A 43,601-nucleotide genomic window follows, 5' to 3' on the forward strand; every position below is an offset into this window, starting at 1 on the left:
CCCGCCTCGCCAACAAGTTGGCTCCTACCGACGCTATGTGAACTCCAGGGCTAGGCCCACGCCTCACCACAGGCTAGTCTTGCAGGTCATAAAGAGGATTTCTGATGAGCGAAGGCTTTTCCACGCGCACACCGCAACAGGCTCTGGCCGCCCTGCTCGACTTGCAGGCTCCCGAACGCCTGCTGTTGATCGGTGCCGAGGCGTTCCCGGCGTTACAGGCATTTCAGGAAGCCCATCCCGGCACTCGACTGGCCCACGCCAAACCTGGTGTGCTGCCGCAGGATCTGGCCGCGCAACGTTTTGACCTTGCCCTTGTGGTCGATTGCCTCGAACACATCACCAAGCGCGAAGGCCTGGAGCTGCTCGGCGGCATCCGTAACCTCAACGCCAGCCGTATCGCCGTACTGGCGGACCTGCAGGCGTGTGGCTGGAAAGACACAGACTTCTATTCACTGGCGCTGCAGGCCAGTGAGCGTTTCACCCGCGATGAGCAGGTGCTGACGCTGTACACCTACGATTTACGCGAATACAAACAAGTACCCGATTGGCTCAACGCACGGTTCTGGGCCAATCCGGAAAACTTTGGCAAATATTGGTGGTGAGCTATGAATAGCGCGATTTGCCCCTGCGGTAGCGGGGATCTGCTGGCAGCCTGTTGCGGACCGTTCCACGCGGGCCAACCTACGCCCTGCGCCGAAAAACTGATGCGTTCACGTTACAGCGCCTACGTGCTCGGCCTGATTGATTACCTGGTCGACACCACGCTGCCCGTGCAGAAGGCCGGACTGGACCGCGAGTCGATCAGTCAGTGGAGCCTGCAAAGCACTTGGCTGGGTCTGGAAGTGGAAAGCTCAGAAGTGTTCGGCGGTAAACCTGAACATGCTTTCGTCACGTTCACCGCCCGCTGGCATGACGGCAGCGGTGAGCACAGCCACCGGGAACGTTCTTCTTTTGTACAGAATCAGGGCCGCTGGTATTTCATCGATCCCAACGCAGGACTCAAAGCCGGACGTAACGATGCCTGCCCGTGTGGCAGTGAACAAAAGTATAAAAAGTGCTGCGCCAGCTACGTGAATTAAAAGACTGCACGCTTCAAACGAGCTTCAAGTGTGAAGTGTCTGGAACAGGACCGGCGTGTGTACTCGGCAACTGACCCAACACGCTGCCAGCCGGGGCCAGACTGAACTGCGATAAATCCACGGATGGCGCCAGAGGTGCAGGCTTTTGATCCTGCATATCGCTGCCCACCTCGCACACTTCAAGATCCGGTGCATCAACGGCAACAAAGGCCGCCATGTACACGTCCCGCGGAGTAACCTGAAGTCGGCCGGGCTGTGCAGAGGGCGTGGCGACGGCATCCGTCTCAGCCTTGATCGCCTGCATTTCCAGCACTTCGACCAGCGCCCCGGCGCGTTCCAGAGTGGAGCGATACTTTTCTGCGGCCTCACTGTCGAGATTGTTTTTCAGGACCAGTCGACGACCACTGAACAGCAGCTCCAGCCGTTGCGCGTCGCTCTGAAACAACTTGCCGAGGTTGGCCTGGACCTTGTCCAATTGGGCACCGGGGACCAATTGGCCACTGAATATAATTTCATACAGATTCATTGGTCATACTCTGGGTGCACGTGCGAGAAGTATGCCGCAGCTTTATCAAAAAGGAATGGGCAGTCGCTTTGTCAAACAATGGCTTCACATGGAGCATCCACATGTTTTCACAGGCGCATGTCATACGAGTCCTGGGCTTTGGCCTGTTGTTGTCGCTGCTGAACGGTTGCTCGTCCGTACGCGTCAGCGACTATCAGGAGCCTCAAGTGCACCTGCTCAAAGTGGACGTGGTAAGGGCCAGGCTATTGCAGCAGGACTTCAAGCTGCGCTTTCGCGTCGAAAACCCGAATGATCGCAGCCTGCTGGTGCGCAGCCTGCGCTACAAAATCATGCTTAACGACGTAGTGCTGGCTGAAGGCGAGTCCACCGACTGGTTCGTGGTCGATGGCCAGAGCAGCAGGAATTTCGTGGTGCCGATCCGGACCAATCTCTGGAAGGACTTGAAGCAGATCGCGAAAATGCTGAAAAAAACCGACCAGCCGATCCATTACCGGCTCGAAGGCAAACTCAAGACCGGCTTTTTGTTTCGGCATAACGTGCGTATTGGACGCAACGGCGAGATAATGCCCGGCAATTTTATTCCGGAGTGACCCGATGAACCAGCAAGCCCATGTGCATGGCCCCGATTGCAACCACGATCACGATGACCATGCCCATCACGACCACCAACATGGCCATGTCCATGGTCCGAACTGCGGCCATGCCCATCACGAGCCGGTGCGTAACGCCTTGAAGGACGTTGGCCGCAACGATCCTTGCCCATGCGGCAGCGACAAGAAATTCAAGAAGTGCCACGGCGCGTAAGCTGACGTGAAGCTCGAACGGCCTGCATTGCAGGCCGTTTTCATTTGTATGGCCGGGGGCGTGGGGGAGTAAAACAGGCAGTCCGTTCCATCCAACAGGAGTTTTTGATGATCGATCTGCATTACTGGACCACACCCAACGGCCACAAAGTGTCGATGTTTCTTGAGGAGGCCGGTCTGCCGTACAAGGTCTTCCCGGTCAATATCGGCCAGAACGATCAGTTCAAACCCGAATTCCTGAAAATCTCCCCGAATAACCGCATCCCGGCCATCGTCGATCACGCGCCTGCCGATGGCGGTGAACCGATCAGCCTGTTCGAGTCCGGTGCGATCCTGCTGTATCTGGCTGAAAAAACCGGCCAGTTCATCCCGAAAGACCTGCGAGGTCGGCAAGAAGCGCTGCAATGGCTGTTCTGGCAAATGGGCGGACTGGGGCCGATGGCGGGTCAGAATCATCATTTCAGGCGATCCGCCAAAGAAAAGATTCCTTACGCGATCAAGCGCTATGCTGATGAAACCGCGCGGTTGTATGGCGTGCTGGACAGGCGCCTTGCCGATCGCGAGTTCGTCGCAGGCAGTGAATATAGCATCGCCGACATGGCGATCTATCCGTGGATCGCACGGCATACCTGGCAAGAGCTGAACCTGAACGACTTCCCGCACCTCAAGCGCTGGTTCGATGCAGTCGGTGATCGGAAGGCAACCAGGCGGGCGTATGCGCTGGTTGATCAGGTGAATCCACCGCAGGCTAAGGCCTGAAGGCTCGCGAACAAGTTCGCTCCTACCGAACAGAGTCGTGTCACGCGGTCCAGGTAGGAGGCAACTTGTTGGCGAGACGGTCAACCTGACACTGCCTCGTCCCCCAAGACTCCACGTCCCGGTTGCTCCCACATTTGCCAATAGCCCCACGACCTTTGAAAAATCCTGAAATAAACTCGCTCTCCCCGCTTGCGTGGTGCCTGCGCGCTCTCTAACGTAGCGTCTTTTTATACGTTAAGCCCCCGCAGGAGTTTTGCCATGGCCTCACCAGCCCGTTCCAAAGTCGTAAACCGGTTCGGTGCTGCCGCCGCTACGGTGGGCTTGTTGAGTCTTGCTGGCTGCCAGTTGGGCGGCGGCGATAGCGACTCGTTGCCGCCAGCATCCGGCACTGTTGCGGTCAAAGGCCTGGCTCAGAACGTATCCCTGCGGCGCACCAACCTCGGCATGCCGCTGATTGAAAGCAGCACCTTTCACGACGCGCTGTTCACGCTTGGCTACGTGCACGCCAGCGACCGCATTACGCAAATGCTGAGCATGCGCCTGCTGGCTCAAGGTCGACTGTCGGAGATGGCCGGTCCAGGCGCACTGGATATCGACCGTCTGATGCGCGCAGCGAATCTGAAAAAGAGCGCCAGCGAGCTTTACAACGCCTCAACCCCGCGTCTGCAACGCTTCTTCGAAGTCTATGCCCGTGGCGTCAACGCTTACCTGTTCCGCTACCGCGACAATCTGCCTGCGGATCTGGCCAGCTCTGGCTATCGCCCGGATTACTGGAAGCCCGAGGACTCGGCGCTGATTTTCAGTCTGCTGAACTTCAGCCAGTCGGCAAACCTGCAGGAAGAACTGTCCTCACTGCTGCTGGCGCAGAAAGTCGGCACCGACAAGCTGGCCTGGCTGGTCCCGACGTATCCGGACGAAGAACTGCCGTTTTCCGAAGCCGACAAGCTCAAGGGCTTGAACCTTGGCGGGCAGGTTTCAGGCCTGGGCGATCTTAATAAAGTCGCCCAACAATTGACCGACCTGAACATGCTGGGCATCGCTGCCTCCAGTAACTGGGCTATCGCGCCGCAACGCAGCCGTACCGGCAAAAGCTTGCTGGCCAACGACGTGCAATTGCCTGCCGGATTGAATTCCGCGTGGAGCTTCGTACAAATCCGCGCACCGAAGTATCAGGCCGCTGGCGCCACGATCGCGGGTCTGCCGCTGATTCTGAGTGGTTTCAACGGCAAGCTGGGCTGGTCGATGGCGTCGGTGATGGGCGACAACCAGGACCTGTTTCTGGAAAAGCTGAAACGTGAGAACAATCGCCTGATGTACCTGGCGGATGGCAAGTGGCTGCCCGCAACAGCCCATGAAGAAACTTTCCTCATAAAAGGTGGCCGTCCGATTCGTGAAACCGTTTTTGCGACCCGTCACGGCGCGCTGCTCAATAGCAACCCGAGTGAAGGCCAGCTAAACAACGGGCTGGGTCTGGCGTTACAAACGCCGGACTTCAAAGACGACAAGAGTCTGGACGCCTTCTTCGATCTGTCCCGCGCACCGAATGTCGACAAGGCTTTCGATGCCAGCCGTGAAATCCGTGCCATCGCGCTGAACATGGTGTTTGCTGATGCGTCGAACGTCGCCTGGCAAGTCACCGGTCGCTATCCAAATCGCCGTGAAGGCCTGGGCTTGCTGCCTTCGCCGGGCTGGGAAAGCCGTTACGACTGGGATGGCTTCGCCGATTCGATGCTGCACCCTTACGATCAAAACCCGCAGCAAGGCTGGATCGCCACCGCCAACCAGCGCACCTTCCCGAAAGGTTACGGTATGCAGCTGTCCAACTCGTGGAAAGCCCCGGAGCGCGCCGAACGTATTGCGGAGCTGGCCAACAGTGGCAAGCAGGACACCCGCAGCGTCATTGCCATGCAATACGATCAGAGCACGACCTTCGCCGCCAAGCTGAGAAAGATGTTTGAAGCTCCCGGCATGGTCAAACCGCTGAAACAGGCCATAGACGCCTTGCCTGAAGCTGAGCGCAGCAAAGCGCGGGAAGCGTTTACACGGTTGATGGCATTCGACGGCAAACTCACTCCGACATCTGCTGATGCGGCGCTTTATGAGCTGTTCCTGCAGGAAAGCGCGAAGCAGACCTTCCTTGACGAGCTTGGCCCGGAAACCAGCCCGGCGTGGAAAGCACTGGTGCAGAACGCCAGCCTGTCGTACTCGGCACAAGCCGATCACTTGCTGGGACGCGAAGACAGCCCATATTGGGATGACGTGAAAACCCCGCAGAAAGAAGACAAACCCGCGATTCTGGCCCGCAGTCTGGCGGCAGCAATCACTGCCGGTGACAGTCTGATGGGCACTGATCGCAAAGCCTGGCAGTGGGGCAAGCTGCATCGCTCGACCCTGCAAAGCAGCGACTTCGCCGCCAACAGCTTTAACCGTGGCCCAAGTGCAACAGGGGGTGACCACAACACGCTGAACGTCGCGACGTATCCATGGGGTCAGAACTTCGACAGCCCGTTGGTACCCGCCATGCGCATGATCATCGACTTCGGCCAAAGCGAACCGATGCTGGGCCTGATCAACATCGGCCAGTCCGGCAACCCGGCCAGCCCGTATTACACCAACAGCATTGAACCTTGGCTGAAAGGCCAGTACCAGACGATCCCGCTGCAAACCCAGAATTACGAACGGGCTTATGGCAGCAAGCGGCTGACGCTGGTGCCTGGGAAATAATCGCTGGTTTCGCGCGCATATCCCTCGCGGCTGAAGCCGCTCCTACGGACACCACATAACCGTAGGACCGGCTTTAGCCGGGAGGGCTGTATTTCTGACGAAGCAGATGCAGCGTCTGTACCGGCACCCTCCCGGCTGAAGCCGGTCCTACGAACCTGTGTTAAAGCGTCGAACTTCCTCCCCTACCCCGCCCTCATAACTAACAAGCCCATCCAGTCGGTTATTCCATGGATCTTGTTATCGCGCGTCCCGAAGGTTTGTATTGCCCGCCCGGAGATTTCTACATCGACCCGTGGCGTCCAGTGGAGCGCTCGGTCATTACCCACGCCCACGGCGATCATGCGCGAACCGGCAATGAACACTATCTGGCCGCCGCGCCAGGCGAAGGCATTCTTCGTTCGCGGCTCGGGCAGGACATCAACCTGCAAACCCTGGCGTACGGTGAAACCCTGTTGCACCACGGCGTCAAACTGAGCCTGCATCCAGCCGGGCATGTGTTAGGTTCGGCGCAGGTCCGGCTGGAGTACAAAGGCGAAGTCTGGGTGGCGTCCGGAGATTACAAAGTCGAGCCGGATGGCACCTGCGAGCCGTTCGAGCCGGTGCGCTGCAATACCTTCATCACTGAATCGACGTTCGGCCTGCCGATTTATCGCTGGCAGCCGCAGTCGCAGATCTTCGCTGGTATTAACGACTGGTGGCGGGCCAATGCCGCAGTCGGCAAGGCCAGCGTGCTATTCGCCTACTCCTTCGGCAAGGCGCAACGCATCCTGCACGGTATCGACCCGGAGATCGGGCCGATTCTGGTTCATGGTGCGGTCGAGCCGTTGAACCGGGTTTATCGGGAAGCCGGGGTGCGAATTCCTGAAACCCAGTACGCCGGCGACTTCAAGAAAACCGATCCGGCCCTGCGTCAGGCGCTGATCCTCGCACCTCCCTCAGCAGGCGGCAGCACCTGGATGAAACGCTTTGGCGAATTCAGTGATGCCTTCGCCAGCGGTTGGATGATGTTGCGCGGCACACGCAGACGACGCGGCGTAGACCGAGGCTTTGTGCTGTCGGATCACGCCGATTGGCCGGGCCTGCTATGGGCAATCGAGCAGACGGGTGCCGAGCGAGTGATGGTGACCCACGGTTCAGTAGCAGTGCTGGTGCGTTACCTGCGCGAGTCCGGACTCGATGCCCAGGGCTTCGTCACCGAATATGGCGAAGAGGAAGACTCGACAACGGCGGAAACAAAACCGGAAGAGTCGAGCGAGGCCTCGGCATGAAAGCCTTCGCCGAGCTGTATTCCCGACTGGACGCCACCACCTCCAGCAACGCCAAGCTGGCCGCCATGCGTGACTATTTCGCGAAGGTGCCGCCGCAGGATGCGGCGTGGGCAGTGTATTTCCTCTCCGGCGGACGCCCACGCCAACTGGTGCCCACCAAACTGTTGCGCGAACAAGCCATGACCCTGGGCAAGCTGCCAGAATGGTTGTTCGAAGAAAGCTATCAGGCCGTCGGTGACCTGGCAGAAACTCTGGCGCTGCTATTACCAGAGGCCGAACACGACTCTGACGAAGGTCTGGCCGTCTGGATGGAAGACAAGCTGCTGCCTTTGCGGGGCTTGCCTCCAGAAGAACTGTCCGAGCGCCTGCCGACATTCTGGGGGCAGTTGGACCGGGTCAGCCTGATGGTCTGCATCAAGCTGATCACCGGCAGTTTTCGGGTCGGCGTCTCAAAATTACTGGTCACTCGCGCCCTCGCCGCCATGGCCGATATCGACAGCAAACGCGTGGCGCAACGCCTGGTGGGTTACACCGACTTGTCTCACCGGCCCAGCGCCGAAGGTTTCCTTAAACTGATCGCAGCCGAATCGGCTGACGAGCACGCCCAGCGTGGCGGTCAGCCTTATCCGTTTTTCCTCGCCCACGCCTTGCAGCAGCCGGTGGATCAGTTCGAGAGCCTGCTGGGGCCTGCGGAAAACTGGCAAGTGGAATGGAAGTGGGACGGTATTCGCGCACAACTGGTCAAGCGCGAAGGTCGCTTGTGGATCTGGTCTCGCGGTGAAGAACTGGTCACGGACCGCTTCCCTGAGCTGCACAGCCTGGTGCAAAGCTTGCCCGACGGGACGGTCATCGACGGCGAAATTGTCGTCTGGAAACCAGCAGAACAGGAAGTAACTGAGGGCGCGGAGTTTTCCCTCAGCGCTGAATCCCCGCCAGAGGCCACGCAGGCTCAACCATCAGTGCAGCCCTTCGCGCTCCTGCAGCAGCGTATCGGCCGTAAAACGCTGGGCAAGAAAATCCTCGAAGAAGTGCCCGTTGTAGTGCTCGCTTACGACCTGCTGGAATGGCAGGAGCATGATTGGCGCAGCCGCCCGCAACATGAGCGACGCAGCCAACTGGAAAAGGTCATTGAAACCTGCCAAAGCCCTGTGCTGCTCCCCTCCCCGGTGATCAATGGCAAAGACTGGCTGGACTTGAGTGTCCAGCGTGAAGCCTCTCGCAGCCTGGGCGTCGAAGGCATGATGCTCAAATCCCGGGACTCTCTGTATGGCGTCGGGCGCACCAAAGACATGGGCGTCTGGTGGAAATGGAAGGTTGATCCATTCAGCGTCGATGCGGTGCTGATCTACGCCCAGCGTGGCCATGGCAGGCGCGCCAGCCTGTACAGCGATTACACGTTCGCGGTGTGGGACGGCCCGCCCGGACAAAGCGAGCGCACCTTGGTGCCATTCGCCAAAGCCTATTCAGGCCTGACCGACGAGGAAATGCGCAAGGTCGACGCCATTGTGCGCAAGACCACCGTCGAGAAATTCGGCCCGGTCAGCAGTGTGACTCCAAGCCTGGTATTCGAACTGGGCTTCGAAGGGATTGCGCTGTCAAAACGCCACAAAAGCGGGATTGCGGTACGTTTTCCCCGTATGTTGCGCTGGCGGCAGGATAAATCAGTCGCCGAGGCCGATAGCTTGTCGACGTTGCAGGACTTGCTGGGGTAGGATGCCGCCCTTTTTTGGGTCGCGACACCGGTCACGCACCTTGTTGGAGCGTGGCTTGCCCGCGAATGCTTTACCGCGTGTACACACGTTCATGAGATGCATAGGTCTCTTCGCGGGCAAGCCTCGCTCCAACAGAGAAACGAGTAATTGCGTGAATAGTGGCATACCACTGGCAGTCAACATTGCGACAACTCCGTACATTTAAAACGCACGTTCGTATCTTTGGTTCGGAAATTGCTATCTTCTGTGGTCTGGCACCCGCCGGTAGCAAGCCTCGCGTGTTCCCAACGCTCAATTTGGTTTTAAGGACTGAACGATGAAAAAAGCATGGCTGACCCTTTCTGCATTGGCTGTTTGTCTCGCTGCAGGCAATGCAATGGCCAAGGAATACAAGGAACTGCGTTTTGGCGTTGATCCTTCTTATGCACCTTTCGAATCAAAAGCCGCTGACGGCAGCCTGGTAGGCTTCGACATCGACCTGGGCAACGCTATCTGCGAAGAGCTGAAAGTTAAATGCAAATGGGTTGAAAGCGATTTCGACGGCATGATTCCAGGCCTGAAAGCGCGTAAATTCGACGGCGTCATCTCGTCGATGACCGTTACCCCGGCGCGTGAGAAAGTCATCGACTTCTCCAACGAGCTGTTCTCCGGCCCGACGTCCCTGGTGTTCAAAAAAGGTGCAGCCCTGACGGCTGACCCGGCTAGCCTGAAAGGCAAAACCGTGGGCTACGAGCAAGGCACCATTCAGGAAGCCTATGCCAAAGCCGTGCTGGACAAGGCAGGCGTGAAAACCCAGGCCTATGCCAACCAGGATCAGGTTTACGCCGACCTGGTTTCCGGTCGTCTTGATGCGTCCATTCAGGACATGCTGCAAGCCGAACTGGGCTTCCTGAAGTCACCACAAGGTGCCGATTACGAAGTCAGCAAACCAATCGACAGCGAATTGCTGCCTTCCAAAACCGCGATCGGTATCGCGAAAGGTAACAAAGAGCTCAAGGCCCTGCTGGATAAAGGTATCAAAGCGTTACACGACGACGGCAAATATGCCGAGATCCAGAAGAAGCATTTCGGCGATCTGAATCTGTATAGCGGTAAATAACACCCCGACGCCCATGGATTTCGGCGATCATCCACCGCCGATTTCCATGGGCGTTTTGTTTTATTGACCGTTAAAGGCTTTACCCATGTTCGATACGCTGCTGCAAACCCTCGGACTCTCCACCTTCAGCCTCAAAGGCTTTGGCCCTCTGCTGCTTGAAGGGACGTGGATGACCGTTAAATTATCGCTGCTGTCGCTGTTCGTGAGCATTGTGCTCGGACTGATCGGCGCCAGTGCAAAACTGTCGAGCGCCGCCATCGTGCGGATGCCGGCGCAGCTCTACACCACGCTGATCCGTGGCGTTCCCGACCTGGTGTTGATGTTGCTGATCTTCTACAGCCTGCAAACTTGGCTGAGTCAGCTGACCGACGCAATGGAATGGGACTACATCGAAATTGATCCTTTCAGCGCAGGCGTGATCACCCTCGGTTTCATCTACGGTGCCTACTTCACCGAAACCTTCCGTGGTGCGATCCTTTCCGTGCCGCGTGGACAGGTCGAAGCCGCCACCGCTTACGGCCTCAGTCGCGCACAGCGGTTCCGCTATGTGGTATTCCCGCAGATGATGCGTTTTGCCCTGCCGGGTATCGGTAACAACTGGCAAGTGCTGCTCAAGGCCACTGCGCTGGTGTCGATCATCGGTCTGGCCGATCTGGTCAAGGCCGCACAGGACGCCGGCAAAAGCACCTACCAACTGTTTTATTTCCTGGTCCTCGCTGCATTGATTTACCTGCTGATCACCAGCGCTTCGAACTTTGCCCTGCGTTGGGCTGAACGGCGGTATTCCGCAGGCAGCCGGGAGGCTCAACGATGATCGAACTGCTTCAGGAATACTGGCGCCCCTTCCTTTATAGCGACGGCGTACACATCACCGGCCTCGCCATGACCATGTGGCTACTCAGCGCTTCGATCGCCATCGGCTTTCTGGTCTCGATCCCGCTGTCCATCGCTCGCGTGTCCAGCAATTGCTGGGTTCGTTGGCCGGTGCAGTTCTACACCTATCTGTTTCGCGGCACGCCCCTCTATATACAGCTGCTGATTTGCTACACCGGTATCTACAGCCTCGAAGCCGTACGCGCGCAGCCGATCCTCGACTCGTTCTTCCGCGATGCGATGAACTGCACGATCCTGGCGTTCGCCCTGAACACGTGCGCGTACACCACCGAGATTTTCGCCGGGGCGATCCGCAGCATGAACCACGGCGAAGTCGAAGCCGCCAAAGCCTACGGACTGACCGGCTGGAAGCTTTACGCTTACGTGATCATGCCGTCGGCCCTGCGTCGCTCGCTGCCCTTCTACAGCAACGAAGTGATCCTGATGCTGCATTCGACCACTGTGGCCTTCACCGCCACTGTGCCGGACATTCTCAAAGTCGCTCGAGACGCCAACTCGGCCACCTTCATGACGTTCCAGTCGTTCGGTATCGCCGCCATTATTTACCTGTGCGTCACGTTCATCCTGGTCGGCCTGTTCCGCCTTGCCGAACGCCGCTGGCTGGCCTTTCTCGGCCCGACTCACTAGGACCTGCCCATGCGTCATGAAACCCACGATCTGCTCGCGCCGGTGCCGGGCACTGCGCGGCAGATCCACAGTTTTCACTACGGTCCGCAAGACGGCGCCTGCAAGGTCTTTATCCAGGCCTCGCTGCATGCCGACGAGCTGCCGGGCATGCTGGTTGCCTGGTACCTGAAGCAGCGTCTGAGTGAGCTGGAAAATGCCGGTTTACTGCTGGGTGAAATCGTCGTCGTGCCAGTGGCCAATCCCATCGGCCTGGAACAGGTCCTGATGGACGTTCCATTGGGCCGTTATGAGCTGGAAAGCGGACAGAACTTCAACCGTTGGTTTGTCGACCTCGGCGCACAAGTGGGCGATGACGTTGAAACCCAGCTAAACGACGATCCGCAGCACAACATCCGGCTGATCCGCCGCAGCCTGAGCAAAGCGCTTGAAGCGCAGATCGCATCGACCCAGCTGCAATCGCAACGCCTGACCTTGCAACGTCTTGCCTGCGATGCCGACATGGTTCTGGACCTGCATTGCGACTTCGAATCCGTCGAGCACCTGTACACCACGCCTGAAGCCTGGCCACAGGTGGAAATGCTCTCGCGTTACCTCGGCGCTCAGGCCAGCCTGTTGGCCACTGACTCCGGTGGCCAGTCGTTCGATGAATGCTTCACGCTGGTCTGGTGGCAATTGCAACAGCGCTTTGGTGATCGCTTTGCGATTCCCATGGGCAGTTTCTCCGTAACTCTGGAGCTGCGCGGCCAGGGCGATGTGAATCACGCGCTGGCCAGCCGCGACTGTCAGGCATTGATCAATTATCTGATCCATTTCGGTGCCATTGGCGGCGAAGTGTCGACTGCTCCGGAATTACTGTATCCAGCCACGCCACTGGCGGCGGTGGAACCCGTCGCTACGCCGGTCGGCGGGCTACTGGTGTTTTGCGCCCAACCCGGCGAATACGTCGAGGCGGGCCAGTTGATCGCAGAAGTCATCGACCCGATCAGCGACGCCGTCATGCCGATCCACACGTTCAATTCCGGACTGCTCTATGCGCGCTCGTTACGCCGCATGGCCACCGCCGGCATGGTCATCGCTCACGTCGCAGGCACCGAAGCCTACCGTAGCGGCTACCTACTTTCTCCTTGAGGACTTGCTTGTCATGTACAAACTGACCATCGATGGCCTGCATAAAAGCTACGGCGATAACAAAGTACTCAAAGGTGTTTCGCTCAAAGCCAGCAGCGGCGATGTCATCTGCCTGATCGGCGCCAGTGGCTCCGGCAAAAGCACGTTCCTGCGCTGCATCAACTTCCTCGAACAGCCCAACGATGGCGCCATGAGCCTGGACGGCAAGCAAGTCCGCATGGTGAGCGACAGGGGCCACATGCGCGTCGCCGACCCGGACGAACTGCAAAGCATCCGCACCCGTCTGGCCATGGTGTTCCAGCATTTCAACCTGTGGGCGCACATGACCGTGCTGGAAAACATCACCATGGCACCGCGCCGGGTGCTGGGGGTTTCAAAAGAAGAAGCCGAAGCCCGCGCCCGCAAGTATCTCGACAAGGTTGGCCTGCCGGAACGTGTTGCCGATCAATACCCGGCGTTCCTTTCTGGCGGTCAGCAGCAGCGCGTAGCCATTGCCCGAGCGTTGGCGATGGAACCGGAAATCATGCTGTTTGACGAGCCTACTTCGGCGCTCGACCCGGAACTGGTCGGTGAAGTGCTCAAAGTGATTCAGGGCCTGGCTGAAGAAGGCCGGACCATGATCATGGTGACTCACGAAATGAGCTTCGCCCGCAAAGTCGCCAACCAGATCGTGTTCCTGCACCAGGGCCAGATCGAAGAGTCCGGGCACCCGGATGAAGTGCTGGGCAACCCTAAAAGCGAGCGGCTGCAGCAGTTTCTTAGTGGGAATTTGAAATAGCCTGTGACAGGTGATGACCTGTGGGCTGATGACGTGGGACCGGCTTCAGCCGGGAAGAGGCCGGGGCAGCCGCTGAATGTGTGGCGTCTGCCAGTCAGCCTTCCCGGCTAAAGCCGGTCCCACGTCAGCTTGCGGGCAGACATCGAATCTCCCGCAGGTCCGGCGTTGGTAAGACCTGCCTATCCAACAAAACTAATCCCCTCGCCCCGCTGTCTCTGAAATACCCCCTTTCAGAGCACACAGCGGCGCATGAGCAGACCTACCGATTTCGCTCAGCGATGGTTTTCGGAACGCAGCTGGAAACCTTTTCCTTTTCAGAAAGAGGTCTGGTTGGCCGTCAAGCAAGGACAATCCGGGCTGCTGCATGCCAGCACAGGTTCAGGTAAAACCTACGCGGTGTGGTTTGCTGCGCTGAACCGCTTCGCACAATCCGCCAAGCCATCTGCCGACACCAAACCCCGCAAGCGCAAACCGCCTGCAGCCCCGTTGAGCGTGTTGTGGATAACTCCCATGCGCGCACTGGCCGCCGACACGGCCAGGGCGCTTGAAGCTCCGTTGGCAGATCTGGACATCCCCTGGAGCGTCGGCCTGCGCACAGGCGATACCAGCAGCAGCGAACGCGCCCGACAAGGGCGGCGACTGCCCACTGCGCTGATCACCACGCCCGAAAGCCTGACCCTGCTGCAGACCCGTGCTGACGCTCAAAGCACGTTCTCGACCTTGAAAATGGTGGTCGTGGATGAATGGCACGAACTGATCGGCAACAAGCGCGGCGTTCAGTTGCAACTGGCACTGGCCCGCTTGCGCCTATGGAATCCGGGTCTGATCGTGTGGGGCGTTTCTGCGACGCTTGGCAATCAACAGCACGCTCAGGAAGTGCTGGTCGGTGAAGGCGGCGTCAGTGTTCAAGGCAAAATCACTAAAGAGCTGCGGGTGGATACCCTGTTGCCGCCGTCCATCGAGCGCTTTCCGTGGGCCGGGCATATGGGCCTGCGGATGCTGCCGCAAGTACTCGCAGAAGTGGACAGCAGCGCCAGTTGCCTGGTATTCACCAATACTCGTGCACAATCGGAAATCTGGTATCAGGCCCTGCTGGAAGCTCGTCCCGACTGGGCCGGACTGATTGCCCTGCACCACGGCTCACTGGCGCGGGAAGTGCGTGACTGGGTCGAGCGCGCCCTGAAGGATGGCCAGCTCAAAGCGGTGGTGTGTACGTCCAGTCTCGACCTGGGTGTGGACTTTCTGCCCGTCGAACGCGTGCTGCAAATCGGCTCACCCAAAGGCGTCGCACGTCTCATGCAACGCGCCGGGCGCTCAGGCCATGCGCCGGGCCGCCCGTCGCGGGTGACGCTGGTGCCAACGCATAGCCTGGAAATGGTTGAGGCCGCTGCGGCCCATGACGCGGTTGCGGCACGGATGATCGAGCCTCGAGAGTCGCCGCATAAACCTCTCGACGTACTGGTCCAGCATCTGGTCAGCATGGCGCTGGGCGGCGGCTTCGATCCTGAAACGCTGTTACACGAAGTCCGTACTGCCTGGGCTTATCGAGAACTGACCGATGACGAGTGGCAATGGGCATTGGCTTTCGTTCGTCATGGCGGCCATTCGTTGACCGCCTATCCGGACTACCGACGCGTAGAGCCTGACGAAAATGGCATCTGGCGGGTGCCGGACGCGCGCCTTGCCAGACGTCACCGCATGAGCATTGGCACCATCGTCAGCGACGCCAGCATCAACGTGAAGTACTGGAAAAAAGGTGGCGGCGGTGGCTCGCTGGGCAGCGTCGAAGAAGGGTTCATTGCGCGACTGAAACCCGGTGATGGCTTTCTCTTTAGTGGGCGGCTATTGGAGCTGGTACGCGTGGAAAACATGACCGCCTATGTGAAAAAGGCCACCAGCAAAAAAGCCGCTGTTCCTCGCTGGAATGGTGGGCGCATGCCGCTCTCCAGCGAACTGGCGGCTGCGGTGGTGACAAAGTTCGACGCAGCCGCTCACGGAGAATTCAACAGCCCGGAAATGCAGGCCGTCAAACCCTTGCTGGAAGTCCAGCGGCAGTGGTCCGCCCTGCCCCAGGAAAATACCCTGCTGGCAGAAATCATGAAATCCCGTGAGGGATGGCACCTGTTTCTCTACCCCTTTGCCGGTCGTCATGTGCATCTGGGGCTGGCGAGCCTGTTGGCCTGGCGACTGAGCCGCCATACACCGCTGACCTTCTCCATCGCTGTCAACGACTACGGCTTTGAGCTGCTCAGCGCCACCGAACTGGATTGGCAGGCACAACTGCACCCTGAGCTGTTCAGTGAAGAACACCTGATGAACGACATCATGGCCAGCCTCAACGCGGGCGAACTGGCCCTGCGACGCTTCAGGGAAATTGCCCGTATTGCCGGGTTGGTATTCTCCGGGTATCCGGGTGCGCCGAAGAGCAACCGGCAACTGCAGGCATCCAGTGGGTTGTTCTTTGAAGTTTTCAAACAATACGACGCTGGCAATCTGCTGCTGACCCAGGCTCAGGAAGAGGTTCTGCGTCAGGAGCTGGATGTCACGAGACTGGAGCACACCTTGCAACGCATCAACCAACGCACGCTGGACGTACATTTGATCAAACGCGCTACGCCTATGGCGTTTCCCCTGCTGGTGGAACGCATGCGAGAAAGCCTGAGTTCGGAAAAACTCGCCGACCGGATTGCCCGAATGGTGCGCGATCTGGAAAAAGCAGCAGGACCTGACGCCACATGAACCCTCACGTCCCTGTACAACTGGCAGGTGCGGAACTGTGGTTGCTGGCTGAAAAAGCGATTTACTATCCCGAATACAGAGCTCTGCTGATCGCCGATGTGCATTTTGGCAAAGCGGCTGCCTTTCGTGCGCTTGGACAACCGGTGCCACAAGGCACGACCCAGAACAATTTGCAGCGCCTTGATGATCTGCTGCAAAGCTATCCCTGTGATCGGCTGATCTTCCTCGGTGACTTCCTGCATGCGAGGCAATCACGCACCCCGTCAACGCTAGAGGCACTGAGCAATTGGCGATCACGACATCCGACGCTGGCAATCACGCTGATCCGCGGCAATCACGATAAACACGCGGGTGATCCGCCCTCGGATCTGATGATCGAGACCGTACCGGAGCCTCTACTGCTAGGGCCGTTCGCGCTGCAGCATGAGCCCCATCCGCACCCGACTCATCATGTGCTGGCCGGGCATGTTCATCCGGTTTATCACTTGCAGGGGCGTGGACGTCAGCGGTTGCGACTGGCTTGTTTCTATCTCAATGAGCGCACGAGTCTATTGCCCGCGTTCGGCGCATTCACCGGCGGGTACAAAGTAGAACGTGAGGAAGACAGCAGAATTTACGTGGTGGGGGATGGTGCGGTGTGGGCGACCGGCTGAAACGATTCATGCCTGCGCTTTCAACCCCAATAAGCGCCTGATCGAGCATGACCTGGACGTCATCAGCAGCACTGCTGGCCAATGCATGCGCCAGCAGTGACAAGAAAATTATTCAGGCAACCGGAGCCGGTGGTGGCTCGTCGGGAACGGTTGGGCTACCGGGTTCAATCGGATCGGGATTGTCTCCCGGCCCATCTGGCCCTGGTTGGCCTGGAATACCGCCGCCAACCATATTGAACTGCGGATAGGCGAGTAACGACAAGGCAAGCAGACCCACGTGATTCTCTCGCGGGTCAGCCCCCTGGGCGCTGGCATTCGATTGTCTCTTCATAAGGTACTCCTGAGCGTTATCCCCTACCCACGCAGTGTGAGGAGAAGCGATTCAGTCAATAGAGTGCCGAATTGAGGACTAATTCAATTTCGCCAGCGTTAACGGTAACAAATATCAGTTAAGCGCGAGGCAAGGTAACGCCGCGCTGCCCTTGATATTTGCCGCCACGGTCCTTGTAAGACACTTCACACTCTTCGTCGGACTCGAGGAAAAGCATTTGTGCCACGCCTTCGTTTGCGTAGATTTTCGCAGGCAGTGTGGTGGTGTTGGAGAACTCCAGCGTCACATGACCTTCCCATTCCGGCTCAAGCGGGGTCACGTTGACGATGATGCCGCAGCGTGCATAAGTGCTTTTACCCAGACAGATGGTCAGCACATTACGCGGGATGCGGAAGTATTCGACGGTGCGGGCCAGGGCGAACGAGTTCGGCGGGATGATGCAAACGTCGCTTTTCACGTCGACAAAGCTGCCTTCATCGAAGTTTTTCGGGTCAACGATTGCAGAATTGATGTTGGTAAAAATCTTGAATTCATCTGCACAGCGCACATCGTAGCCATAGCTGGAAACGCCATAAGAGATGAGACGACTGGCACCTTCGCCACGCATCTGGCGCTCGACGAAGGGCTCGATCATGCCCTGCTCCTGCGCCATGCGGCGAATCCACTTGTCCGATTTGATGCTCATGGCGATGTCCTGATAGCTGGGTGAAAAAACATGTCCGGCATCTTACCGGGCCACGGCGCCGTGTTCAAAGCCTGTAGCAGCGTGCCAGCCAATGCTTTTCCCCATGAATGGAAATAATCCTCAATTGACGGTTGGCATGCTCAAAAAAAAGCGTTAAGGTGGCGTCACTGTGTTGCTTGTGTCACTGAGAATCTCTACACGATGTTGAATTTCGATCCAACCATCTCCAAGAATTTTTCCTGCTCTTTGCACTCAGTCTCGGCCAGGGCACTTCCTGAGTCGCAGTTAACTTTGTCCAAGGAGATACACCATGTCTAATCGCCAAACTGGTACCGTTAAGTGGTTCAATGATGAAAAAGGCTTCGGCTTCATCACTCCACAATCCGGTGACGACCTGTTCGTACACTTCAAAGCTATCCAATCTGACGGCTTCAAAAGCCTGAAAGAAGGCCAACAGGTCTCTTTCATCGCTACCCGCGGTCAGAAAGGCATGCAAGCTGAAGAAGTTCAAGTTATCTAACTTGTACTTATTCGCTTAAAGAACCCCGCTTCGGCGGGGTTTTTTTATGCCCGTAGGAAATGCCTGCTGATTTCCGTAGGACCGGCTTTAGCCGGGAGGGCGCCAGTGCGGCCGATATAATTGCATTGCGTACCGGCTCCCTCCCGGCCAAAGCCGGGCCTACGGCATGATTAGAGCGCTACATGCTAATCGTCGCTGACAGAAATACTCGGCATCGCCGGGCTGGCCGCTTCCTGCAGCACAATCCGTGCACCTACATGTCGCGCCAGTTCCTGATAGACCATCGCGATCTGACTTTCCGGCTCAGCAATAACCGTCGGCTTACCACCATCGGCCTGCTCGCGGATCAGCATCGACAACGGCAATGAAGCCAGCAGCTCAACGTCATAATGCGAGGCCAGCTTCTCGCCACCGCCCTCACCGAACAAATGCTCAGCGTGACCGCAGTTCGAGCAGATGTGTACAGCCATATTTTCCACGACGCCAAGCACCGGAATATTGACCTTGCGGAACATCTCGACGCCTTTCTTCGCGTCCAGCAGTGCAAGATCCTGAGGCGTGGTGACGATCACAGCACCTGCGACCGGGACTTTCTGGGCCAGCGTCAGCTGTATATCACCCGTACCCGGCGGCATGTCGATGACCAGGTAATCCAGATCATTCCACGCCGTTTGCGTAATCAACTGCAGCAATGCACCGGAAACCATAGGACCGCGCCACACCATCGGCGTGTTGTCATCGGTCAGAAAGGCCATGGACATCACTTCAACACCGTGGGCCTCGATCGGCACGAACCATTTCTTATCCTTGATCTTAGGCCGCGTACCTTCTGCAATACCGAACATCACGCCCTGACTCGGACCATAGATATCAGCATCCAGAATGCCGACCCGCGCACCTTCGCGAGACAACGCCAACGCCAGATTCGCCGCCGTGGTGGATTTGCCAACGCCGCCTTTGCCGGACGCTACGGCGACAATGTTCTTCACATTGGCCAGACCCGGGATCTGCCCTTGCGCCTTGTGCGGCTCGATCACGCAGGTGATATCCACTTTGGCCGAGGTCACACCCTCCAGGCCTTCAATGGCAATTTGCAGCATCTGCGCCCAGCCACTTTTGAACAGACCGGCCGCGTAACCCAGTTCAAGCTGGACACTCACGCGCTCGCCGTGAACCTCAATGGCACGCACGCACCCGGCGGTGACGGGGTCCTGATTCAGATAAGGATCGGTATATTGGCGAAGAACGGCTTCCACCGCTGCGCGATTAACAGCGCTCATGGGCTACTCCCGAATAAAGACAGACTAAAACAGGCGGCTATCCTAACGCTTCTGCGTGCCACCGGCATGGTTTCGCTGGAATCATCATTCCCGTAGGAGCGCGCTTGCCCGCGATAGCGTCAGACCGGGCGGTAATATTTCGACTGAAATACCGCAATCGCGGGCAAGCGCGCTCCTACAGGCGATGCGCAAGGATTCAAAGCGCACATTCCTACAGTCAGCACAGGATGAAAAAAATCACTCAGACCTTTATAGTGGCCGACCTCCGTTTCACTTCAAGTAGCCGAGCCCCATGTCCGAGCCACGCAAGATCCTCGTTACCAGCGCCCTGCCCTATGCCAATGGTTCGATCCATCTTGGCCATATGCTTGAGTACATCCAGACCGATATGTGGGTGCGCTTCCAGAAGCACCGCGGCAACCAATGCATTTATGTCTGCGCGGACGACGCTCACGGCTCGGCAATCATGCTGCGCGCAGAAAAGGAAGGCATCACCCCGGAACAACTGATCGACAACGTCAAGGCGGAACACAGCGCCGACTTCAGTGATTTCCTGGTGGACTTCGACAATTTCCACTCGACGCACTCGGATGAAAACCGCGAGCTGTCGAGCATGATCTACACCCGCCTGCGCGATGCCGGGCATATCGCTACTCGCTCTATCACCCAGTATTTCGACCCAGAAAAGAAAATGTTCCTGGCCGACCGCTTCATCAAGGGCACGTGCCCGAAATGCGGCACTGAGGATCAGTACGGCGACAACTGCGAAAAGTGCGGTGCGACCTACGCCCCCACTGACCTGAAGGACCCGAAATCGGCGATTTCCGGCGCTACGCCTGTCTTGAAAGACTCGAAGCATTTCTTCTTCGACCTGCCAGCCTTTGACGCCATGCTCAAAAGCTGGACACGCAGCGGCACCCTGCAGGATGCCGTGGCAAACAAGATCGCCGAATGGCTGGATGCCGGCCTGCAGCAGTGGGATATCTCCCGCGACGCACCTTACTTCGGCTTCGAAATCCCTGATGAGCCGGGCAAATACTTCTACGTATGGCTGGACGCTCCTGTCGGTTACATGGCCAGCTTCAAGAACCTTTGCGCGCGCCGTCCGGATCTGGATTTCGATGCATTCTGGGCCAAGGATTCGACCACCGAGCTGTATCACTTCATCGGCAAGGACATCGTCAACTTCCACGCCCTGTTCTGGCCAGCAATGCTTGAAGGTGCTGGCCTGCGCAAGCCGACCGGTATCAACGTACACGGCTACCTGACCGTCAATGGCCAGAAAATGTCGAAATCGCGGGGCACGTTCATCAAGGCCCGCACCTATCTGGATCAGCTGTCGCCGGAGTACCTGCGTTATTACTACGCAGCCAAGCTGGGCAAAGGTGTGGACGACCTCGATCTGAACCTCGACGACTTCGTACAGAAGGTCAACTCGGACCTGATCGGCAAGGTCGTGAACATTGCCAGTCGTTGTGCCGGCTTCATTCACAAAGGCAATGCCGGTGTCATGGTGGCTGAAAATGCAGCCCCGGAATTGACCGACGCATTTCTGGCCGCAGCGCCTGGTATCGCGGAAGCCTATGAGGCACGCGACTTCGCCCGCGCGATGCGCGAAATCATGGGTCTGGCGGACCGGGCCAATGCCTGGATTGCCGACAAGGCTCCCTGGTCGCTGGCCAAGCAGGAAGGTAAACAGGATGAAGTGCAGGCGGTTTGCGCACTGGGCATCAACCTGTTCCGGCAATTGGTGATTTTTCTCAAGCCGGTATTGCCACTGTTGGCTGCCGACGCCGAGAAATTTCTCAACGTTGCGCCACTGACCTGGGATGATCACAAGACGCTGCTGAGCAATCATCAGCTCAACCCGTTCCAGGCCCTGATGAGCCGCATCGATCCAGCCAAGGTTGAAGCCATGACTGCCGCTTCGAAAGAAGACCTGACGGCCAGCGCAACCGATACCGGTGCAGCCCCCGAGGGTAACGGTGAGCTCGTCAAGGATCCGCTGTCTGCCGAGATCGATTTCGATACCTTTGCGGCAGTTGACCTGCGAGTCGCCCTGATCCTCAAGGCTGAGCATGTTGAAGGGGCAGACAAACTGCTACGCCTGACGCTGGATATCGGTGACGAGCAGCGCAACGTGTTCTCCGGCATCAAAAGCGCCTACCCGAACCCGACCGAGCTTGAGGGTCGTCTGACCATGATGATCGCCAACCTCAAGCCGCGGAAAATGCGCTTCGGCATCTCGGAAGGCATGGTGATGGCCGCAGGCCCGGGTGGTGAAGAAATTTACCTGCTTAGCCCTGATAGCGGTGCCAAACCCGGCCAGCGCATCAAGTAAGACATGAGCCTTACCCGATAACAGCCTTGTATGCTGTTATCGGGTTTGTGCTTTTTGCAGTAACCGAACGCTCGTCAGAGAGCGCTTTACCCACTTAACTTAATTGCTCACCGCCTGTTCGCCAATTCGGCAAAACCATGAATCTCATCCAAAGCATCGACGCCCTGCTGCCCCAGACCCAATGCGGAAAATGCGGACATCCCGGCTGCAAGCCTTACGCAGAAGGAATAGCCCAGGGCGAGGCGATCAACAAATGTCCGCCGGGTGGCGATGAGACCGTTGCGGCTCTGGCGCAGTTGCTCAGCGTTCCCGCCCTGCGCGTCGATCCGCAGCGGGGTTCGGCGCCAGCACAAGTCGCGTTTATCCGGGAAGCTGAATGCATTGGCTGCACCAAGTGCATTCAGGCCTGCCCGGTCGACGCTATCGTCGGTGCAGCAAAGTTCATGCACACCGTCATCGTCGACGAATGCACCGGTTGCGACCTGTGTGTCGCCCCCTGCCCGGTGGATTGCATTGACCTGCTGCCGCTGCCTTCTACCGTCATACCTATCGTCAGCGGGCACGCGACGACTGTGCCAGAGCAAGAGAATCGCAGCCACAAGCGAAACCTGGCACGACGTCGCTTCGAGTCCCGCAACGCGCGGTTGCGACGTGAAGAGGAGCGTCGGCACGCTGAGCGACTTGCGCGTACGCAAAGGGCAACAGCAGCGCCTGACGCCTCTCGCTTACCCGTGCATTCAGCAATGGAGCGCACAAACACGCAAAGCGTTGCCGTCGATGACGAAGCATTGAAAAAAGCCCGCATCAACGTGGCAATGAGCAGGGCTCAACTCAATAAATCCCTGAAGGCATTCGGTCACCCTCCCATCGCCGAGCAGGCAGCACGTCTGGTTCAACTGCAGCAGGAATACGAAACGGCCGAACAAGCGCTTAACAGCCTTCAATCCGCGCAGCCAGGCCCAATCGCGACTCCGATGCCGCGGATGGACAACAGCGGGGTCAAACGTGCAAAAATCCAACTGGCCATGGCCCGCGCCGCCTTGAAAAAAGCGCAAACGAGCGAGGCCTCTTCAGAGCAGATCGCGAGCCTGACGACTGAGCTTCAACATGCCGAACAGGCGCTTGAGACCGCAGAACAGAGTCTGTCGGCCAACCCGCAAGCTATCGCCCCCAAGGAAAATCTCGGTTCATGAATGCTGCAAAACGTCAGGAAATCTTTCGTCGCCTTCACGAAGACAACCCGGATCCAAAGACTGAACTGGCCTACACCACGCCATTTGAACTGCTCATCTCTGTGATCCTTTCAGCACAGGCAACGGATGTCAGCGTGAACAAGGCCACCGCACGGCTTTATCCTGTCGCCAACACCCCACAGGCGATCTATGACCTTGGCGTGGAAGGTTTGTCCGAATACATAAAAACCATCGGTCTTTACAACAGCAAGGCTAAAAACGTTATAGAAACGTGCCGAATGCTCATGGAGTTGCACGGTGGAGAAGTGCCACAGACACGCGAAGCACTTGAAGCCTTGCCCGGCGTCGGGCGCAAGACAGCCAATGTGGTGCTCAATACCGCATTTCGCCAAATTGCCATGGCGGTAGACACTCACATATTTCGTGTCAGCAATCGTACCGGCATCGCGCCAGGTAAAAACGTGGTTGAGGTAGAAAAGCAGTTGATGAAGTTTGTACCCAAAGATTATTTGCTGGATGCCCACCACTGGCTGATCCTGCTCGGCCGCTACGTTTGCCAGGCTCGAAAGCCACGCTGCGGCAGCTGCATGATCGAAGACCTGTGCGATTACAAGCACAAGACCTCGGACGATTGAGCGATAGGGCCTCGAACGACTGATCGATTGAAAAAATCTTTTTTACCCGCTCGCAGATACTCGCTATAAGGTGCGCCAACGACAGCCTAAGTCTGGAGTCACCTTATGAGCACCGACAAAGAGCAATTGGACGTAGACGACGATTTCATTGCGGTTGAATCAGATGATGCAGAACCTGCACCTGTTGAACCGGCCAAGACCAATCTCAGCAAACGGCGCACGATCGACAACATGCTTGAAGAAAGACGCCTGCAGAAGCAACTGGCTGATTACGACTACGATCTTTGATCGCTACGACCGCGTCACCCGCCATTCAAAGCCTCTCATGTGCGAGAGGCTTTAGAGCTCAGCGCCAAAAGCGGTGGCGCAATGTCATGATTCCCTCCCGACGAAAACCGCAAAACCCCCTCAGACCAGACCATTACGCTGAGCAAGCTCGATAAGATCGACCAGCGAATGAGCATTCAGCTTGAGCAGCAGCCGAGTCTTGTAGGTGCTGACTGTTTTATTGCTCAAAAACATTCCATCTGCAATTTCCTTATTGGTTTTGCCTCGAGCCAATTGCTGCAACACCATCATTTCCCGACCAGAAAGACGATCGACCATATCAGCTTCGCTGGCATTGCCCATGCTTGAGCGAACGGTATGCAGCGCCTGGTTAGGGAAATAACTGTAGCCCGACAATACGGCCTTGATCGCACTCAACAATTCGGTGAGGTCTTGCTGCTTGCACACATATCCAGCTGCCCCGGCCTGCATGCAGCGCATTGAGAAATGCCCAGGTGCCTGAGAAGTAAGGATCAGCACCTTGAACGGCAGCGTCATGGCAGACAGACGCGCAATGACTTCAAGGCCATCCAGCTTTGGAATGCCTATGTCGAGAATCACGATATCGGGCAAATGCTCACGAGCCAGTTGCAGGGCATCCACTCCATTATCCGTCTCCGCAATGACCTCATAGCCATGGCGCTCCATCAGCATACGAACAGCAAGGCGAATGACGGGATGATCGTCCACGATCAGCACTTTATTCATGGGCAGTCCAATTTTCGCTTTTCGAAGTTTCAGAGTCAGCACAATAGCTTAGTCGTTTAGTGCTTTGCATGGCGCCCCCCCCTTGGGACTGACAGCCAAAGACCATTCCCACAACCACAGCAGAAGTTTCCTACAAATATGAGTCTAAATGACGCTACATAAGAGGCCATCACAAGTCTGCCTGCGCTGAAAGAGAGAAATTAACTGCTTTGTACAAAATAGAGATAAAGGAGCGTGAATCAACTAATAGAATTATTATGTTCGGGTCAAGCATTTTTCAAATATCCCTTTGGACTAATAAACATGCGTTACACCGGTTTGGTCGATCCTGAAGCCATCGACAACTGTGACAAGTGGTCGAGCGCTCAGCCTAGATAGCTTCTAGCCATCGCCAGAAACGATGCTTTGATACTCCCTTCATACGTCCCCGAAATTTCCGGGCCTCACGAGCAAAAAATATACTGTTACATTGCTGATACACAGGCCCTGCGCGTCGGCGACGGCATCCAATATGTCAGAACACCGGCACATTAAGCGTCAAGGTTGTGCCAACAGAATATTTCAGGCGGCCCCCTCCGCGACGTTTAAAAAATACACACTTTGCGGCGTTCATTTTGTAAATATATATATTTTGCGAAAATTCCTACTTAGGTTTCGGAAACGACTGAACTCTCAAGAAAGCTTGACCGCCTTGCTCATTCAAATGTGCGGTATTCATGCATCGCACAACTCATAAAAGCAGATAACCTGAACTCAATGGAAAAATCTACAAATAGTGCATGACTTTTCTGACGGAGACTGGTTCAAGGCAGCCAACCGGCTGAAAGCTAATACTATATCCCCGCTCAAATCCATACACCCTTGCCCAAAGAGGAAATGTACTACAACACTAACAGACGCTGAAAATTGCCATGTAAGAAAAGTAATTGCGTCATAAATCAATCCATCTAGCTAAAGCTTTTTTACTTGCAAATTTTATTACCAGTCGTTACTTTTTCAAGAGCCCTTCCACTAATCACTCATAAAACATGCAGGACTACATGAAACCCACTTAACAAATGATGCCAATTTGACCATCCAGAAAGCGTAGCTTTATATGGACCCTCCCTCACTAAAGAGCCGAAGGGATTCGGGCAGCATGAACATGACCCATCCGGACTAGTCTTCGCTGACCGCGCCCTGATAAGGACCGACGATTCTTTTTGAATGGGCCCTGTGTAAAACCATGTTCAAAAAGGGATATATCATGAACAACAAAATCTCCAGTGCCTGCCCTCAAGATGCAGACTCTCTGGATCTTGCGGCAGCCGTTGAACACTTCGTGGCTCAGGGCGGCGTTATTGACATCGTCTCGCACACTGCACATCAGGCAGCCACATTGAACACCCCCAGTGCAAAGTCAGAGTCTGAAATTGCAGCATTTGAAAAGCCTGGAAAGTTGGAAACTCTGAAGGCGCTGGTGGCGAAAGGTGCCGGAATTAATGCACTGCAGTACTCGCTGAGGATGAACAGGAAAGATATCAAACAGATGGCCTCGGAACACGGTGTGAAAATCGCGTTCAGCCGCCCTGTCGGCGACACTGGCAAGGCCTACCGCTCTGAAATGTCAGACATTGATGACACTGTGGCCGGGCATGCAATGCATTATTCAAGCCTTGGATACTCCGCCCACGAGATTGCCAACATTCTGGGTTTGAGCGTTCGCCAAGTGTGGAACATAGGAAAAGCGTATCGGTTCGAATTCAAAATAAACGAAGGTGACCCCTCCCCCTGAAACAATCAGAAGAAGCAAACTAACCCCAACAGAAGATTAACGAACTTTCCAGCTGTACTGCACAGCTTCGAAAGTCCGCAAAATCTACCCTCTCACTCCATTAAAGGTCTTATTTGAGAAGAACACCATGAAACTACTACCGCGTCTTATCAACCCCATTAGCATCATTGCGATGTTTGCCGCCTTGTGCGAGGCATCAGCAACAACGGTACTCCCTCACCTTGACGACGAGAACCGTCAAATCTATATATGGTTTCTTATTGCGTTTCCCTCTGCGCTCGTCGTGTTATTTTTCCTGACGCTCAATTTCAACAGTCGGGTTCTTTACCCTCCTGTCGACCCCACAGAGAAATAGCCTGAATGTTATCAAGGCGTTAGGAACCTCATAATATGCCCGCACCTGCCCGGCCTTCCCGGTAAAGCCAGTAGTGGCCACAACGGTCCAGACAAACTTTTGCCGGTTTAACCATTCGGTCGATTATTGAATGCAGAACTTATGAGGGAATTGAATCAAAAAACTCATGACGCTTTTGAAACGTCACAACAAAACACTGGCGGATTCATCCGTGCGTGAAAGGCACCACCGCATTTATACGGCACCTGTGGCGGCCGGTAAGCCACCTGAACGGGCTGCAGGAGCGCTATGCAGGCAGCAAGTCTCAGTCTTATTTCAGATGCAGCACCCGAAAGGTGCTGCATCTTCATTTCAGAACGCGTGATTAAAACAGTTTACGGCCCTTGTTAGCAGCAATGCGCATGCGCAGCGCATTGAGCTTGATGAAGCCTGCTGCGTCTGCCTGGTTGTAAGCGCCGCCATCTTCCTCGAAGGTCGCGATGTTGGCATCAAACAGGGACTCGTCCGACTTGCGACCGGTAACGATCACGTTGCCTTTATACAGTTTGAGACGCACAACACCATTCACGTGAGCCTGGGAAGCGTCAATCATCTGCTGCAGCATCTGACGCTCAGGGCTCCACCAGTAACCGGTGTAGATCAGGCTCGCGTACTTAGGCATCAACTCATCCTTGAGGTGAGCAACTTCGCGGTCCAGAGTGATCGACTCGATGGCGCGGTGAGCGCGCAGCATGATGGTGCCGCCTGGCGTCTCGTAGCAGCCGCGGGACTTCATGCCCACGTAACGGTTCTCGACGATGTCCAGACGACCAATACCGTGTTCGCCACCGATACGGTTGAGCGTTGCCAACACAGTGGCAGGCGTCATCTCAACGCCGTCCAGTGCGACGATGTCGCCGTTGCGGTAAGTCAGTTCCAGGTATTGTGAGGTGTCCGGAGCCTTCTCGGGGGAGACGGTCCAACGCCACATGTCTTCTTCATGCTCGGTCCAGGTGTCTTCCAGCACGCCGCCTTCATAGGAGATGTGCAACAGGTTGGCATCCATGGAATACGGGGACTTCTTCTTGCCGTGGCGCTCGATCGGGATCGCGTGCTTCTCGGCGTAGTCCATCAGCTTCTCGCGGGACAGCAGGTCCCATTCGCGCCAAGGGGCAATCACTTTCACGCCAGGCTTGAGCGCATAGGCGCCCAGTTCGAAACGAACCTGATCGTTACCTTTGCCGGTAGCACCGTGGGAAATGGCATCAGCACCGGTTTCGTTGGCGATTTCGATCAGGCGCTTGGCAATCAGCGGACGAGCGATGGAAGTACCCAGCAGGTACTCGCCTTCGTAGACAGTGTTGGCGCGGAACATCGGGAACACGAAATCACGCACGAATTCTTCGCGCAGGTCATCGATGTAGATTTCTTTGACGCCCATGGCTTTTGCCTTGGCGCGTGCGGGTTCGACTTCTTCGCCCTGACCCAGGTCAGCGGTAAAGGTCACTACTTCGCAGTTATACGTATCCTGCAGCCACTTGAGGATTACCGAAGTATCCAGGCCACCGGAATACGCGAGAACTACCTTGTTTACGTCCGCCATGCCATCACTCCACCGGGTTGTACGGAAAACCGGTGATTCTACCGCTCAAACGGTGTGATTTACAGTAGCGCGACAGCTTCTGACGATGAAGCGACAGATTATGTCGATCTGGCGACGGGTGGCGAGCCTTCGTCAGATCTTCGCGGGAGCCGTGTTCAGCGCAACAGGAGCGGGCCTTTCATCCGGCGCAATGCGCTCCAGATGGATGTTTACCCGACGGTTGCGTGCACGGTTGGCGTTGTTGGTATTAGGCACCAGCGGATAGCGTTCACCGTGGAAGCGCAGCGTGATCTGCTCTTCGGGAATGCCTTGAGCCTTCAGAAAATCCATGACAGCCAGTGCGCGACGTCGAGACAAGTCACGATTGGTCAGGCGATTGCCACTGTTATCTGAATGCCCGTCCAGTTCAACGTGATTAACCGTGGGATCGGCCTTGAGGTAGGCCACGATGGTCTGCAAACGAGCCTTGGCTTGCGCATCCAGATCGATGCCACCGCCCGGAAAACCGACTTCACCCTGCTTGACCTGATCGTAATTCATCGGCAACAGCTTGCTGACACACTGCTGATAGTCACCGAAGGCTTTGTTGAATTTGACGGGTAGCAGGCGCACTTCAGTGGTCCCGGCAGCATCACGAGAGTAATGGCGTATCACCGGGCTGCGGCCTTCCATCAGACCGCTGATCAGCCGACCGGCCTGGACCTGCGAGCTGCTGAACGGAAATTCACCGTTATTGACTTTGACTGAACCCAGATTGATATCGCCGCGCCCCGGCTGCCAGGGTGCAGCCGCCGCCAATAACGTCGCCGAGCCGCCGCCCGTCATGCCACCGGCCGACTTGATCCGGAATGTAGCCTGCTCACCCGCACGGCGCACAAACTCACCCGCACCAAAATCGGTGATGGGTTGGCTGAGGCGACACTCGAACTGATCGCCTTCCACTTTCCATTCAATGCTTTCCAGACGGGTCTGAAAAGTCATGGCCATGGCAGGGAAGCTGGCGAACACGCTGAGCAGGACTAGATATCGCTGGCGCACGGGAGGCTCCACTAAAAAATGACCGCATAACAAATGACTTCCTACAACGGGCTATCGGTAACTTCCTACAAAACTTGATAGCGGGTGCCTGAGAGAGTCTTTTCCGGTAGCATTCCCAGCGAGTTTGACCCGCCTGGAATCCCCAATGTCCGACCTCCTGACCCTTTTGCGTCCCGACGACTGGCACATACACCTCCGCGATGGAGCTGTTTTGCCCCACACCGTTGCTGACGTTGCGCGCACTTTTGGCCGCGCAATCATCATGCCTAACCTGGTACCGCCCGTTCGCAATGCTCAGGAAGCCGACGCTTATCGTCAGCGCATCCTGGCAGCTCGCCCGTCCGGCAGCCCATTCGAACCGCTGATGGTGCTTTACCTCACCGACCTGACACAGCCGCAAGATATCCGCACGGCCAAGTCCACAGGCTTTATTCATGCTGCCAAGTTGTACCCGGCCGGAGCGACCACCAACTCCGACTCGGGCGTGACCAGCATCGACAAGATCTTCCCGGTTCTGGAAGCCATGGCCGAAGTCGGCATGCCGCTGCTGGTACACGGCGAGGTGACCCGCGGCGACATCGACGTCTTCGATCGCGAGAAAATCTTCATTGATGAACACCTGACGCGTGTCGTCGAGCGTTTCCCGACGCTCAAAGTGGTGTTTGAACACATCACCACCGCCGAGGCCGTGCAGTTCGTCAATCAGGCTTCGGCCAACGTCGGCGCCACGATCACCGCGCATCACCTGCTCTATAACCGCAACCACATGCTGGTGGGCGGGATTCGTCCGCACTTCTATTGCTTGCCGATCCTGAAGCGCAATACGCACCAGACCGCTCTGCTCGATGCAGCGACCGGCGGGAGCACCAAGTTTTTCCTCGGCACCGACTCGGCACCCCATGCCCAGCATGCAAAGGAAAACGCTTGTGGCTGTGCAGGCTGCTACACCGCCTATGCCGCGATCGAGATGTACGCTGAAGCTTTCGAGCAACGTAATGCACTGGACAAGCTGGAAGGCTTCGCCAGCCTTCACGGTCCGGCGTTCTACGGCCTGCCTGCGCCTCAAGACACCATTACGCTGGTCCGTGAAGAATGGACCGCGCCCACCAGTCTGCCGTTTGGCGAGCTGTCCGTAATACCGCTGCGCGCCGGTGAAAAACTGCGCTGGCGTCTGCTGGAGAAACATGCGTGAGTGAAGATCATTTCGACGACGAACAGGAAGGTCAAGGCGGCGGTTCGCGTCACCCCATGGCGGCCCGTTTTCGCGGCTACCTGCCTGTCGTCATCGATGTAGAGACCGGTGGCTTCAATTGCGCTACCGACGCCCTGCTGGAAATTGCGGCAGTGACCATCGGCATGGACGAAGACGGTTTCGTGTTCCCGGAGCACACGCACTTCTTCCGTGTGGAGCCGTTCGAGGGTGCCAACATCGAGGCGGCTGCCCTTGAGTTCACCGGTATCAAACTTGATCACCCATTGCGTATGGCGGTCAGTGAAGAAACCGCACTGAATGACATCTTCCGTGGCGTTCGCAAGGCGCTGAAGGCCAATGGCTGCAAGCGCGCGGTGTTGGTCGGCCACAACGCCAGCTTTGATCTGGGCTTTCTGAACGCAGCGGTTGCGCGACTCGACATGAAGCGCAACCCGTTCCACCCCTTCTCCAGCTTCGACACCGCGACGCTGGCCGGGCTTGCTTACGGCCAGACCGTTCTCGCCAAGGCCTGTCAGGCAGCCGGCATCGACTTCGACGGCCGTGAAGCGCACTCAGCGCGTTACGACACCGAGAAAACCGCCGAGCTGTTCTGCGGCATCGTCAACCGCTGGAAACAGATGGGTGGCTGGGAAGACTTCGGCGATTGATGACGTGGGACCGGCTTTAGCCGGGAAGAGGTCGGTATTTCTGCAGATAAAGATTCAGCATCTGTTCCGGCCTCTTCCCGGCTAAAGCCGGTCCCACGTCAGGGTTTCCTGTGGGAGGCTTGCCCGCGAGGGACACCCCATAACTAACGCTACATCTCACATCGCCCACCGTCGCTTAATGTATTTTCGCCACTCGTCGGTCCCGAGAGAAACCTTCTCAATGAGTTTTGACAAGCATTCTCATTAACATTAGTATCCCCGGCAACGAGAAATTACAGCGACGGTTCTCATTTATGTATGTCTGCCTCTGCCAAGGTGTTACCGACGGTCAAATCCGAGATGCAATCTTCGAGGGTTGCTGCAGCTACAAAGACGTTCGTGAAACGCTGGGTGTCGCCACCAAATGTGGTAAATGCGCCTGTCTAGCCAAGGAAGTGGTACGCGATACCCTTACCGAATTGCAAAGTAGCCAGGCAGCACTGGCTTATCCGGCAGATTTTTATCCTGCCTGATTTAACAGAATTTGAAGAACCGGACCTCGCGTCCGGTTTTTTTATGCCTGTAATTCAAACGCTTAGCGTCAAGATGCGGAACACAAACATTCTTATTCCTATTTAATTTCACTTATTATTCAATAACTTAGGTTTGACAGACTAATACGCGCAGCTCAAACTCGCGTTTTATATATACAAGCCATTGGCAGGACCTCAAAAATGAAAGGCGACATTACAGTCATCCAGCATCTCAACAGGATCCTCGGAAACGAGCTGGTCGCGATCAATCAGTACTTCCTGCATGCCCGCATGTACGAAGATTGGGGCCTGAACAAGCTGGGCAAGCACGAGTATCGCGAATCCATCGACGAGATGAAGCACGCTGACAAGCTCATCAAGCGCATCCTGTTCCTGGAAGGCCTGCCTAACCTGCAAGAGCTGGGCAAAATCCTGATCGGCGAACACACCAAGGAAATGCTTGAGTGCGACCTGAAGATCGAACACAAAGGCCTGGTCGACCTCAAAGCCGCCATCGCTCACTGCGAAGTCATCGGTGACTTTGGTAGCCGCGAAATGCTGGAAGACATCCTCGAGTCCGAGGAAGAACACATCGACTGGCTGGAAACCCAATTGGGCCTGATCGAGAAAATCGGTATCGAGAATTACCTGCAATCACAGATGGGCGAAGACTGATTCGTCTGATCTGCCAGTAACGAAAAAGCCCCGCTTTCTCCCGAAAGCGGGGCTTTTCTTTGTCGCTACGCTGATGCGTTATGCACATCAACCGGTAGGAGCGAACTTGTTCGCGAGGCGTCAGGTCAGGCAACACATCTGCCAACCGATCAACCGCTTCGCCAACAAGTTGGCTCCTACAGGTGAGCGACTCGTATCAGGCTTCGGTGTTACCCGCAGCAGCCTTGGCAGCAGCGCCTTTCACCAGCTCTTGCAACGAGCCGTCAGCCTGCATTTCGGTGATGATGTCGCTGCCGCCGACCAGCTCACCGGCCACCCACAGCTGTGGGAAAGTTGGCCAGTTGGCGTACTTTGGCAGGTTGGCGCGGATTTCAGGGTTTTGCAGGATATCGACATAAGCGAATTTTTCGCCACATGCCATCAATGCCTGGGAAGCTTTTGCCGAAAAGCCGCACTGCGGAGCATTCGGAGCACCTTTCATGTAAAGCAGAATGGTGTTGTTGGCAATCTGGTCTTTGATCGTTTCGATGATATCCATGGAGCACCTCGGCTTAACTTTTCCGACTCAGTTGTCGACACGGTGGCGCATTGTAACGGAAACCCGAGCGCTACGCTCAGCCTTACCATACGCCGACAATCATGCCGCAGCGACCTGAACGCTTACGCCATTGAGCACCGCGTTACCGGAAAGGCTATCAAGTTCTCGCTCATCGGTCAGGTCGTTCGCGCTCTCTCCAGGCTGCTGCGCGGCAATGTCCATCTGCACACCGGGTTTTGTATGCCCCCAACCATGAGGCAGGCTGACCACGCCAGGCATCATGTCCAGACTCGCTAAAACCTGCACCTCAATAACGCCCACTCTGGAACTCACCCGCACTTGCTGACCGTCGCTCAGGCCGCGGCTCACCAAATCATCAGGATGCATCAACAGATGATGACGAGGTTTACCCTTAACCAACCGATGATAGTTATGCATCCACGAATTGTTGCTACGGACGTGGCGGCGGCCGATGAGCAATAACTCACCCGCGACTGGCGCGCCAACCTGCGCAAACCGCTCCAGATCAGACATGACAACTTCGGGCGCCGCCTGAATGCGACCATTGGCGGTTTTCAGCCGCGGGGCGAGATTGGGCTTCAACGCGCCCAGGTCCAGACCATGGGGATGCTCCCGCAAGGTATCCAGCGAAAGCTTGTAGTCCGAACCATCGCCGTACCGTCCGGCGCGCAGGCCACGATCAATCATCTGCGCTGGCGGCATCGTCGGCTTCAACTCCCGCCCCGCCCTTGCAGTGAAGGCTTTCGCCAGCCCGACGAAGATTTCCCAGTCATGCAGCGCACCCTCGGGCTTGGCCAGAATGGCCCGATTGAAGCGCGTGACATTCCGCACTGCAAAGGTGTTGAACGTCGTGTCGTAATGGTCATTTTCCAGCGCCGAGGTGGACGGCAGAATCAGATCGGCATGGCGCGTGGTTTCATTGATGTAAAGGTCGATGCTGAGCATGAACTCCAGCCCCTCAAGCGCCCGATCAAGTTGGCGGCCATTGGGCGTCGATAAAACCGGATTGCCTGCGACCGTCACTAAAGCCTTGATCTGCCCTTCCCCTTCACTGAGCATTTCTTCAGCCAATGCCGCGACCGGCAGCTCACCGGCGTATTCCGGCAATCCTGAAACGCGACTTTGCCACTGATTGAAATGGCCACCCGACGTTGCGCCCACCAGATCCACCGCAGGCTCGGTACAGAGCACGCCGCCCACCCGATCAAGATTGCCTGTGACCAGATTGATCAGTTGCACCAGCCAATGACACACCGTGCCGAACACCTGAGTGGAAATACCCATTCGCCCGTAACACGCGGCCTTGTCAGCACCGGCGAAGTCTCGGGCCAATTGGCGGATTTGCCCGGCAGGCACCCCGCAACGGGGGCTCATGGCTTCAGCACTAAAATCGGCGATAGCGACCCGCACCTGATCCAGACCGTCCACCGGCAAGTGACTGTCGCGGGTGAGGCCTTCCTCGAACAACGTATTCAGCAGACCAAACAGTAAAGCTGCGTCTCCACCGGGTCGCACGAACACATGCTGATCGGCGATCGCAGCTGTTTCAGTGCGCCGAGGATCAACTACGACTACTTTTCCGCCGCGGGCCTGAATAGCCTTCAGGCGTTTTTCGACATCCGGCACCGTCATGATGCTGCCATTGGATGCCAGCGGATTCCCACCCAGAATCAGCATGAAATCGGTGTGATCAATATCAACGATGGGCAGCAGCAAACCATGGCCATACATCAGGAAACTGGTCAGGTGGTGGGGAAGCTGGTCGACAGAGGTGGCGGAGTAGCGATTGCGGGTCTTCAGCAAACCCAGAAAGTAGTTGCTGTGGGTCATCAATCCGTAATTGTGCACGCTCGGATTGCCCTGATAGACCGCGACAGCGTTCTGCCCGTGGCGCTGCTGGATATCCAGCAACCGCTCGGCGACCAGGTCAAATGCCGCCTGCCACTCGATGGGCCGCCACTGATTGCCCACGCGCTGCATAGGCTGGCGCAGCCGATCAGGATCATTCTGGATGTCTTGCAGCGCCACCGCCTTGGGGCAGATATGGCCGCGGCTGAACGAGTCCAACGGATCGCCCTTGATCGAAGTGATCGACACCTGATTTTCGGCACTGGCGGTGGTCTCGATGCTCAAGCCACAGATGGCTTCACAAAGATGGCAGGCACGGTGATGGAGGGTCTTGGTCATGGCCAGCCTCATATTTTTGTCATGACGACCTGAAGCGATCGCTCAAACGAAACTATGGGGCGTGGCCCGCGACTGCGCCAGAGACGTTCGTCTCATGAATCGGCAGGCATCAGGCGGGCCGATGACGAAAAAAGATCAACCGCCGATAGGGGTGATTTTGCGCTGCAGCTGGATTTCATGGACCGTTTCGATCTGCTCTTGAGCCAGATGAACGCCGGTCAACTCGCCGATCAGACGCCAGTGCTCATCAAGCCCGGAACTGATTGTCGCCATTCGATCGATCATGTGCCGCCCGGCAGCCCGGGTGACTTCATCATTGCTGCGCAACAGCTCGAAGGACATGGACGTCATCGAAGCCGTCAGGTGCGTAAGGGTACGAGCCGTGAGCCCGAGTAATTCCGTCAGCTGCTTTTCTTTAGATTCCATTCCCCACCCCCTCATACGCGATGCGCAGTTATAACCTACGGCGATTATTTATGGAACGGGCTAACAGCGCACCGCGTGAAGCAGATCGCATAAGCCAACGATATGACCGCTCGAAAGTAAAACTGTTGCAGAAACCGCACCAATTGCAATGTCATATCACGGCAGTGTACAAATACCTGCCTCAGGTGTCCGGAAATGGCCAGTTGCCGCCACCTAGAGCATTGTCTGTCTGTAAGGTCAGCCAAACTCTCAATGCAAAAAATGCCTGTGTTGCGAATAAAAAACATTCGGACATGAGCATCCTGTTGGTAAGAAGCGACATTTTTTTATACCATCGCGCCTTTCCTATTCGTCGCCCCGTGCGGCCTCCGCCGCAGGTCTCGCCCGTTTTCCCGATAAAACCCGGCTTTGAGCATCTGCGGTCTGTTGCAAAAAAGGTAGTTAATAATGAACGCCAGGCACTTTCTCTCGATGATGGATTACAAGCCAGAAGAACTCCTGCGCTTGATCCGTCGAGGCGTAGAGCTCAAAGACCTGCGAAACCGAAGCGTGCTTTTCGAACCGTTGAAAGGTCGGGTTCTGGGCATGATCTTCGAGAAATCTTCGACTCGTACCCGTGTTTCGTTCGAAGCCGGCATGATCCAGCTGGGCGGTCAGGCCATCTTTTTATCACCTCGCGACACCCAATTGGGTCGTGGCGAGCCGATTGCCGATTGCGCGAAAGTGCTTTCGAGCATGCTTGATGCCGTGATGATCCGTACGTTTGCCCACAGCAATCTGACCGAGTTCGCCGCCAACTCCCGTGTGCCTGTCATCAATGGCCTGTCCGATGACTTGCATCCCTGCCAATTGCTGGCCGACATGCAGACCTTCCTTGAGCATCGCGGCTCGATCAAGGGCAAGACCGTTGCCTGGATCGGCGACGGCAACAACATGTGCAACAGCTATATAGAAGCGGCGATCCAGTTCGACTTCCAGTTGCGCGTGGCTTGTCCTGAAGGCTATGAGCCAAATCCGGAATTTCTGGCGCTGGCGGGTGATCGCGTGACTGTCCTGCGTGACCCGCGGGCGGCAGTGGCGGGCGCGCATCTGGTGAGCACTGATGTCTGGACCTCCATGGGCCAGGAAGAAGAAACCGCCAAGCGCATTGCCTTGTTTACCCCGTTCCAGGTCACCCGCGCCCTGCTCGATCTGGCCGACAAGGACGTGTTGTTCATGCACTGCCTGCCAGCACATCGCGGCGAAGAAATCAGCGTTGACCTGCTTGATGACCCGCGCTCGGTCGCGTGGGACCAGGCTGAAAATCGTCTGCATGCACAGAAGGCGCTGCTGGAGTTTCTGGTTGCGCCCTCCTGCCAGCCCGCATGAGTTCGCCACTGCTGCTGAACCTGCGTAATCTGGCCTGTGGATATCAGGAACAACGCGTGGTGCAGGATCTGAACCTGCACCTCAACGCAGGTGATATCGGCTGTTTGCTGGGTTCATCGGGCTGTGGCAAAACCACGACCTTGCGCGTGATTGCCGGGTTTGAGCCGGTTCACGCCGGGGAAATCACCCTGGCTGGCGAAGTCATCTCCAAACCGGGATTTACTCTGCCTCCTGAGAAACGCCGGATCGGCATGGTGTTCCAGGATTACGCACTTTTCCCGCATTTGAGCGTTGCCGAGAATGTCGCCTTCGGCATTCGCAAACATCCACGCCTCAAGCAAGTGACCGATGAGCTATTGGAGCTGGTCAATCTGGGCGCTTTAGGCAAACGCCTGCCCCATGAGTTGTCCGGCGGCCAACAGCAACGCGTTGCGCTAGCACGAGCCTTGGCACCGGAGCCGCAGCTGCTGCTGCTCGACGAACCGTTTTCGAACCTGGATGGCGAATTGCGCCGCCGCCTCAGCCACGAGGTGCGCGACATCCTAAAAGCCCGAGGCACCAGTGCGATACTGGTTACCCACGATCAGGAAGAAGCCTTCGCGGTCAGTGATCATGTGGGTGTCTTCAAGGAGGGTCGCCTGGAACAATGGGACACGCCCTATAACCTGTATCACGAACCGCTGACGCCTTATGTCGCCAGCTTTATCGGTCAGGGGTATTTCATCCGCGGCGTGATGATCGATCCACAGACAGTCCAGACTGAGTTGGGCGTTCTGCAAGGCAACCGCGCTTACTCCGGCACCAAAGGCAGCGCAGTAGACGTGCTGTTGCGACCGGATGACATCGTCTTCGACGCCAATAGCAATCTTAACGCCCGCGTCACCAGCAAAACCTTTCAGGGCGCAGCAACGCTGTATCGCCTGCAGCTGCCGACCGGCAGCCAACTGGAAGCAGTCTTCCCCAGCCATGCGGATTATCAACCCGGCGAACAGGTGGGTATTCGGGTGTCGGCAGAGCATCTGGTGCTGTTCCCGGCGGCAGGTAGCGTGGCGGTGCAGCAGGCGGTTTAGTTGGTTCTACACTTAAGCTGACGTGGGACCGGCTTTAGCCGGGAAGGCGGTGCTTCTGCCGATAAAGATTCAGTGCCTGCCCCGACCTATTCCCGGCTAAAGCCGGTCCCACGACATTGCGCAATCGCTCGATTATTCAGCCCAGGCTAACCATCAACGTCCCGCTCGCCACCAGCGTGGCATGCCCGCCTATCTTCACCCGATCCCCTTCCAGCCGACAGAACAACGCACCGCCTCGCTCAGAACATTGATAAGCATTGAGCACATCCTTGCCCAGTCGCCCGGCCCAGTACGGAATCAAAATACAGTGCGTCGACCCGGTTACCGGATCTTCGGGAATGCCAATTGCCGGAGCGAAATAGCGCGAGACGAAGTCAGCGTGCTCACCCTTGGCAGTCACGATGACGCCAGGCCAAGGCAACCGCGCCAGTGCCGCCATGTCAGGCTTGCACTCACGCACCGCCTGTTCGGACTCAAGCACCACCATCAACTCCGCCGACCCCAGTGCATCAACAATACTGGTGCCCAGGGCACGCTCGAGTTCAACGGTAACGCCCACTTCATGAGGGATCATCGCCGGGAAATCCAGCAGCAAAAGTCCCTCCTCACGCGTGACGCTCAGGGCACCTGACTTGCTGAAAAAATCGAGCTGCTCCGAAGGCTCGCTGAACACAGTAAACAGCACATGGGCTGCAGCCAGCGTCGCATGCCCGCACAAAGGGACTTCAGTCCTGGGCGTGAACCAGCGAATGTGCCAACCGTGCGCTTCACGAACCACGAACGCGGTTTCCGCGAGATTGTGTTCGGCGGCAATGCGCTGCATCAACTCGTCAGCCAGCCATGCATCAAGACGGTAAACCATCGCCGGATTGCCACTGAACGGGTGGTCACTGAAGGCGTCGACCTGATGGAATTCGAGGTACATAAGTGATGCTCCAGTGCGATTGATGCATTGCACAATGCCTGCCTGCAGCCGTGTTCACCAGAGACAGATGGCCCGATAACCGACCATACATCCACAGCGCAAGACGAAAGGTTTGATCCTTTCAAACAAAACGCGCTCTTCCGATATGGCCCAAATCCTGTAGGAGCTCACCGAGGTTACGAGGCCAGCGATCGCGGAGTGTCAGACAAACCGCTATCGCGGCCTCGCGGTGCTCGTGCGCTCCTACAAATCCAATGTTTGCTGCGAGACAGCGCGCAGCTTTCAGCCTCGTCCCACCGGCGCAAACATCGCGCCGGTATGTTCAGCAAGTACCGTCGGCGCTAGCTCTACCTCAAGACCACGACGTCCGGCGCTGACGTAAATCGTCGTGAATTGCTCAGCGCTTTGATCAATAAAAGTACGCAGTCGCTTCTTCTGGCCTAACGGACTGATGCCGCCCAGCAAGTAACCAGTCGAACGTTGCGCTGCAGCCGGGTCAGCCATTTCGGTTTTCTTGGCCTTCGCGGCGGTCGCCAGCGCCTTGAGGTCCAGGGTGCCAACAACCGGCACTACGGCGACCAGTAACTCACCTTTTTCGGTAATCGCCAGCAGTGTCTTGAAGACCTGCGCCGGTTCGAGCCCCAACTTTTCCGCCGCCTCAAGGCCGTAGGAGGCAGCTTTCGGGTCATGTTCGTAACTGTGTATACGGTGTTCAGCGCGAACTTTTTTCAATAGATCCAGTGCAGGTGTCATGCAGCGCTCCAAGGCCAAAGCGACCAATCCAGGTGGATTATTCTAGGCGATCAACCGTCTGTACACCCCGTCTTCACCGGGCAAAACGCGAAGCGCTGAAAAAAACCAAAGAAGGTGTACACAATATCGATCAATCCGCGTAAAAAGCCCTGCGCCTTGCATCGCCGGCAGGTTCGCTTCCACTATCAACCACATTCGTTCCTGTTTATTTTTTTTCGTTTGCGAATATTCACTGGAACTTTAGTTCCATTTAAGGTCGAATCCAGAGGTCGAGGATGGGGTTTCCTCGAGCTCGTTAAAAGACGCGCACTGGTGGATTTCACACAGAGCCGCACAAGAACAAAAAAGAGGTTTCCATGACAAATGCACTGCAAGAACCAACGCTGAAAGGTCAATGTGTGGCCGAATTCCTGGGCACTGCCCTGATGATTTTTTTCGGTACCGGCTGTGTCGCAGCGCTCAAGGTTGCGGGTGCCACGTTCGGACTTTGGGAAATCAGCATCATCTGGGGTCTGGCAGTCGCCATGGCCATTTATCTGAGCGCTGGCGTTTCCGGGGCGCACCTCAATCCGGCCGTCAGCATCGCGCTGAGTATATTTGCCGGTTTTGAAAAACGGAAATTACCCTTCTACATAGCCGCACAAATCGCAGGAGCCTTCTGCGGTGCCGGTCTTGTTTATCTGCTGTACACAAGCCTGTTCTTCGAATTCGAACAAACGCACCAGATGATTCGTGGTTCAGTTGCCAGCCTCGAACTCGCATCAGCATTTTCCACTTACCCCAACCCGGCCATCTCCGTAGGTCAGGCTGCGCTGGTGGAATGTGTCATCACCGCGATTCTGATGTGCGTCATCATGTCCCTGACTGACGACAACAACGGCCTGCCACGGGGCGCGCTCGCACCACTGCTAATCGGTTTGCTGGTTGCACTGATCGGCGCATCGACTGCCCCACTGACCGGTTTCGCAATGAATCCGGCTCGTGATTTTGGTCCTAAACTGATGACATTCCTTGCAGGCTGGGATGAAGTCGCGTTTACCGGTGGCCGTGACATACCGTATTTTCTGATTCCGATTTTCGCGCCGATTCTCGGTGCGTGCCTCGGTGCCGCTGGCTACCGCGCGCTGATTGCGCGCCATCTGCCACGCGCCGTTCCTGCTGTAGAGACTGTGGCTGTAAAAGACGCTGACGTTGTTCCAGGCAAAGCCCAGATTTCATCTTGAATCTCGCGCGTCTGCTTTTAACTTCACCCATTAGCACAAGGCAATCGACATGACCGACTCACAGAACAAGAACTACATCATTGCCCTCGATCAGGGCACGACCAGCTCTCGTGCAATCATCTTTGACCGCGACGCCAATGTGGTCAGCACCGCGCAAAGCGAATTCGTTCAGCATTACCCGCAAGCGGGTTGGGTTGAACATGATCCTATGGAGATCTTCGCCACTCAAACCGCGTGCATGACCAAAGCACTGGCTCAGGCTGATCTACACCACAATCAGATTGCCGCCATCGGTATCACCAACCAGCGTGAAACCACGGTTATCTGGGAAAAGGACACCGGTCGCCCTATTTATAACGCCATTGTCTGGCAGTGCCGTCGCAGTACCGAAATCTGCCAGCAGCTCAAGCGTGACGGCATGGAAGAGTACATCAAGGACACCACCGGCCTGGTGATCGACCCGTACTTCTCGGGCACCAAGGTCAAGTGGATCCTCGACCACGTGGAAGGCAGTCGTGAACGCGCCCGCAAAGGCGAGCTGATGTTCGGCACCATCGATAGCTGGCTGATCTGGAAATTCACTGGCGGCAAGGTGCACGTCACCGACTACACCAACGCATCGCGCACGATGCTGTTCAACATCCATACCCTGGAATGGGATCAGCGCATGCTCGACGTGCTGGACATTCCTCGTGAGATGCTGCCGGAAGTGAAAAGCTCTTCCGAAGTTTATGGTCAGAGCAAAAGCGGTATTCCGATTGCAGGTATCGCAGGCGACCAGCAAGCTGCGCTGTTCGGTCAGATGTGTGTTGAGCCAGGCCAGGCGAAAAACACGTATGGCACCGGCTGCTTCCTGCTGATGAACACCGGCAAGAAAGCCGTGAAATCCGCTCACGGTATGTTGACCACCATTGGTTGCGGTCCGCGTGGCGAAGTGGCGTATGCCCTTGAAGGCGCTGTTTTCAACGGTGGCTCAACGGTGCAATGGCTGCGTGACGAGCTGAAAATCATCACTGATGCCGTCGACACCGAATACTTCGCGGGCAAGGTCAAAGACAGCAACGGTGTTTACCTGGTCCCGGCATTTACCGGTCTGGGTGCTCCGTACTGGGACCCGTATGCCCGTGGTGCATTGTTCGGTCTGACACGCGGCGTGAAAGTCGATCACATCATCCGCGCAGCGCTGGAGTCCATCGCTTACCAGACCCGCGACGTTCTGGACGCCATGCAGCAGGATTCCGGCGAACGCCTGAAATCGCTGCGGGTTGACGGCGGCGCAGTGGCCAACAACTTCCTCATGCAGTTCCAGGCCGACATCCTCGGCACGACGGTTGAACGCCCGAAAATGCGTGAGACGACTGCGTTGGGTGCCGCCTATCTGGCCGGTCTGGCCATTGGTTTCTGGAGCAGCCTGGACGAGCTGAAGAACAAGGCGGTTATCGAGCGCGAGTTCGAGCCGCAATGTGCCGAAGAAGAGAAGGAAAAGCTCTACGCCGGTTGGCAGAAGGCCGTCGCACGTACCCGAGACTGGGAACCGCACGACAACAACGAGTAACCGCCACGCTCGCGACGGGGCGCAGGATCATGGGGAGTGAGTTTCCGGCTGACAGGCACTACACGCCTGCGGCATCATGGGCCGCATTTGGCAGCCTGAAGGACACTCCCTAATAATGAACCTGCCTCCCCGTCAGCAGCAGATCCTCGAACTGGTCCGCGAACGCGGCTACGTCAGCATCGAGGAAATGGCCACGCTGTTCGTCGTGACCCCGCAGACCATCCGCCGCGATATCAATCAGCTTGCGGAATCGAACCTGTTGCGCCGCTACCATGGCGGCGCAGCTTATGACTCAAGCATCGAAAATACCGCTTACGCCATGCGTGCGGATCAGATGCGCGACGAGAAACAGCGCATTGGCGAAGCAATCGCCGCGCAAATCCCGGATCACGCTTCGATATTCATCAATATCGGTACGACGACCGAGTCGATCGCCCGCGCCCTGCTCAACCACAACAACCTGAAAATCATCACCAATAATCTGCACGTCGCTTCGATGCTCAGCGCCAAAGAGGACTTCGACGTCCTGCTGGCGGGCGGCAACGTGCGCCGCGACGGCGGTGTGATGGGTCAGGCCAGCGTGGACTTCATCAACCAGTTCAAAGTCGACTTCGCACTGGTGGGCATCAGCGGGATTGACGAGGACGGCAGCCTGCTGGATTTCGATTATCAGGAAGTACGCGTCTCCCAGGCGATCATCGCCAACGCCCGGCAAGTCATCCTGGCCGCCGACTCCAGCAAGTTCGGCCGCAATGCCATGGTGCGCCTCGGCCCGATCACCCTGATCGACTGCCTGGTAACGGATCAAGCCCCCGCTCCGGCGCTGGTGCAGTTGCTGGCGCAGAACAAGATTCGGTTGGAAGTGGTTTAGTTAACTTTCCTGACAACACACATTTCCTTGTGGGAGCGGTGCTTGGTCTGGGCGGCGGT

At 56.7% G+C, this 43,601-nt stretch carries 42 protein-coding genes; 30 read left to right on the top strand and 12 right to left on the bottom strand.

Annotation, left to right across the window (positions count from 1 at the left end):
* Nucleotides 1-104: 104 nt before the first annotated feature.
* Nucleotides 105-602: a DUF6231 family protein gene (locus H8S59_RS10010; RefSeq protein WP_187521316.1), complete on the top strand. Its 498-nt coding sequence runs from the start codon at nt 105-107 to the stop codon at nt 600-602.
* Between the two features lie 3 nt (nt 603-605).
* Complete coding sequence (locus H8S59_RS10015; RefSeq protein ID WP_095101242.1) at nt 606-1,079, top strand: YchJ family protein; 474 nt, start codon at nt 606-608, stop codon at nt 1,077-1,079.
* 13 nt (nt 1,080-1,092) lie between these two features.
* Here the strand turns inward: H8S59_RS10015 and H8S59_RS10020 are convergent, their stop codons facing one another.
* Nucleotides 1,093-1,605 (bottom strand): hypothetical protein, encoded by a 513-nt coding sequence (locus H8S59_RS10020; protein ID WP_187521317.1) that lies wholly within the window; start codon nt 1,603-1,605, stop codon nt 1,093-1,095.
* A 101-nt stretch (nt 1,606-1,706) separates the two neighbouring features.
* On the opposite strand from H8S59_RS10020, the gene H8S59_RS10025 reads away from it, so the two are divergent.
* From H8S59_RS10025 to pdeM, 13 genes are all read left to right on the top strand, one after another.
* Nucleotides 1,707-2,195 carry an LEA/WHy family protein gene (locus H8S59_RS10025; RefSeq protein ID WP_187521318.1) on the top strand — a complete coding sequence of 163 codons (489 nt, stop codon included), beginning with the start codon at nt 1,707-1,709 and terminating at the stop codon, nt 2,193-2,195.
* Between the two features lie 4 nt (nt 2,196-2,199).
* Nucleotides 2,200-2,409, top strand: coding sequence for an SEC-C metal-binding domain-containing protein (locus H8S59_RS10030; RefSeq protein WP_187521319.1), 210 nt, complete (start codon nt 2,200-2,202; stop codon nt 2,407-2,409).
* A gap of 107 nt (nt 2,410-2,516) precedes the next feature.
* Nucleotides 2,517-3,167: a glutathione binding-like protein gene (locus tag H8S59_RS10035; protein ID WP_187521320.1), complete on the top strand. Its 651-nt coding sequence runs from the start codon at nt 2,517-2,519 to the stop codon at nt 3,165-3,167.
* Nucleotides 3,168-3,425: 258 nt separating this feature from the next.
* A complete protein-coding gene (locus H8S59_RS10040; protein WP_187521321.1) occupies nt 3,426-5,891 on the top strand; it encodes a penicillin acylase family protein in 2,466 nt (821 codons plus the stop codon).
* Nucleotides 5,892-6,118: 227 nt separating this feature from the next.
* A complete protein-coding gene (locus tag H8S59_RS10045; protein WP_187521322.1) occupies nt 6,119-7,159 on the top strand; it encodes a ligase-associated DNA damage response exonuclease in 1,041 nt (346 codons plus the stop codon).
* Nucleotides 7,156-8,871 carry an ATP-dependent DNA ligase gene (locus H8S59_RS10050; RefSeq protein WP_187521323.1) on the top strand — a complete coding sequence of 572 codons (1,716 nt, stop codon included), beginning with the start codon at nt 7,156-7,158 and terminating at the stop codon, nt 8,869-8,871. Before H8S59_RS10045 ends, H8S59_RS10050 begins: the two co-directional genes overlap by 4 nt.
* A gap of 316 nt (nt 8,872-9,187) precedes the next feature.
* On the top strand, nt 9,188-9,970 hold the full coding sequence (locus H8S59_RS10055) for a transporter substrate-binding domain-containing protein (RefSeq protein ID WP_095101258.1): 783 nt from the start codon (nt 9,188-9,190) through the stop codon (nt 9,968-9,970).
* Nucleotides 9,971-10,055: 85 nt separating this feature from the next.
* Nucleotides 10,056-10,784, top strand: coding sequence for an ABC transporter permease (locus H8S59_RS10060; protein ID WP_095101260.1), 729 nt, complete (start codon nt 10,056-10,058; stop codon nt 10,782-10,784).
* Entirely contained in the window at nt 10,781-11,491 is a 711-nt protein-coding gene (locus H8S59_RS10065; protein ID WP_187521324.1) for an ABC transporter permease, read from the top strand. The genes H8S59_RS10060 and H8S59_RS10065 overlap by 4 nt, the downstream gene beginning before the upstream one ends.
* Nucleotides 11,492-11,500: 9 nt before the next feature.
* Nucleotides 11,501-12,619, top strand: a complete 1,119-nt coding sequence (locus tag H8S59_RS10070) for a succinylglutamate desuccinylase/aspartoacylase family protein (protein WP_187521325.1) — start codon at nt 11,501-11,503, stop codon at nt 12,617-12,619.
* A gap of 13 nt (nt 12,620-12,632) precedes the next feature.
* Nucleotides 12,633-13,397, top strand: coding sequence for an ABC transporter ATP-binding protein (locus H8S59_RS10075; protein ID WP_027898451.1), 765 nt, complete (start codon nt 12,633-12,635; stop codon nt 13,395-13,397).
* A 249-nt stretch (nt 13,398-13,646) separates the two neighbouring features.
* Complete coding sequence (locus tag H8S59_RS10080) at nt 13,647-16,136, top strand: ligase-associated DNA damage response DEXH box helicase (protein WP_187521326.1); 2,490 nt, start codon at nt 13,647-13,649, stop codon at nt 16,134-16,136.
* Nucleotides 16,133-16,789 carry a ligase-associated DNA damage response endonuclease PdeM gene (gene pdeM, locus H8S59_RS10085; RefSeq protein WP_095101268.1) on the top strand — a complete coding sequence of 219 codons (657 nt, stop codon included), beginning with the start codon at nt 16,133-16,135 and terminating at the stop codon, nt 16,787-16,789. Before H8S59_RS10080 ends, pdeM begins: the two co-directional genes overlap by 4 nt.
* Nucleotides 16,790-16,901: 112 nt before the next feature.
* On the opposite strand, the gene H8S59_RS10090 is transcribed toward pdeM, so the two are convergent.
* Nucleotides 16,902-17,120, bottom strand: a complete 219-nt coding sequence (locus H8S59_RS10090) for a hypothetical protein (protein ID WP_095101270.1) — start codon at nt 17,118-17,120, stop codon at nt 16,902-16,904.
* A gap of 118 nt (nt 17,121-17,238) precedes the next feature.
* Entirely contained in the window at nt 17,239-17,805 is a 567-nt protein-coding gene (dcd, locus tag H8S59_RS10095; RefSeq protein WP_027898447.1) for a dCTP deaminase, read from the bottom strand.
* Nucleotides 17,806-18,115: 310 nt separating this feature from the next.
* Between dcd and H8S59_RS10100 the strand changes: the two genes are divergently transcribed.
* On the top strand, nt 18,116-18,325 hold the full coding sequence (locus H8S59_RS10100; protein WP_002554837.1) for a cold-shock protein: 210 nt from the start codon (nt 18,116-18,118) through the stop codon (nt 18,323-18,325).
* A 185-nt stretch (nt 18,326-18,510) separates the two neighbouring features.
* Here the strand turns inward: H8S59_RS10100 and apbC are convergent, their stop codons facing one another.
* On the bottom strand, nt 18,511-19,605 hold the full coding sequence (gene apbC / locus H8S59_RS10105; protein ID WP_187521327.1) for an iron-sulfur cluster carrier protein ApbC: 1,095 nt from the start codon (nt 19,603-19,605) through the stop codon (nt 18,511-18,513).
* A gap of 292 nt (nt 19,606-19,897) precedes the next feature.
* On the opposite strand from apbC, the gene metG reads away from it, so the two are divergent.
* From metG to H8S59_RS10125, 4 genes are all read left to right on the top strand, one after another.
* Nucleotides 19,898-21,946, top strand: a complete 2,049-nt coding sequence (gene metG, locus H8S59_RS10110; RefSeq protein ID WP_187521328.1) for a methionine--tRNA ligase — start codon at nt 19,898-19,900, stop codon at nt 21,944-21,946.
* Between the two features lie 137 nt (nt 21,947-22,083).
* Nucleotides 22,084-23,139, top strand: a complete 1,056-nt coding sequence (gene rsxB / locus H8S59_RS10115) for an electron transport complex subunit RsxB (protein ID WP_187521329.1) — start codon at nt 22,084-22,086, stop codon at nt 23,137-23,139.
* Nucleotides 23,136-23,774 carry an endonuclease III gene (gene nth / locus H8S59_RS10120; RefSeq protein WP_095101278.1) on the top strand — a complete coding sequence of 213 codons (639 nt, stop codon included), beginning with the start codon at nt 23,136-23,138 and terminating at the stop codon, nt 23,772-23,774. The genes rsxB and nth overlap by 4 nt, the downstream gene beginning before the upstream one ends.
* Nucleotides 23,775-23,879: 105 nt before the next feature.
* The gene (locus H8S59_RS10125) at nt 23,880-24,062 is read left to right on the top strand and encodes a PA3496 family putative envelope integrity protein (protein ID WP_027898442.1); all 183 of its coding nucleotides are present in this window, start codon (nt 23,880-23,882) and stop codon (nt 24,060-24,062) included.
* Between the two features lie 120 nt (nt 24,063-24,182).
* Here the strand turns inward: H8S59_RS10125 and H8S59_RS10130 are convergent, their stop codons facing one another.
* Nucleotides 24,183-24,809 (bottom strand): response regulator transcription factor, encoded by a 627-nt coding sequence (locus tag H8S59_RS10130; RefSeq protein WP_025261490.1) that lies wholly within the window; start codon nt 24,807-24,809, stop codon nt 24,183-24,185.
* A 1,246-nt stretch (nt 24,810-26,055) separates the two neighbouring features.
* On the opposite strand from H8S59_RS10130, the gene H8S59_RS10135 reads away from it, so the two are divergent.
* Nucleotides 26,056-26,583 carry a hypothetical protein gene (locus H8S59_RS10135; protein WP_095101280.1) on the top strand — a complete coding sequence of 176 codons (528 nt, stop codon included), beginning with the start codon at nt 26,056-26,058 and terminating at the stop codon, nt 26,581-26,583.
* A gap of 719 nt (nt 26,584-27,302) precedes the next feature.
* On the opposite strand, the gene H8S59_RS10140 is transcribed toward H8S59_RS10135, so the two are convergent.
* Both H8S59_RS10140 and H8S59_RS10145 read right to left on the bottom strand, forming a co-directional pair.
* Nucleotides 27,303-28,520 carry an argininosuccinate synthase gene (locus H8S59_RS10140; protein WP_187521330.1) on the bottom strand — a complete coding sequence of 406 codons (1,218 nt, stop codon included), beginning with the start codon at nt 28,518-28,520 and terminating at the stop codon, nt 27,303-27,305.
* Between the two features lie 132 nt (nt 28,521-28,652).
* Nucleotides 28,653-29,558, bottom strand: coding sequence for an OmpA family protein (locus H8S59_RS10145; RefSeq protein ID WP_187521331.1), 906 nt, complete (start codon nt 29,556-29,558; stop codon nt 28,653-28,655).
* Nucleotides 29,559-29,703: 145 nt separating this feature from the next.
* Here H8S59_RS10145 and pyrC point away from each other — a divergent pair, with 145 nt between their 5' ends.
* The 4 genes from pyrC (at nt 29,704) to bfr (ending at nt 32,605) form a co-directional block, all read left to right on the top strand.
* Nucleotides 29,704-30,750: a dihydroorotase gene (gene pyrC / locus H8S59_RS10150; protein WP_187521332.1), complete on the top strand. Its 1,047-nt coding sequence runs from the start codon at nt 29,704-29,706 to the stop codon at nt 30,748-30,750.
* Entirely contained in the window at nt 30,747-31,418 is a 672-nt protein-coding gene (gene rnt / locus H8S59_RS10155; protein WP_027898437.1) for a ribonuclease T, read from the top strand. The genes pyrC and rnt overlap by 4 nt, the downstream gene beginning before the upstream one ends.
* A 293-nt stretch (nt 31,419-31,711) precedes the next feature.
* Nucleotides 31,712-31,930, top strand: a complete 219-nt coding sequence (locus H8S59_RS10160; RefSeq protein WP_095101288.1) for a bacterioferritin-associated ferredoxin — start codon at nt 31,712-31,714, stop codon at nt 31,928-31,930.
* Nucleotides 31,931-32,131: 201 nt separating this feature from the next.
* Nucleotides 32,132-32,605: a bacterioferritin gene (gene bfr, locus H8S59_RS10165; RefSeq protein WP_027900754.1), complete on the top strand. Its 474-nt coding sequence runs from the start codon at nt 32,132-32,134 to the stop codon at nt 32,603-32,605.
* A 196-nt stretch (nt 32,606-32,801) separates the two neighbouring features.
* Here bfr and grxD read toward each other — a convergent pair whose 3' ends face one another.
* The 3 genes from grxD to H8S59_RS10180 all read right to left on the bottom strand — a co-directional run bounded on the left by grxD (nt 32,802) and on the right by H8S59_RS10180 (nt 35,777).
* The gene (grxD, locus tag H8S59_RS10170; RefSeq protein WP_087269113.1) at nt 32,802-33,143 is read right to left on the bottom strand and encodes a Grx4 family monothiol glutaredoxin; all 342 of its coding nucleotides are present in this window, start codon (nt 33,141-33,143) and stop codon (nt 32,802-32,804) included.
* Nucleotides 33,144-33,242: 99 nt separating this feature from the next.
* Nucleotides 33,243-35,351, bottom strand: coding sequence for a molybdopterin oxidoreductase family protein (locus H8S59_RS10175; RefSeq protein WP_187521333.1), 2,109 nt, complete (start codon nt 35,349-35,351; stop codon nt 33,243-33,245).
* 135 nt (nt 35,352-35,486) lie between these two features.
* Complete coding sequence (locus tag H8S59_RS10180; RefSeq protein ID WP_027900758.1) at nt 35,487-35,777, bottom strand: hypothetical protein; 291 nt, start codon at nt 35,775-35,777, stop codon at nt 35,487-35,489.
* A 447-nt stretch (nt 35,778-36,224) separates the two neighbouring features.
* Here H8S59_RS10180 and argF point away from each other — a divergent pair, with 447 nt between their 5' ends.
* Both argF and H8S59_RS10190 read left to right on the top strand, forming a co-directional pair.
* Nucleotides 36,225-37,145, top strand: coding sequence for an ornithine carbamoyltransferase (gene argF / locus H8S59_RS10185; RefSeq protein WP_095101290.1), 921 nt, complete (start codon nt 36,225-36,227; stop codon nt 37,143-37,145).
* Nucleotides 37,142-38,215 (top strand): ABC transporter ATP-binding protein, encoded by a 1,074-nt coding sequence (locus H8S59_RS10190; RefSeq protein ID WP_187521334.1) that lies wholly within the window; start codon nt 37,142-37,144, stop codon nt 38,213-38,215. Before argF ends, H8S59_RS10190 begins: the two co-directional genes overlap by 4 nt.
* 136 nt (nt 38,216-38,351) lie before the next feature.
* Here H8S59_RS10190 and H8S59_RS10195 read toward each other — a convergent pair whose 3' ends face one another.
* Nucleotides 38,352-39,140: a PhzF family phenazine biosynthesis protein gene (locus tag H8S59_RS10195; RefSeq protein ID WP_187521335.1), complete on the bottom strand. Its 789-nt coding sequence runs from the start codon at nt 39,138-39,140 to the stop codon at nt 38,352-38,354.
* Nucleotides 39,141-39,422: 282 nt separating this feature from the next.
* Nucleotides 39,423-39,893 (bottom strand): Cys-tRNA(Pro) deacylase, encoded by a 471-nt coding sequence (gene ybaK / locus H8S59_RS10200; RefSeq protein WP_187521336.1) that lies wholly within the window; start codon nt 39,891-39,893, stop codon nt 39,423-39,425.
* Between the two features lie 356 nt (nt 39,894-40,249).
* On the opposite strand from ybaK, the gene H8S59_RS10205 reads away from it, so the two are divergent.
* From H8S59_RS10205 to H8S59_RS10215, 3 genes are all read left to right on the top strand, one after another.
* Nucleotides 40,250-41,116, top strand: coding sequence for an MIP/aquaporin family protein (locus tag H8S59_RS10205; protein WP_095101298.1), 867 nt, complete (start codon nt 40,250-40,252; stop codon nt 41,114-41,116).
* 49 nt (nt 41,117-41,165) lie between these two features.
* On the top strand, nt 41,166-42,671 hold the full coding sequence (gene glpK / locus H8S59_RS10210; protein ID WP_095101300.1) for a glycerol kinase GlpK: 1,506 nt from the start codon (nt 41,166-41,168) through the stop codon (nt 42,669-42,671).
* 115 nt (nt 42,672-42,786) lie between these two features.
* On the top strand, nt 42,787-43,542 hold the full coding sequence (locus H8S59_RS10215) for a DeoR/GlpR family transcriptional regulator (protein ID WP_027900765.1): 756 nt from the start codon (nt 42,787-42,789) through the stop codon (nt 43,540-43,542).
* Nucleotides 43,543-43,601 lie beyond the last annotated feature (59 nt).

Source organism: Pseudomonas folii, from assembly GCF_014357575.1.
Lineage (GTDB): Bacteria > Pseudomonadota > Gammaproteobacteria > Pseudomonadales > Pseudomonadaceae > Aquipseudomonas > Aquipseudomonas folii.

Coding starts and splice junctions, on each gene's coding strand:
- H8S59_RS10010 (WP_187521316.1), top strand. CDS start 105: ATGAGCGAAGGCTTTTCCACGCGCACACCGCAACAGGCTCTGGCCGCC.
- H8S59_RS10015 (WP_095101242.1), top strand. CDS start 606: ATGAATAGCGCGATTTGCCCCTGCGGTAGCGGGGATCTGCTGGCAGCC.
- H8S59_RS10020 (WP_187521317.1), bottom strand. CDS start 1,605: ATGAATCTGTATGAAATTATATTCAGTGGCCAATTGGTCCCCGGTGCC.
- H8S59_RS10025 (WP_187521318.1), top strand. CDS start 1,707: ATGTTTTCACAGGCGCATGTCATACGAGTCCTGGGCTTTGGCCTGTTG.
- H8S59_RS10030 (WP_187521319.1), top strand. CDS start 2,200: ATGAACCAGCAAGCCCATGTGCATGGCCCCGATTGCAACCACGATCAC.
- H8S59_RS10035 (WP_187521320.1), top strand. CDS start 2,517: ATGATCGATCTGCATTACTGGACCACACCCAACGGCCACAAAGTGTCG.
- H8S59_RS10040 (WP_187521321.1), top strand. CDS start 3,426: ATGGCCTCACCAGCCCGTTCCAAAGTCGTAAACCGGTTCGGTGCTGCC.
- H8S59_RS10045 (WP_187521322.1), top strand. CDS start 6,119: ATGGATCTTGTTATCGCGCGTCCCGAAGGTTTGTATTGCCCGCCCGGA.
- H8S59_RS10050 (WP_187521323.1), top strand. CDS start 7,156: ATGAAAGCCTTCGCCGAGCTGTATTCCCGACTGGACGCCACCACCTCC.
- H8S59_RS10055 (WP_095101258.1), top strand. CDS start 9,188: ATGAAAAAAGCATGGCTGACCCTTTCTGCATTGGCTGTTTGTCTCGCT.
- H8S59_RS10060 (WP_095101260.1), top strand. CDS start 10,056: ATGTTCGATACGCTGCTGCAAACCCTCGGACTCTCCACCTTCAGCCTC.
- H8S59_RS10065 (WP_187521324.1), top strand. CDS start 10,781: ATGATCGAACTGCTTCAGGAATACTGGCGCCCCTTCCTTTATAGCGAC.
- H8S59_RS10070 (WP_187521325.1), top strand. CDS start 11,501: ATGCGTCATGAAACCCACGATCTGCTCGCGCCGGTGCCGGGCACTGCG.
- H8S59_RS10075 (WP_027898451.1), top strand. CDS start 12,633: ATGTACAAACTGACCATCGATGGCCTGCATAAAAGCTACGGCGATAAC.
- H8S59_RS10080 (WP_187521326.1), top strand. CDS start 13,647: ATGAGCAGACCTACCGATTTCGCTCAGCGATGGTTTTCGGAACGCAGC.
- pdeM (WP_095101268.1), top strand. CDS start 16,133: ATGAACCCTCACGTCCCTGTACAACTGGCAGGTGCGGAACTGTGGTTG.
- H8S59_RS10090 (WP_095101270.1), bottom strand. CDS start 17,120: ATGAAGAGACAATCGAATGCCAGCGCCCAGGGGGCTGACCCGCGAGAG.
- dcd (WP_027898447.1), bottom strand. CDS start 17,805: ATGAGCATCAAATCGGACAAGTGGATTCGCCGCATGGCGCAGGAGCAG.
- H8S59_RS10100 (WP_002554837.1), top strand. CDS start 18,116: ATGTCTAATCGCCAAACTGGTACCGTTAAGTGGTTCAATGATGAAAAA.
- apbC (WP_187521327.1), bottom strand. CDS start 19,605: ATGAGCGCTGTTAATCGCGCAGCGGTGGAAGCCGTTCTTCGCCAATAT.
- metG (WP_187521328.1), top strand. CDS start 19,898: ATGTCCGAGCCACGCAAGATCCTCGTTACCAGCGCCCTGCCCTATGCC.
- rsxB (WP_187521329.1), top strand. CDS start 22,084: ATGAATCTCATCCAAAGCATCGACGCCCTGCTGCCCCAGACCCAATGC.
- nth (WP_095101278.1), top strand. CDS start 23,136: ATGAATGCTGCAAAACGTCAGGAAATCTTTCGTCGCCTTCACGAAGAC.
- H8S59_RS10125 (WP_027898442.1), top strand. CDS start 23,880: ATGAGCACCGACAAAGAGCAATTGGACGTAGACGACGATTTCATTGCG.
- H8S59_RS10130 (WP_025261490.1), bottom strand. CDS start 24,809: ATGAATAAAGTGCTGATCGTGGACGATCATCCCGTCATTCGCCTTGCT.
- H8S59_RS10135 (WP_095101280.1), top strand. CDS start 26,056: ATGAACAACAAAATCTCCAGTGCCTGCCCTCAAGATGCAGACTCTCTG.
- H8S59_RS10140 (WP_187521330.1), bottom strand. CDS start 28,520: ATGGCGGACGTAAACAAGGTAGTTCTCGCGTATTCCGGTGGCCTGGAT.
- pyrC (WP_187521332.1), top strand. CDS start 29,704: ATGTCCGACCTCCTGACCCTTTTGCGTCCCGACGACTGGCACATACAC.
- H8S59_RS10160 (WP_095101288.1), top strand. CDS start 31,712: ATGTATGTCTGCCTCTGCCAAGGTGTTACCGACGGTCAAATCCGAGAT.
- bfr (WP_027900754.1), top strand. CDS start 32,132: ATGAAAGGCGACATTACAGTCATCCAGCATCTCAACAGGATCCTCGGA.
- grxD (WP_087269113.1), bottom strand. CDS start 33,143: ATGGATATCATCGAAACGATCAAAGACCAGATTGCCAACAACACCATT.
- H8S59_RS10175 (WP_187521333.1), bottom strand. CDS start 35,351: ATGACCAAGACCCTCCATCACCGTGCCTGCCATCTTTGTGAAGCCATC.
- H8S59_RS10180 (WP_027900758.1), bottom strand. CDS start 35,777: ATGGAATCTAAAGAAAAGCAGCTGACGGAATTACTCGGGCTCACGGCT.
- argF (WP_095101290.1), top strand. CDS start 36,225: ATGAACGCCAGGCACTTTCTCTCGATGATGGATTACAAGCCAGAAGAA.
- H8S59_RS10190 (WP_187521334.1), top strand. CDS start 37,142: ATGAGTTCGCCACTGCTGCTGAACCTGCGTAATCTGGCCTGTGGATAT.
- H8S59_RS10195 (WP_187521335.1), bottom strand. CDS start 39,140: ATGTACCTCGAATTCCATCAGGTCGACGCCTTCAGTGACCACCCGTTC.
- ybaK (WP_187521336.1), bottom strand. CDS start 39,893: ATGACACCTGCACTGGATCTATTGAAAAAAGTTCGCGCTGAACACCGT.
- H8S59_RS10205 (WP_095101298.1), top strand. CDS start 40,250: ATGACAAATGCACTGCAAGAACCAACGCTGAAAGGTCAATGTGTGGCC.
- glpK (WP_095101300.1), top strand. CDS start 41,166: ATGACCGACTCACAGAACAAGAACTACATCATTGCCCTCGATCAGGGC.
- H8S59_RS10215 (WP_027900765.1), top strand. CDS start 42,787: ATGAACCTGCCTCCCCGTCAGCAGCAGATCCTCGAACTGGTCCGCGAA.